The sequence below is a fragment of the Desulfovibrio cuneatus DSM 11391 genome (assembly GCF_000430005.1).
Classification (GTDB): Bacteria; Desulfobacterota; Desulfovibrionia; order Desulfovibrionales; family Desulfovibrionaceae; genus Frigididesulfovibrio; species Frigididesulfovibrio cuneatus.
On sequence record NZ_KE387018.1, the window covers coordinates 1 to 42,231 of the forward strand.

The 42,231-nt window shown below is 54.5% G+C and carries 37 protein-coding genes, 1 tRNA gene and 1 pseudogene; 24 read left to right on the forward strand and 15 right to left on the reverse strand.

The features are described 5' to 3' along the window. Positions 1 to 324 precede the first annotated feature (324 nt). The 5 genes from gltX to G497_RS0114185 form a co-directional block, all read right to left on the reverse strand. Positions 325 to 1,716, reverse strand: coding sequence for a glutamate--tRNA ligase (gene gltX / locus G497_RS0114165; RefSeq protein ID WP_034638138.1), 1,392 nt, complete (start codon positions 1,714 to 1,716; stop codon positions 325 to 327). 310 nt (positions 1,717 to 2,026) lie between these two features. Beyond that, positions 2,027 to 2,707, reverse strand: coding sequence for an amino acid ABC transporter permease (locus tag G497_RS0114170; RefSeq protein ID WP_034638141.1), 681 nt, complete (start codon positions 2,705 to 2,707; stop codon positions 2,027 to 2,029). Between the two features lie 61 nt (positions 2,708 to 2,768). Next, positions 2,769 to 3,503: an amino acid ABC transporter ATP-binding protein gene (locus tag G497_RS0114175; RefSeq protein ID WP_034638164.1), complete on the reverse strand. Its 735-nt coding sequence runs from the start codon at positions 3,501 to 3,503 to the stop codon at positions 2,769 to 2,771. An 89-nt stretch (positions 3,504 to 3,592) separates the two neighbouring features. Further along, a complete protein-coding gene (locus G497_RS0114180; protein ID WP_027188641.1) occupies positions 3,593 to 4,264 on the reverse strand; it encodes an amino acid ABC transporter permease in 672 nt (223 codons plus the stop codon). 294 nt (positions 4,265 to 4,558) lie between these two features. Continuing rightward, entirely contained in the window at positions 4,559 to 5,314 is a 756-nt protein-coding gene (locus G497_RS0114185; protein WP_439328864.1) for an ABC transporter substrate-binding protein, read from the reverse strand. A gap of 351 nt (positions 5,315 to 5,665) precedes the next feature. On the opposite strand from G497_RS0114185, the gene G497_RS0114190 reads away from it, so the two are divergent. The 18 genes and pseudogenes from G497_RS0114190 (at position 5,666) to G497_RS18450 (ending at position 25,746) form a co-directional block, all read left to right on the forward strand. Continuing rightward, a complete protein-coding gene (locus tag G497_RS0114190; protein WP_027188643.1) occupies positions 5,666 to 6,106 on the forward strand; it encodes a Fur family transcriptional regulator in 441 nt (146 codons plus the stop codon). A gap of 220 nt (positions 6,107 to 6,326) precedes the next feature. After that, positions 6,327 to 7,040 (forward strand): hypothetical protein, encoded by a 714-nt coding sequence (locus G497_RS0114195; RefSeq protein WP_027188644.1) that lies wholly within the window; start codon positions 6,327 to 6,329, stop codon positions 7,038 to 7,040. A 274-nt stretch (positions 7,041 to 7,314) separates the two neighbouring features. Next, positions 7,315 to 8,148: a type III pantothenate kinase gene (locus G497_RS18435; protein ID WP_084516333.1), complete on the forward strand. Its 834-nt coding sequence runs from the start codon at positions 7,315 to 7,317 to the stop codon at positions 8,146 to 8,148. Positions 8,149 to 8,242: 94 nt separating this feature from the next. Continuing rightward, entirely contained in the window at positions 8,243 to 9,544 is a 1,302-nt protein-coding gene (gene eno / locus G497_RS0114205; protein WP_027188645.1) for a phosphopyruvate hydratase, read from the forward strand. A 7-nt stretch (positions 9,545 to 9,551) separates the two neighbouring features. Continuing rightward, the gene (folD, locus tag G497_RS0114210) at positions 9,552 to 10,412 is read left to right on the forward strand and encodes a bifunctional methylenetetrahydrofolate dehydrogenase/methenyltetrahydrofolate cyclohydrolase FolD (protein ID WP_027188646.1); all 861 of its coding nucleotides are present in this window, start codon (positions 9,552 to 9,554) and stop codon (positions 10,410 to 10,412) included. 163 nt (positions 10,413 to 10,575) lie between these two features. Further along, positions 10,576 to 10,650, forward strand: a tRNA-Val gene (locus tag G497_RS0114215). 343 nt (positions 10,651 to 10,993) lie between these two features. Next, complete coding sequence (gene thrS / locus G497_RS0114230; RefSeq protein WP_027188647.1) at positions 10,994 to 12,928, forward strand: threonine--tRNA ligase; 1,935 nt, start codon at positions 10,994 to 10,996, stop codon at positions 12,926 to 12,928. Beyond that, positions 12,915 to 13,466 (forward strand): translation initiation factor IF-3, encoded by a 552-nt coding sequence (gene infC / locus G497_RS0114235; protein WP_027188648.1) that lies wholly within the window; start codon positions 12,915 to 12,917, stop codon positions 13,464 to 13,466. Before thrS ends, infC begins: the two co-directional genes overlap by 14 nt. Before the next feature lie 305 nt (positions 13,467 to 13,771). Beyond that, a complete protein-coding gene (gene rpmI, locus G497_RS0114245; protein ID WP_027188650.1) occupies positions 13,772 to 13,969 on the forward strand; it encodes a 50S ribosomal protein L35 in 198 nt (65 codons plus the stop codon). A 278-nt stretch (positions 13,970 to 14,247) separates the two neighbouring features. After that, positions 14,248 to 14,601, forward strand: a complete 354-nt coding sequence (gene rplT / locus G497_RS0114250; RefSeq protein ID WP_027188651.1) for a 50S ribosomal protein L20 — start codon at positions 14,248 to 14,250, stop codon at positions 14,599 to 14,601. Between the two features lie 260 nt (positions 14,602 to 14,861). Further along, positions 14,862 to 15,899 carry a phenylalanine--tRNA ligase subunit alpha gene (gene pheS / locus G497_RS0114255; RefSeq protein WP_027188652.1) on the forward strand — a complete coding sequence of 346 codons (1,038 nt, stop codon included), beginning with the start codon at positions 14,862 to 14,864 and terminating at the stop codon, positions 15,897 to 15,899. 14 nt (positions 15,900 to 15,913) lie between these two features. Next, positions 15,914 to 18,334 (forward strand): phenylalanine--tRNA ligase subunit beta, encoded by a 2,421-nt coding sequence (gene pheT, locus G497_RS0114260; protein ID WP_027188653.1) that lies wholly within the window; start codon positions 15,914 to 15,916, stop codon positions 18,332 to 18,334. 330 nt (positions 18,335 to 18,664) lie between these two features. After that, a pseudogene (locus tag G497_RS20660) lies at positions 18,665 to 18,916 on the forward strand (MerR family transcriptional regulator); the annotation flags it as partial. Between the two features lie 408 nt (positions 18,917 to 19,324). Beyond that, positions 19,325 to 20,050 (forward strand): ribulose-phosphate 3-epimerase, encoded by a 726-nt coding sequence (rpe, locus tag G497_RS18445; RefSeq protein WP_084516335.1) that lies wholly within the window; start codon positions 19,325 to 19,327, stop codon positions 20,048 to 20,050. Positions 20,051 to 20,113: 63 nt separating this feature from the next. Continuing rightward, positions 20,114 to 22,126, forward strand: a complete 2,013-nt coding sequence (tkt, locus tag G497_RS0114275; RefSeq protein WP_027188654.1) for a transketolase — start codon at positions 20,114 to 20,116, stop codon at positions 22,124 to 22,126. A gap of 87 nt (positions 22,127 to 22,213) precedes the next feature. Next, positions 22,214 to 23,650 carry a sensor histidine kinase gene (locus G497_RS0114280; protein ID WP_027188655.1) on the forward strand — a complete coding sequence of 479 codons (1,437 nt, stop codon included), beginning with the start codon at positions 22,214 to 22,216 and terminating at the stop codon, positions 23,648 to 23,650. Between the two features lie 7 nt (positions 23,651 to 23,657). After that, the gene (locus G497_RS0114285) at positions 23,658 to 25,040 is read left to right on the forward strand and encodes a sigma-54-dependent transcriptional regulator (protein ID WP_027188656.1); all 1,383 of its coding nucleotides are present in this window, start codon (positions 23,658 to 23,660) and stop codon (positions 25,038 to 25,040) included. Between the two features lie 397 nt (positions 25,041 to 25,437). Next, on the forward strand, positions 25,438 to 25,746 hold the full coding sequence (locus G497_RS18450; protein WP_051258168.1) for an amphi-Trp domain-containing protein: 309 nt from the start codon (positions 25,438 to 25,440) through the stop codon (positions 25,744 to 25,746). Positions 25,747 to 25,853: 107 nt separating this feature from the next. Here the strand turns inward: G497_RS18450 and larC are convergent, their stop codons facing one another. Together larC and larB are read right to left on the reverse strand one after the other, a co-directional pair. Continuing rightward, complete coding sequence (gene larC, locus G497_RS0114295) at positions 25,854 to 26,813, reverse strand: nickel pincer cofactor biosynthesis protein LarC (protein WP_084516336.1); 960 nt, start codon at positions 26,811 to 26,813, stop codon at positions 25,854 to 25,856. Then, positions 26,794 to 27,507, reverse strand: a complete 714-nt coding sequence (larB, locus tag G497_RS0114300) for a nickel pincer cofactor biosynthesis protein LarB (RefSeq protein WP_027188658.1) — start codon at positions 27,505 to 27,507, stop codon at positions 26,794 to 26,796. The genes larC and larB overlap by 20 nt, the downstream gene beginning before the upstream one ends. Before the next feature lie 780 nt (positions 27,508 to 28,287). Here larB and greA point away from each other — a divergent pair. The 4 genes from greA (at position 28,288) to G497_RS19420 (ending at position 32,713) form a co-directional block, all read left to right on the forward strand. Then, the gene (gene greA, locus G497_RS0114310) at positions 28,288 to 28,788 is read left to right on the forward strand and encodes a transcription elongation factor GreA (protein WP_027188660.1); all 501 of its coding nucleotides are present in this window, start codon (positions 28,288 to 28,290) and stop codon (positions 28,786 to 28,788) included. A 131-nt stretch (positions 28,789 to 28,919) separates the two neighbouring features. Then, positions 28,920 to 29,303, forward strand: coding sequence for a desulfoferrodoxin (locus G497_RS0114315; protein WP_027188661.1), 384 nt, complete (start codon positions 28,920 to 28,922; stop codon positions 29,301 to 29,303). Between the two features lie 290 nt (positions 29,304 to 29,593). After that, positions 29,594 to 29,752 (forward strand): rubredoxin, encoded by a 159-nt coding sequence (rd, locus tag G497_RS19985; RefSeq protein WP_084516337.1) that lies wholly within the window; start codon positions 29,594 to 29,596, stop codon positions 29,750 to 29,752. A 357-nt stretch (positions 29,753 to 30,109) separates the two neighbouring features. Next, positions 30,110 to 32,713 carry a calcium-binding protein gene (locus G497_RS19420; protein ID WP_051258169.1) on the forward strand — a complete coding sequence of 868 codons (2,604 nt, stop codon included), beginning with the start codon at positions 30,110 to 30,112 and terminating at the stop codon, positions 32,711 to 32,713. 155 nt (positions 32,714 to 32,868) lie between these two features. On the opposite strand, the gene G497_RS0114335 is transcribed toward G497_RS19420, so the two are convergent. The 8 genes from G497_RS0114335 to G497_RS0114370 all read right to left on the reverse strand — a co-directional run bounded on the left by G497_RS0114335 (position 32,869) and on the right by G497_RS0114370 (position 39,073). Next, a complete protein-coding gene (locus tag G497_RS0114335; protein WP_027188662.1) occupies positions 32,869 to 33,282 on the reverse strand; it encodes a DUF4079 family protein in 414 nt (137 codons plus the stop codon). A 15-nt stretch (positions 33,283 to 33,297) separates the two neighbouring features. Then, positions 33,298 to 34,167, reverse strand: coding sequence for a protoheme IX farnesyltransferase (locus G497_RS18460; RefSeq protein ID WP_051258170.1), 870 nt, complete (start codon positions 34,165 to 34,167; stop codon positions 33,298 to 33,300). 28 nt (positions 34,168 to 34,195) lie between these two features. Then, the gene (gene coxB, locus G497_RS18465) at positions 34,196 to 35,170 is read right to left on the reverse strand and encodes a cytochrome c oxidase subunit II (protein WP_051258171.1); all 975 of its coding nucleotides are present in this window, start codon (positions 35,168 to 35,170) and stop codon (positions 34,196 to 34,198) included. Between the two features lie 6 nt (positions 35,171 to 35,176). Then, positions 35,177 to 35,500, reverse strand: coding sequence for a cytochrome C oxidase subunit IV family protein (locus tag G497_RS20665; RefSeq protein ID WP_051258172.1), 324 nt, complete (start codon positions 35,498 to 35,500; stop codon positions 35,177 to 35,179). A 1-nt stretch (position 35,501) separates the two neighbouring features. Beyond that, positions 35,502 to 36,128 carry a cytochrome c oxidase subunit 3 family protein gene (locus G497_RS0114355; protein ID WP_051258173.1) on the reverse strand — a complete coding sequence of 209 codons (627 nt, stop codon included), beginning with the start codon at positions 36,126 to 36,128 and terminating at the stop codon, positions 35,502 to 35,504. Next, complete coding sequence (gene ctaD, locus G497_RS0114360) at positions 36,121 to 37,734, reverse strand: cytochrome c oxidase subunit I (protein WP_027188665.1); 1,614 nt, start codon at positions 37,732 to 37,734, stop codon at positions 36,121 to 36,123. The genes G497_RS0114355 and ctaD overlap by 8 nt, the downstream gene beginning before the upstream one ends. A gap of 80 nt (positions 37,735 to 37,814) precedes the next feature. Next, entirely contained in the window at positions 37,815 to 38,774 is a 960-nt protein-coding gene (locus G497_RS18470) for an SCO family protein (protein ID WP_245576403.1), read from the reverse strand. Continuing rightward, positions 38,774 to 39,073: a c-type cytochrome gene (locus G497_RS0114370; RefSeq protein WP_027188666.1), complete on the reverse strand. Its 300-nt coding sequence runs from the start codon at positions 39,071 to 39,073 to the stop codon at positions 38,774 to 38,776. The genes G497_RS18470 and G497_RS0114370 overlap by 1 nt, the downstream gene beginning before the upstream one ends. Positions 39,074 to 39,676: 603 nt before the next feature. Between G497_RS0114370 and G497_RS0114380 the strand changes: the two genes are divergently transcribed. Together G497_RS0114380 and G497_RS0114390 are read left to right on the forward strand one after the other, a co-directional pair. Further along, entirely contained in the window at positions 39,677 to 40,903 is a 1,227-nt protein-coding gene (locus G497_RS0114380) for an FprA family A-type flavoprotein (protein WP_027188668.1), read from the forward strand. 285 nt (positions 40,904 to 41,188) lie between these two features. Further along, entirely contained in the window at positions 41,189 to 41,665 is a 477-nt protein-coding gene (locus G497_RS0114390) for an OB-fold protein (RefSeq protein ID WP_027188670.1), read from the forward strand. Positions 41,666 to 42,231: the final 566 nt, after the last annotated feature.

The window sequence follows — 42,231 nt, forward strand, 5'->3', positions numbered from 1 at the left end:
CCCCCGACACCCCCACCCCCTTTCCTCAAAATTTTAGCGTACAATTTTGTGAAGTAAGGGAGGATGTGCTTAGCAGCGAAAAACCAATACTTCCTTGGGACCGCTGATTAAAGGCCTTTTGGAAACGCGCAGTTATTTCGTTTGGCTAGGCGCGAGCTTTTTTTGAAGCAGGAGTGACAATTCCGCAGGAAAGCGGAATTGGAAACCGCCCGAAGGGCGGGAGCCGAAGGCCGAGGCCCAGGACGGGCCAAGTCAACTCTTCTGTCCTCGACTGTTTCAAAAAAAGTGAAGTAACACCGCCAAACGGAATAAATCAGCGTTTCTCTACAAGCTGAGGGCCTTCTCCAGCCTCGCTACAGAAACCTCTTGCCCAATGGCAGCCATAGCCTCGGCAAGGTCTGGCCCGCCGCCGGAACCCAGCAGGGCCACGCGCAAGGCAGGGGCAACGGCCTTGAACTTCAGGCCATTGTCTTCCACATAGCTGTGCAGAGCGTGGTGCACGGCGTCTTTGTCGAAGCTGGCAAGCCCGGCAAAGCGTTCCTTCAGCACACGCACATGCTCCCGGCCTTCCGGGGTCAGGCTTTTGGCCACAGCAGCGGCGTCATAGGCTACTTCGGCAGCAGGCAAGAGCAGCCCTTTCATGGCTTCTGCCAGTTCCACCAGCGTACTGGTACGCGGCTGGAACAAGGGAATAACACGCAAGGCCAGGGCGTCATCGGCGCAGGGGGCTTCAATACGTTCCAGGAACGGCTTCACACGGGGCAGCAGGGCCTCGGCAGAAAGGGCGCGCAAGTGCTGGGCGTTAATCCACAGCAGCTTTTCCGGATCAAAAGCAGCTGCACTGCTGTTCAGGCTGGTGCCATCAAAAAACTGCACCAACTCTTCCATCGTGAATATTTCCTGGTCGCCATGGCTCCAGCCAAGGCGCACAAGGTAGTTTACCAAGGCTTCCGGCAGCAGGCCGTCTTCTTCGTATTCAATAACAGCCTTGGCCCCATGGCGCTTGGAAAGCTTTTGTCTGTCTGGCCCCAGAATCATGGGTACATGGGCAAACTTGGGCTGCGCAGCGTCCAGGGCTTCATACAGCAAAATCTGCTTGGGGGTGTTGTTCACGTGGTCGTCGCCGCGCATAACATGCGTCACGTTCATGGTAATGTCGTCCACCACCACTGCAAGGTTATAGGTGGGGGCACCGTCGCTACGGCGCAGCACCATGTCGTCCAGTTCCGCCACGTCAAAAGCCACATGGCCCTTGACCATATCTTCAAACACCACACGGCCCGTTGCCGGGGCTGCAAGGCGCACCACACGCCCCGGCCCGGCTCCAAGGCCCTTCTGGCGGCAGCAGCCGTCGTACCGGGGCTTGCCCCCTTCGGCACGGGCTTTTTCGCGCATGGCTTCCACCTTTTCCGGGGAACACTCACACCAGTAGGCGTTGCCAGAAGCCAGCAGCCGGTCAATGTATTCATTATACACATCAAAGCGCTTGGTCTGGTATAAAGGCTCGCCCTCGCACTCCAGCCCCAGCCAGATCATGGAAGCCAGAATGGAGTCGGTATATTCCTGGCGCGAACGCTCCAGGTCGGTGTCTTCAATACGCAGCAGAAACTTGCCGCCAAAATGGCGGGCAAATAACCAGCAAAAAGCAGCCGTGCGAGCGCCGCCAATGTGGAGATGCCCCGTAGGGCTGGGAGCAAAGCGGGTGACAACCGTCATGAGTATATCCTTCTATGAATGATTGAGTGATTTTTTTATTGGGGCGGCTCTGCCCCCCCCCCCCCCCCCCCTGCAAGGGACGTGACGCCCCTTGCAGGGGGTATGGGGGACAGCGTCCCCCAATAAGGCTCATTATGCAATGCGCTCAAGCCACACCGCCAAACGGAAAATGTCACAACCCGGCAAGCGCTGGATTTTTTCGTTTGGCAAGGCGCGATGTATTTTGGGAAGAGGCGGCTGGACTTCTTTGGTCCTGCCCCTCTTTCAAAAATGCAAGCAACGCCGCCAAATGGAAAAAGACAGCGCTTGCCTAGTGAGGGTGGCCAAAGCCAGGTATCGCCAGCTTTCGTTCCAAGCGCCGCAAAATCCAGGCTGCCAAGGTAGTGAGCACCAAGTAATACAGGCCCGCCGCCAGATAAATTTCAATGTAGCTGAAAGTTCTGGCTGCCAGTTCTTTTGCCTGCCCGGTAAGTTCAATGAACGTCAGGGTATAGGCAAGGGAAGAGTATTTTACCAGATAAATAACTTCATTACCGCACCCTGGCAGGGCAAGGCGCAGGGCTTGCGGCACAATAATGCTACGTACGGTTTGCCACTGGGTAAAGCCAAGGGCCTGGGCGGCCTTGGTTTGCCCCTGACGAATGGAAAGCAGCGCACCGCGCACATATTCTGAATGATAGGCCGCGCTACACAGAATAAACCCGGTGATAGCGGCTTGGTAGGCGCTGAAATAAATTCCCCACTTGGGCAGGGCAAAGTAGATGAAATACAGTTGCAGAAGCAGAGGCACACCACGAAACACGGCAACGTAGATGTTGGTAATGCGCTGGCACCAGGCCGGACCGTACACCCGCAGGGCCCCCACCACAATGCCCCCAAAAAAACCGAGAATGGCAGAAGGCACAACAAGCAGCACGGTCATGCCAAGGCCCTGGTTCAGGGCGGGCAGCACACGGTCCCACAGCACGCTGGGGTCTGTAAAGCCTAGCATACGTGCCCCCGGTGCAGGAAAGCAAACGCAGTGGCTTGCTCAGCCAGCTGAAAAAAGAGACCTAGCACCCGCATTCCTCCGCCAGCAATTTGCTGCAAAAATCTGCGGTGCGGGTGCCTGCCCCTGGGGCAAGCAAAGCATCCGGGCTGCCGCGCTCAATAATACGGCCCTGCTCCATAAAAATAATCTCTGTGGCCAGGGCGCGGGCAAACTCCATTTGGTGGGTGGCCATAATCATGGTCATGCCATTGCTGGCAAGTTCGCGAATAACGGCCAGCACTTCCCCCACCAGTTCCGGGTCCAGGGCGGAAGTGGGTTCGTCCAGCAAAATAACCTGGGGGTCCATGGCCAGGGCACGGGCAATGGCAACACGCTGCTTTTGCCCGCCGGAAAGTTCCGCTGGGTAGAGCCCGGCCCGGCGGGAAAGCCCCACCCGCTCCAGTTCTGCCATGGCCCGCAGGCTGGCCTCGCGCTTGGAAAAGCCGCGCACTTTGCGCAGGGCAATGGCCACGTTTTCCTGGGCTGTAAGGTGGTCAAACAGGTTAAAATCCTGAAAAATCATACCCACTTGCTGGCGCAAAGCATAAAGCGAAGGCTTGTGGTGCGGTTCCACCTTTTCACCCTTCAAAATAATATTCCCGGCATCCGGGGCAATAAGCAGGTTCACACACTGCAAAAAAGTGCTTTTTCCTGCCCCGGAAGGGCCAATAAGCACTTTCAGCTCTCCCTGGCGCACAGCAAGGGAAACGTCGTGCAAAATGGTTCTGCCCCCAATTTTCTTGGTAATATTTTCCATTTCAAGAATAACAGGGCGGGTGTCCACCGCGTCATCAGGGGAAGGGGAGCCATGGGAAGAAGCAAATTGCGTCATGAGCCTTTTCTGCCTTACATGGGGGTATAGCCCGGAATGCGTACACGCGCTTCCAGGGCCCGCAGGGCGCGCACGCCCGCAAAGGTGATAATGAAGTAAAGCCCTGCTGCGGCAAGATAAAATGCGGTATATTCCGTGGTGCTGGTGGCAATGGCCTTGGTGCGGGACATAAGTTCCATGGTGCCCAGCACGGAAACCAGGGCTGAGTCTTTCAGCAGAATGGAATATTCATTGGTCCAGCCAGGAATGGCAAGGCGCAGGGCCTGCGGCAGAATAATGGCCCCAATGGCCATGGGGGTGCTCATGCCAAGGGCATAGGCCGCACGAAGCTGGCCCTGGGCAATGGCATTAATGCTGCCCCGAAAAATTTGTGATTGATAGGCCGCGCTGGTACACCCCAGCACAATGCAGGAAGCCGCGAAGGGAGAAATATCCAACTCCAGTTGAAAGGCAAGGCCAAAGTAGAATAAAAAGAGCAGTACAAGAATGGGAACCCCGCGGAAAAACCATACATACAACCGCACAAACTGGCGCAAGGGCATGGGGCCGTACACCTGCCCAACGGCAAGGGGCACCCCCAGCACAAAACCGCCCAGCATGGCAAGCACAACCGTACCAATGGTTACAAGCGCACCCTGCCCCAAAAAAGGCAACGCGCTGATTACTGTTTCAATACTTTCCAGCATGTGGGTCCTATTAGTGTACTGTACATGGGGAGGCTCTGCCTCCCCTACCCCCTCCGCCAAGGGCATGATGCCCTTGGAACCCCCATTTGCGTCCACTTTTTCGCTTTGCGGAAAAGTGAACGCAAATGGGAATCAAGGGAACAATTCCGCAGGAAAGCGGAATTGGGAACCGCCCAAAGGGCGGGAGCCGAAGGCCGAGGCCCAGGAAGGGCCGAGTCAATCATTCCCCTTGCAGGGGGCTGGGGGACAGCGTCCCCCAATGAAAGTCAATAAAATTCATTGTACAATAGTCAACTACTCAGGAAAGTACTTGGCTTTCAGCTCGCCCCAGTAGGGGTCTTTCATGAGCAGGGCATACCCTTCATTGATTTTTGCCAGCAGTTCTTTGTCTTCTTTGCGCACGGCAACACCAAATTCGTCGGGTTCTGCAAATTCACCCACAACTTTCACAGGCTTCTTCCCTTTTTTGATAGCAACTTCTGCGGGGGCAGAATCCACGGCAGCGCCATCAATACGGCCATTCACAAGGTCGTCAATAGCCATGGGGGGGGAATCGTAAAACTTCAGGGTGTAGTTCCAGCCCAATTTTTCGATGTTCTGCTTCAGCAGTTCAGCTTCGTTGGTGCCGCTTTGCACACCAAGGGTCTTTTTGCCTTTCAGCAGGTCGTCTTTGGTCAGGTTGCTGTCTGCACGGGTAAGCAGCTGCTTGCGCACAGTCCAGTAAGGGGTGGAAAAGTTCACACGTTCTTTCCGCTCGGGGGAAATGCTCATGCCAGAGCATACCATATCTATTTTCTTGGCCTGCAGGCTGGGCACAATGCCGTCCCAATCCATAGGACAGTGTTCCACAGTAAAGCCCATTTTCTTTGCAATCCAGTTCATGGCATCCACATCAAACCCGGAAGGTTTGCCAGTTTTATCCATAAAGGCAAAAGGCGGATAGTTGGCGTCTATGCCATTCACAAGCACTTTTTTTTCTGCACCTATTGCACTACCAGAAAAGGCAAGCAGCAGCACGGCACATGCCGCCAGCAAAGTCCGAAACTTCATAGCCATCGCTCCTCGTTTCATAAACGTACATAAAAAAGAAAAGGTACCGGAACACCATGCGCCGGCCCGCCAATACACACAGCCGCAACGCATGTAACGTACGAACCATGCACTGCATTATACCGCTTCCTGTACCTGGCCCACAGGGAACACCAAGCATGGCAACACTGTTGTTGCACAAAAACAGCTAACAGCAGCAATAGCCCATCCCTCACATATGCGCTGACCTTTGGTAGGTAACAGATGCGAAGCCCGGTGGCAAGCAGCCAAAGGCTTGCAAACCTCGGAACAATCGCGCTATACTCTGGTCATAGGCCAGATCAAGTATATATTTGCACGCACGGAGCGCCCATGGCAGACCCACATCAGGTTTTTACACAATACATCGCAGAAAGTGGGCTTAAAAACACCCCGCAGCGCCACACTATTCTGGAAGTATTCCTTTCTGCTGGAAAGCATTTAAGCACGGAAGAACTGTATACAGAAGTGCGCGCCATTGAAAAAAATGTGGGGCAGGCCACGGTGTACCGCACCCTGAAACTGCTGTGCGAAGCTGGCCTTGCCAAAGAACTGCACTTTGGCGACGGCATTGCCCGCTATGAACCCAGCCTGGGCATTGCCCACCACGACCACCTTATTTGCACCGTATGCCATAAAAATATTGAATTTTTAGACAATACCATTGAGCAACTGCAAAACGAACTGGCTTCGCGCCACGGCTTTACCCTTACCTCCCACCGCCTGTATCTGTATGGGGTATGTGCAGACTGCCAGCCCAAAGGGAACCGCTGAGTCTTCTTCCCCTTCTCTGCCAGACGTTTAACGCACCCTCCTTGGCGTCCTCTTGCCTTGCCATTCATCCTCCTCCCTACCTGCCCTGCTTCTTCTGCACCCTGAATTATTCCGGCTGGCACGTTTCCTGCTAGTCCCTTACTGCACCGTCATGTTCCTGGCGGTATGTTTCAAGAAACGCTCAGTAATCAGCGTTTCCCACTGTAAGGGAGATTGCACAATGCCACATATGCCACACCCCCCACGGTTTTTGCGCTGCCGCCTGTTGCTTGGCGCTTTTTTAGCCGTGCTTTCCCTGGCCTGCCTGTGGCAGGGGGCTGCCCCGGAACCCTCTGCGGTGCAAGCTTTGGCAGGGGGCACTTTGCCCACCATGGGGGCAGAAGCTGAAGCCAAACAACGCCTGAAACCCATTGTGGACACCCTGGCCCTGAGCCTTGGGGGCATTTTGGCCAATTTGCCACAAGCCACAGGGGCAGAAGCCCTGTTTGCCGCGGCAGACACCCTTACCCTGAGCCAAAACGGCCATGAAGTGTATTACAGCATCTGGCAGGGCACCCGCCTTATCCATTCCCCCATGAACCCGGGGGAGGACAACCTGGAACTGGGGCAAAGCAAAGATACGTCTGGTATTCCCCTTATGGAAGAGCTGGCAAAAGGTGCGGAGTTTGGCATTTTCCTGCCGTTCAGCCTGCTGCCACCGGATGAAGGCGGCCCCACCCACCTAGCCTATGCCCGCACCATTCATGGTTCTGCCTGGCACCTTACAGCCTTTGTGCCCCTAGGCTTACCAAGCCTCCCCCCGGATTTTCACCATAAAATGCGGCTGGGCTTTTATTCCCTTGGCGCTTCCTTTGCCGGGCTTGCGGCCCTTGTGCTTCTCAGTTGTACGCACAACGGTTGGGCCAGCATAGGCAGGAAAAAAGCCAACGCCTGAGCGTGCGTCCAAAATTCGTCCATTCTGCCACATCGTTGCTATAAGCCTCCCCAAAGGGGCAGCGCGGCCTTTTACGCCCCGCACCTTACTTCCCCGCTTTTTCTCACACCCAAGGCGCTTTTAGCGCATGCCCCGCACTATTCTTGCCCCACGCCCGGTTTCCACTTGAATACTTTTGCGAAAGAGCCTATACTTTTTGTTGTTTTTAGCGGCAGCCTGCCTTAGAAGGTAGCCTTTTTATCCACCACATTACAGTCATTTTTTTGGCAACACCGTGTGCATACTTCTATTTGATATTGGCAACACCAACCTGAAGGTTGCCGTAAGCCGCGGCCCTGCCGCGCCAGCCACCTACGCCCTGCCCTCTTCCGATAAACAAACGGCAGACGCCATTGGCCTGTTGCTACTGGACATTCTACGCCACCAACGCTTGCAGCCTGAAGAAATTACTGCCTGTATCGGGGCTTCCGTTGTGCCGGGGCTTGCCGACCTTACGGCCCAGGCCGTGCAAAAATACCTGGGCAAGCGCATGCTGTTTGCCCCGGAACATGTGCCCATTCCGCTGGAAAATAACTATGCCCGCCCCCATGAAGTGGGGGCAGACAGGCTTGTTGGTGCTTTTGCAGCCCGCAGGCTTTACCCCCAAGCACCCTCCATTATTTGTGTAGATTTTGGCACTGCCACCACCTTTGACTGCGTTGCCGGCAACACCTACCTGGGGGGCCTTATTTGCCCCGGCGTGCTTTCTTCCATGAATGCCCTGGCCGCCAACACGGCAAAATTGCCCCGCATCAGCCTTGAGGTGGAAACCACCACCCCGGAACCGGGGCGTTCCACCGCCACCAGCCTGAACCACGGCTTTGTGTTTGGCTTTGCCGCCATGGCTGAAGGGCTGTGCGCAAAACTTTCCGCCGGGCTTCCCGGCCCAACATGCATAGTAGGAACAGGCGGCTTTTCCAGCGCTTTGACGCAGGTAACCACTTGTTTCACCTCCGTTCACCCCGACCTTTTGTTGGAAGGGCTGCGGCTTTTATACACTGAAACATACGGAAACGCACCATGCCCAGGAAATGCCGGGGAACCCAACACGGTTCACCCACACTTCTAGCACGCCCCAAGGGCCTTGCCCTACAATGCAGCATGCACAAACGCAATTTCGTACAACGCGGGGCATTCCCCGCCTTACAGACCAAGGAGACACCATGAGCAGCATCGTATCTGTTTGGGCACGAGAAATTCTGGACTCACGCGGGAACCCCACCATTGAAGTTGAGGTGGGCCTGGAATCCGGCCAAGTAGGCCGCGCCGCTGTTCCTTCCGGTGCCTCCACAGGCAGCCGTGAAGCCCTGGAACTGCGCGACGGCGACAAAACCCGCTACTCCGGCAAGGGCGTTACCCGTGCTGTAGAAAACGTGAACAGCATTATTGCCCCTGCCATTATGGGCTACAACGCCTTAAAGCAAGTGCAAATAGACCTTGCCCTTATCGACCTTGACGGCACAGACAACAAAGACCGTTTAGGGGCCAACGCCATTTTGGGTGTTTCCCTGGCAACGGCCCGCGCTGCTGCCAACTCCCTGGGCCTGCCCCTGTACCAATACATAGGCGGCGTCAACGCAAAGGTCATGCCTGTTCCCCTTATGAATATCATTAACGGCGGCGCCCACGCCCCCAACAACCTGGATATTCAGGAATTCATGGTTCTGCCTGTTGGGGCACAAAGCTTTGCCGAAGCCCTGCGCATGGGTGCGGAAACGTTCCATTCCCTGCGTTCCCTGCTGGCAGCAGACGGCCACGTCACCAGCGTAGGGGATGAAGGCGGCTTTGCCCCCAACCTGAAAAGCCACGATGAAGCCTTCCAGTATATCATGCGGGCCATTGAAGAAGCAGGCTACACCCCTGGCATCGACATGATGCTGGGCATTGACGCCGCTGCCAGCGAATTTTACCGCAACGGGCGCTATGAACTGAAGGGCGAAGGCAAAACTCTTTCCTCCTCTGAAATGGTAGACTACCTGGGCTCCTTCACCCAGCGCTACCCCCTTATTTCCATTGAAGACGGCCTGGCCGAAGGCGACTGGGACGGCTGGCGCGAACTGACGGCCACCCTTGGCAACAACGTGCAGCTTGTTGGCGACGACATTTTTGTCACCAACCCGGAAATTCTGGCCCAGGGCATTGCCGAAGAAGTGGGCAACTCCATTCTTATTAAACTGAACCAGATTGGCACCCTCAGCGAAACCCTGGACACCGTGGAAATTGCCAAGCAAAACGGCTACACCACCATTATTTCCCACCGCTCCGGGGAAACAGAAGACGCCTTTATTGCCGACCTTGCCGTGGGTACCAACGCCGGGCAAATTAAAACTGGATCCCTGTGCCGCAGCGACAGGCTGGCAAAATACAACCAGCTTCTGCGCATTGAAGAGCAGCTTGAAGAAACCGCCCTGTATTACGGCCCTGCCCTGAATGCCCATTACGGCACCATGGAAGACGAGGAGTAGTTGCCGCATGTTAATTCTTGACGGCAAAGCTGCTGCTGCCTCCCTTCGCCAGGAACTGGCGGGGGAAGTGGCAGCCCTTGAAAAGCAGTATGGCTCCCGCCCCGGCCTTGCGGTTATTCTGGTGGGGCAAGACCCTGCCTCCCAGGTGTATGTGCGCAACAAGGAACGGGCCTGCCATGAAGCGGGCATCCATTCCGAAGCCCACCGCCTGCCAGATACCACCCCGCAGGACGAACTGTTGGCGTTAATTGACTCCCTCAACGCCCGCAAGGACATTCACGGCATCTTGCTGCAGCTCCCCTTGCCAAAGCACCTGAACAGCCAGTTGTGCCTTGAACGTATTCACCCGGAAAAAGACGTGGACGGCTTCCACCCGGTGAATATGGGCAAGCTCACCCTTGGGCTGCCGGGCCTGCGTCCATGCACACCCAAAGGGGTTATGGTGCTGCTGGAGCGCTACAACCTTTCCCCCGCCGGGAAAAAGGCCGTGGTTGTCGGGCGCAGCAACATTGTGGGCAAGCCCCTGGCCCTTATGCTGGGTGCCCCCGGCCCCTTTGCCAATGCCACAGTTACTGTGTGCCATTCCGGCACCCCCAATCTGACAGAAGTATGCCGCGAGGCTGACTTCTTGTTTGTGGCCATGGGCCGCCCGCGCTGCATTACGGCTGATATGGTCAAAGCGGGCGCTGTGGTGGTGGATGTGGGCATTAACCGCACCGAAGACGGCCTTTGCGGCGACTGCGACTATTCCGGCCTTATGGAAAAAGCCGCTGCCATGACCCCGGTACCCGGCGGCATTGGCCCCATGACCATTGCCATGTTGCTGGCCAATACGGTGCAGGCCTTTCAACAGCAATGTGCCTGTTAGAGAAACGCTGAGTTATTCCGTTTGGCTATGTTACTGCACGTTTCCAAATAGTCATTTATTTGGTGGTGCCCAATCAAATTACAGTAACCCCGTGTGATAAAAAACACTTGACGCTGTCCAAAAAAGGCAGTAATTATGCTGCCTGCCTCAATTTGCGGCATGTAGGCGCGTAGCTCAGGGGTAGAGCGCTTCCTTGACATGGAAGAAGTCAGCAGTTCAAAGCTGCTCGTGCCTACCATTAAAAATACTATACAAAAGGGAGGCCCAGCCTCCCTTTTGTTGTTTTTGCGTGGCATGCGGCAAACCGCCCAACGCGCAACGCAGCTTTTTTTCGGGCGGCATGGGCACACCCGTGTTTCCATATGGAACAGAAAAAATGCCCCTGGCTCTTGACAAACGCCCTGAACAATGCACAAGTAGCCTGCGCTACCTGTTTTTTTGTGCCCTATTTGCAAAGAGCCAACACAAGACCGTTGGCCACTCAAAGCATCATATTTTCTATCGCCAAGAACACAGGCTACAGCCTGCCAAATGCGCAGCGCATATAACCGCCACACAACAAGGGAAACAAGGATACGCACGTGAACATCACCGTTGAAGGCAAACAAGTTGAAATTCCCGCAGAAGCAACCTGCGGCGATGCCCTCAAAGCCGGGCTTTCCGGCAAACGCTTCAAAGCCACTGTGGCTGCACAGGCTGGTGATGCCCTGCTTGACCTGAGTGCGGCCGTGCCTGCGGGTGCCACCGAACTCACCCCTGTTCTGCTGGAAAGCCCTGAGGGCCTGGAAATATTACGCCACAGCACCGCCCACATCATGGCTGCTGCTGTGCTGCGCCTGTTCCCCAAAACAAAAGTGACCATTGGCCCTTCCATTGCCACGGGTTTTTATTACGACTTCGACCCCGTGCGCCCCTTTACCGTGGACGACTTTGAAGCCATTGAAAAGGAAATGCGCCGCATTGTGGAAGCTGCCGAGCCCTTCACCCGCAGTGTGGAAGACAAAACAGCCAGCATTGCCCGCTTTACCGCCAAAGACGAACCTTACAAAGTGGAAATTATGGGGGACATTCAAGACCCCACCGTTTCCCTGTACACCCTTGGCGACTTTATTGACCTGTGCCGTGGCCCGCACTTGCCAAGCACCGCTTTTGCCAAGCACTTCAAGCTGCTTTCCGTAGCAGGTGCATACTGGCGCGGCAACGAGAAGAACAAAATGCTTTCCCGCATTTACGGCACCGCCTTTGCCACCGAAGCTGAACTGAAAGCCTACCTGCACCGCATTGAAGAAGCCAAACGCCGCGACCACCGCAAGCTGGGACGCGAGCTTGACCTGTTTGACTTCCATGAAGATGTGGCACCCGGCATGGTGTTCTGGCACCCAAAAGGCATGTTGGTGCGCACCATTTTAGAAGATTTTTTGCGCAAAGAGCACTTGAAGCGCGGGTATGAACTGGTGCAAGGCCCGCAACTGCTGCGCCGAGAACTGTGGGAACGCTCCGGGCACTATGCCAACTACCGTGAAAACATGTACTTTACGGAAATTGAAGGCGATGCCTACGGCGTAAAACCCATGAACTGCTTGGCCCACATGCTTATTTACGGCAGTGCCCTGCGCAGCTACCGCGAACTGCCCGTCCGCTATGCCGAACTTGGGGTGGTTCACCGCCACGAAATGAGCGGTGCCCTGCACGGGCTGCTCCGTGTACGTCAATTCACCCAGGACGATGCCCACATTATTTGTACCCCGGACCAGCTTGAAGCGGAAATTATCGGGGTTATCAGTTTTATTCGCGACCTGTTCACATTGTTTGGCTTTTCCTATAAGATTGGCGTGGCAACCCGCCCGGAAAAGTCCATTGGGACAGATGCAGACTGGGAACGCGCCACCAAGGCCCTTATCAAGGCCCTGGAAAAAATTGACATTCCCTTTGTTATCAACGAAGGGGACGGCGCATTCTACGGCCCTAAAATTGACTGCCGCGTTACAGACAGCCTGGACCGCGAATGGCAGTGTTCCACCGTGCAGTGCGACTTTACCCTGCCGGAACGCTTTGAACTTGAATACGTTGCCCAAGATGGCAGCCGCCAGCGCCCTGTAATGGTGCACCGCGCCATTCTTGGCTCGCTGGAACGTTTTATTGGCATTCTTATTGAACACTGCGCCGGGGCCTTCCCCACGTGGCTTGCCCCTGTGCAGGCACGGGTAATTACCGTTACCTCGCAGCATGATGCCTATGCGGAATCGGTGTGTGCGCGCCTGCGCCTTGCGGGCATTCGCACGGAAACCGACTTGCGCAATGAAAAACTGGGATACAAAGTGCGCGCTGCGCAAATGGACAAAATCCCCTATGTTCTTGTCATTGGTGACAAGGAGCTGGAAGACGAAGGCGTTAACGTTCGCCTGTTTGGTGGCGACTCCCTTGGCTTTAAAACCCTGGCCGAGGTGGAAGCGCTTATTCGTGAAGACAGCGAAGCACCCTTTAAACGAGGAGGTATGAACTATCGCTTCTCCTAATGTACGCCCACGCCGTAACGAACCTACGGACGCGGTTCGACGCAATGAACAGATTCGCGTTCGTGAAGTGCGCCTGATTGGCGCTGAAGGTGAACAACTTGGCGTGGTGGAACGCAATGAAGCCATGCGCCTGGCCCAGGAAGCAGGCATGGATCTTGTAGAGGTTGCTGCCACAGCAGAACCGCCAGTTTGCCGCATTATGGATTACGGCAAATTCAAGTACGAGACCCAAAAGAAAAAGCAGGAAGCCAAAAAGCGCCAGACGGTTATTGAGATCAAGGAAATCAAGCTGCGCCCCAAAACGGACGAGCACGATTACCAGACAAAGCTCAAGCACATTCGTCGCTTTATTGAAGACGGCGACCGCTGCAAGGTAACCATCTTTTTCCGTGGCAGGGAAATTGTCCACAAAGACCGTGGCCAAACCATGCTGGAACGTGTGGTTATTGATACCCAGGATATTGCCAAGGTAGACCAGGAAGCCCGCGCTGAAGGCAGAACACTGCACATGATGCTGGCACCGGTGCCTAAAAAGTAACAGCCTGGAACACGTTGGGCACAACGGGCCTGTGCCTTCCCATGCGTACGGCACACACCGTTACGGTGTTTGTACTGGTACGCTTTGGTTTGGCAAGATAGGGATTGAAGGGAAAAAGTGCAAAAATCACTTTTTCCGCTTGCATCCTGCCCTGTTTTGTCGCATTATGCCCGTTCACCGGAATGCGGGGCATGCGTGCATGCCCACATGGTTGTTGTATGGCGGCAGGGCCGCAGGCCAGCCCGGGCAACGGTGCCCGGCTACACTGCCCCCCACCGCATATTTGTTATTGTAAGGAGCAAACCATGCCGAAGATTAAAACCAAGCGCGCCGCGGCAAAACGCTTTACCACAACTGGTACTGGCAAATTCCGTCGCCGCAAGCAAAACCTGCGCCACATTCTTACCAAAAAGAATGCCAAGCGCAAAATGCGCCTCGGGCAAAGCGCCATTGTTGACAAAGCCAACGAAGGTGCCTGCCGCAGAATGATGCCTTACGCCTAAGGAAACGCTGATTTGTTCCGTTTGGCTGCGTTTCTTCACTTTTTGTGAAACAGTCGAGGACAAAAGAGTCCACTCCTGCTTCCCAAAAAGCTTGTGCCTTGCCAAACAAAAAACTGAGCGTTTCCAAAACGCCATTTAGTCAGCGAGTGCTTAGGAGAGGGTAGATTCTACCCCGTGCATTTGTGTATGTTTCCCGTCTTGGAGACGGGTGTTTATCGTAACGCTTTTCTGGCTTCCCTTCGCCTCGGAAAGCTATTAGAAGTCTCTGGAGGATTTCCATGCGTGTAAAGAGAGGGCTCACGGCGCACAGACGCCACAAAAAATACCTTGACCTTGCCAAAGGGTACCGCGGCGGCCGCAGCGTACTGTACCGCACAGCCCGTGAAGCAGTTGAAAGAGCACTTTGTTATGCCTACCGCGACCGTAAGGTCCGGAAGCGCGAATTCCGCAAACTGTGGATTCTGCGTATTAACGCCGGTGCGCGTCAGCACGGTCTTTCCTATAGCCGCTTCATGGATGGCCTGAAAAAAGGTGGCATCGCCCTTGATCGTAAAGTGCTTGCCGACCTTGCCGTTCATTGCAAGGAAGATTTTGCCATGCTGGTGGAAAAAGCAAAAGCCAGCCTGGCCTAAGCATTCATCTTCTGCATATATGACGCATTCAAGTGTATCATACAGCAGAAACGTTTAAACACGAAAAGGGCTGGTTGCAGCCCTTTTCGTGTTTAAAGCCTCTGGCACCATCAATATTAAGAAAGCGCTCAGTTTTTCGTTTGACAAGGCACGAGCTTTTTTTGCGGCGGGTGCTGGACTCTTTGGTCCTGCCCCGCCGCAAAAAAAGTGAGTAACGCAGTAAAACGGAAAAATCAGCGCTTTCTCAAAGAGGTCACCGCATGAACCTGATTGATCAATTAAATGCGCTCGTTCCTGCCTTTGAGGAAAGCCTGGCCAAGGCACACACCCTGCCACAGGTGGAAGAGCTGCAAACAGCCTACCTTGGGCGCAAAGGGCAGCTTGCCGGGCTTATGAGCCGCCTGCCGGAACTGACCCCGCAGGAGCGCCCCCTGTTTGGCAAATCAGCCAACGCCGTAAAAGAACGGTTGCAAGCCAGCATGAACGCACGCCTTGCCACGCTGAATGCCGCCCAGGAAGAAGCCGAACTGGCCCGCTTTGACGCCACCCTGCCCGGCCGGGCCCCCTGGCAAGGCACCCTGCACCCCACCACCCTGGTAATGGAGGAAATTTGCAGCGTGCTCACAGGCCTTGGCTTTGACGTTATTTCCGGCCCGGAAGTGGAAACAGACTTCCACTGCTTTGAGGCCCTGAACCTGCCCAAAGACCACCCGGCCAGAGACATGCAAGACACCTTGTATGTCACAGACAGCATTGTCATGCGCACCCACACTTCCCCCATGCAGGTACGCGCCATGCTGGAACGCAAAAAACCGCCCCTTGCGGTTATTGCCCCTGGCAAGGTGTACCGGCGCGACTCCGACATTACCCACACCCCCATGTTCCACCAAATTGAGGGACTGCTGGTTGATAAGAACGTGTCCCTTACCCACCTGCGCGGCATTCTTACGGCCTTTGTGCGCCAGTTGTTTGGTAAAGACATGCAGGTGCGCTTTCGCCCCAGCTTCTTCCCCTTCACCGAGCCCAGCATTGAAGTGGACATTTCCTGCATTCTGTGCGGCGGTAAGGGCCATGTGGGCAGCACCCCGTGCCGGGTATGCAAAACTACTGGCTGGCTGGAAGTGCTTGGCTGCGGCATGGTAGACCCTGCCGTGTTCCGGGCTGTGGGCTTTGATGAGGAGTGCACAGGCTTTGCCTTTGGCCTTGGTGTGGAGCGTATTACCATGCTCAAATACGGTATTACCGATTTGCGCATCTTTTTTGAAAATGACCTGCGTTTCCTTTCGCAGTTTGCCTGATCTGGAGCGTTCCCATGCTGGTACCTCTTTCGTGGCTTCGTGAATTTGTCCCTTACCAAGGCACCGCCCAGGAACTGGGCGACCGCCTCACCATGCTTGGCCTTGAGCTTGAAGGCATAACCAACCCCTTTGCCGGGCTTGAACCCATTGTGGTGGGCCATGTGCAACAATGCGGCAAGCACCCGGAAGCAGACAAGCTTTCCGTATGCCGGGTGGACGTGGGCAACGAAGTGCTGGACATTGTGTGCGGCGCGCCCAACGTGCGCCAGGGCCTGAAGGTTGCCGTGGTTAAGGTGGGCACTACCCTGCCAAACGGCCTGACCATAAAAAAAGCCACGCTGCGCGGGGCCCCTTCCTGCGGCATGATCTGTTCTGAGGACGAACTCGGCCTTTCAGACGAGCATGACGGCATTATGGAACTGCCCCAGCACCTTACCCCTGGCCAGCCCCTTCTTGAAGCCCTGGGCCTGGACACCGAAGTGCTGGACATTTCCATTACCCCCAACCGGGGCGACTGCCTTTCCATTCTCGGCATTGCGCGGGAAACGGCCCTGGCCTTTTCCCTGCCCCTGACCCTGCCGGAAGCCAAACTGGTGGAAACCGACCAGCCCGCAGCCGATGCCGTGAGCATTCACATTGAAGCGCCAGAGCTGTGCCCCATGTACGCCGCCCGTGTGCTGGAAAATGCCCCGTCTGCCAAAAGCCCGGACTGGCTGCGCTACCGCCTGCATGCTGCTGGTGTGCGTGCCATTTCCAACCATGTGGACGTGACCAACTACATTATGCTGGAACTGGGCCAGCCACTGCACGCTTTTGACCTGGAAACCGTGCGCGGGGCAGCCATTCATGTGCGCGGGGCAGACCAGGACGAAAAATTCACCACCCTGGACAACAAAACCCACACCTTGAACCCGGCAGACATCACCATTCGCGATGCGGAACGCATTGTGGCCCTTGGCGGGGTTATGGGCGGGTTGAACTCGGAAATTACGGACAAAAGCAGCCGCGTTCTGCTGGAATGCGCCCGCTTCAACCCCTCCAACATTCGCCGCACAGCCCGCCGCCTGGCCCAGCACAGCGAAGCTTCCTACCGCTTTGAACGCGGGGTTGACCAGCTTAATGCCGACTACGTGCTGAACCGCGCTGCCAGCCTTATGGCAGAACTTTCCGGCGGCACCGTGCGCAAAGGCATTGTCAAGGCAGAACCCAAGCCATGGCAGGCCCCTGCCATTACCCTGCGCCGCCAGCGCGCTGTGGATTTGCTGGGGGTAGACATGCCTACAGCCTTTTGTGAAAGTACCCTCACCACCCTTGGGTGCCGCCTGCAAGCAGGCCCAGCGGCCCAAACTGCAAATGTCGCTTGCCCGGAAATCTGGCAGGTTACCCCCCCCAGCTACCGCCATGATTTGGCCTGCGAAGCTGACCTGATTGAAGAACTGGTGCGCGTGTACGGGGTGGACAACATTCCCCCAGTGCTGCCCGGCATTATCAAGCCACTGGAAGACACAGGCAAGCCAGAACCTGCCCACGCCTTCCGCACCCGCATAAAGCACTGGGCCTGCGGCCTTGGCCTCAATGAAGCGGTAAACTACAGCTTTGTCAGCCACAAGGAACTGGACTTTCTGGGCCAGCCAGCCGAGGGGCGCATAAGCATTATGAACCCGCTGAGTGACGAGCAGAACGTGCTGCGCACCCACCTTGCAGCGGGCCTTTTGCAAAACCTGCGCACCAACATTGCCCAAGGCGCCAATGGCGTGCGCCTGTTTGAGGTGGCCACCTCCTTTGTGGCGGCCCCGCAAACGGAAACCACGGCCCAGGAATCTACCCGCCTTGCGGTGCTGCTGTATGGCAACCGCTTTGACGGCGCGTGGCCCCAAACCCAGGCAGAGCATGATTACCAGGACATTAAAGGCATTGTGGAACACCTGGCCCGCCACCTGCACCTGCCCGCCCTTAGCTGGAAGCAGGAAACCGTGGCCCCCTGGCTGGCCCCCGGCGTGGGGATTTATGCCGGGGAAACGTGCATTGGCTATGCAGGGCGCGTAAAGCCTGCCCTTGCCGACGCCTTCCACGCCAAAAAACCTGTGTGGCTGGCAGAACTGTTCCTGGACGTGCTGTACACAATGCACCTCACCCAGCGCATCCGGTTCGCCCCCATGCCTACGTTCCCGGCTGTGCGCCGCGACATCACCTTCATGTGCCCCCACGGCCTGGAAGTGGGCGCTGTGCTGGCCTGCATCCAAAGCCAAAAACTGCCCCTGCTGGCAGACGTCAAACTCATTGACCTGTTTGAACCCAAAGGCGGGGAAGAGAGGAACCTGACGTTCCGCCTGACATTCCGCCATTCGGAAAAGACCTTGCAGGACGCCGAAGTGGATAAAATGCGGGATATGGCGGTGAGTCGGGTGTGTAAAGAGTTGGGTGTGAGGGTTTAGCTTAGTAGAAGAGGAAAGAATTAGATAAAGACCAACACCCCCTTGTGCCAGGCAGGCATAAGGGGGTGTCTTTTTTTATGGGCTGAGAAAGGCGCAGGTTATTGCGGCACAAGCGCCACACCATTCCTCTTTTCTCTTTATTCATCCGCTCCGCTTGGGTTAGGGAGCCCTTGTGCGGCTCCCTAACAACCCTACACACACGGGGTTGCACCCCGTGCCCCCGCTAAGCCTGGCCCCTTCCGCCTCCCCATACCCGCCCTACTCGCCCCTTCACATTGGTGCTTTTGTTCCGCCATGGAATGTGCTAGGCTCACCGTACTTTAGTACACCATGCAGCACACAAACTTTTTTGGGGACAGGCGAGTAATGCAACAGACGTACAAAATTGGGGAAGCAGCCACCCTGCTCAACCTGAAAACGTATGTACTCCGCTTCTGGGAAACAGAATTCCCCCAGATTGCGCCCCTGCGTACAGACAAAGGCCAGCGCCTGTACACCCAGGAGCACATTGCCCTGCTGGCCTACATCCGCTACCTGCTGCATGAAAAAGGACTGACCATTGAAGGTGCCCGCAAAGAGCTATTGCGTGGCCTGCCAGACCCGCTACCCTTTCCCCTGCTCCCCCCCCGCCAGCCCTCCTTGCTGGACGAATCCCCTGAAGCCTATGGCACCCCGGGCATTGCCCCCAGCACCATACAACAGCAAGAAGTAAGCGCCCTGCTGCCCCCGGCAACCGGCGCATACCCCGGCGTCCAGCCAGCCATGCAGCCCGGCCTTCAGCCAAGTACGCCGCCCGTGCACCCCGGCACGTTCCCCGTCACCCAGCCAGCCATGCAGCCAGTGCCCTTGCACCACACCCACACCGCACATACTCCTATGCACCAGCCTGATGCGCTGAATAGTGACGCCCTGCTCCACCTGCTTGATGAGCTGGAGGCCGTGGCAGACCTGCTGCGCTCCTAACCTTTACCCCACCCAAAATACATACCCATGATTCTTTCACCCTCCCTGCTTTCTGCCGACTTTGGCAACCTTCGTCAGGAACTGGACCAGCTTGAAGCGGCGGGCCTTTCCTGGGTTCACTGGGACGTAATGGACGGCATGTTCGTGCCCAACATTACCTTTGGTGCCCCTGTTATTCAGCGCCTGCGCCAAACCAGCACCCTGTTTTTTGATGTTCACCTTATGGTGCAGGCCCCGGAACGCTACCTGGAAGATTTTGCCAAGGCCGGGGCCGACCTTTTGGTGGTGCATGCGGAAGCCACAACCCACCTGCACCGCACCCTGGCGGAAATTCGCCGCCTGGGCATGCGGGCTGGCGTGGCCCTGAACCCGGCAACGCCACTGTGCATTCTTGAAGAGGTAGTGGAACTGCTTGACCTGGTGCTGGTTATGAGCGTAAACCCCGGCTTTGGCGGGCAGAAATTTATTGCACGCACCCTTACCAAGGTGGAACTGCTGGCAGGTATTTTGGAAGCACACGGCAGCCGTGCCATTATCCAAGTGGATGGCGGGGTTGACCCTGGCAATATTGCCGCCCTGTATACCGCCGGGGCAGATGCCTTTGTTTCCGGCTCCGCCTTTTTTGCCTTTGCGCCCTATGCCGAGCGGCTGCACACCTTCCAGCAGGCCGTGTTGCAGGCCCCCCGCACCCCATGGCGGGAGCAAGCCCTGCAACAGGCGCTTGGCTGGGGCCGCGCCCAAGGCGCACAATAACTGCATACGACTTCACAGTTTCAAAACATTCCCGGTGCACCACAGCACCCATAGGAGTTTTTAATGCCAAAGCCCAAGGAACTTGCCAACGCCATTCGCTTTATTGCCATGGACGCTGTAGAGCGGGCCAATTCCGGCCACCCAGGCGCACCGCTTGGCATGGCTGATATGGCGGAAGTGTTATGGAACGATTTTATGAAGCACAACCCCGCCAACCCCGAATGGTGGAACCGCGACAGGTTTGTACTTTCCAACGGGCACGCTTCCATGCTGCTGTATGCCACGCTCCACCTTACGGGCTATGCCCTGAGCATGGATGACATTAAAAAATTCCGCCAGCTTGGTTCCAAAACCCCAGGGCACCCGGAATACGGCGTTACCCCAGGGGTGGAGCTGACCACAGGCCCCCTTGGGCAGGGCATTGCCACAGCCGTGGGCATGGCCCTGGCTGAACAAACCCTGGCTGCGGAATTTAACCGCGAAGGGCATGAAGTTATCGACCACTTCACGTATGTGTTCCTGGGGGATGGCTGCCTGATGGAAGGCATTTCCCATGAAACCTGCTCCCTTGCGGGCACCCTGGGCCTTGGCAAACTTATTGCCCTGTGGGACGACAACGGCATTTCCATTGACGGCCCCGTAAAGGGCTGGTTCACCGACGACACCCCCGCCCGCTTCAAGGCGTATGGCTGGCATGTGATTGCCGGGGTAGACGGGCACGACGCCGCTGCCCTGAAAAAAGCCATAGCCAAAGCCCGAAAAGTTACCGATAAGCCTAGCCTTATCTGCTGCAAAACCACTATTGCCAAAGGCGCACAGGGCAAGGAAGGGTCTGCTGCCAGCCACGGTTCCCCCCTTGGGGCAGCAGAAATTGCCGCAGCCCGGAAAAACCTGAACTGGTCATACGAGCCCTTTGTTATTCCCCAAGATATCAAGGCCGCCTTTGATGCCCGCAAGAAAGGGGCCGCTGCGGAAAAAAAATGGCAGAAAATGTACGATGCCTATGCCGCCGCCTACCCCAAGGAAGCGGCTGAACTTACCCGGCGTATGAAGGGTGAACTGCCAGCAGACATTGACCTTGTGTTCACCGAGCAGCTTACCGCCTTGCAGAAAAAAGCAGAAAGCAAGGCCAGCCGTGTTAGCTCCAAAGAAATGCTGGACGTCATTGCCCCGCAAATGCCGGAACTGCTGGGTGGCTCTGCCGACCTTTCCGGTTCAGTAGGCACGGCCTGGAAAGGCCACACCACCCTTTCCCCTGCCAACAAGGCTGGCCGCTACATTGAGTACGGTGTGCGCGAATTTGGCATGGGCGCCATTATGAACGGTCTGGCCCTGCACGGCGGCTACATTCCTTATGCAGGCACGTTCCTGGTGTTTGCCGATTATGCCAAAAATGCCATGCGCCTTTCGGCCCTTATGCAAAAGCGCGTGGTGTGGGTGCTTACCCACGACTCCATTATGATGGGGGAAGACGGCCCCACCCACCAGCCCATTGAACAGCTTGGCATGCTGCGCCTTACACCCAATACAGACGTGTGGCGCCCTTGCGACGGTGTAGAAACCGCCGCTGCCTGGCAGGCCGCAGTACAACGTGAAGAAGGCCCCACCTGCCTGTGCCTTTCCCGCCAGAACCTGCCCACCCAGCCGCGTGAGGGCAAAACCCTGCAAAACGTCCGTCGTGGTGCCTATATTCTGAAAGAAAGCAAAGGCACGCCCGACGTTATTTTACTGGCCACAGGTTCAGAAGTGGCCCTGGCCATGGCAGCAGCAGATGCCCTGGAAAAGAAAGGCACCAAAGCCCGTGTGGTTTCCATGCCCTGCGCAGAACTGTTTGACAGGCAAGACTGCACCTACCGTGAACAGGTGCTGCCCCATGCCGTGCGCCAGCGTGTTGCCATTGAAGCTTCCGCCTGCGACTGGTGGGGCAAATATGTTGGCCTGGACGGCGCAGTGGTGGGCATGCATGGCTTTGGCGATTCTGCCCCCGGCAACGTATTGTACCAGCATTTTGGCTTTACCGTGGAAGCTGTGGTGAAAGCTGTGAAGGACGTTACCGCCCAAAGCGGTAAGGAGTAAGCCCTGCACGAGCCCCTGCCCCCCTCTTCCGGCCCTGCCGCCCCTTCCCGCCCCCTGAGAAATCCAGGGGGCGCGGGCAAACAGGTTGTGCGCCACCTTGGGTTTGCCCGGCAACTGGCCTGGGTGGCTCTTGCCGCTGTGGTTATTTTTTCGGCGGTACTTTCCACTTACATTGGCAACCACGCCCGCGATATTCTTATTGCCAAGCAACGCAACTTTGCCGCCCTGCTGGCGGAAAACCTCAACGCCCAAATTTACCGCCGCTATACCCTGCCTACCCTTATCGGGTTTGGGGAAATCAACCCCAAACACCCTGCCCAGTACCAGCAATTGGACCAGGTGGTGCAATCCACCACCCATGGCCTGAACGTGAGCGAACTGCGCATTTTCAACCATGATGGCACTGTTAGCTACAGTATGAACAAGGAAGACCTGGAAAAGGCAAAGCCTGCGGAAGACTATATTAACGAAGCAGGCCAGGGGCAGGATATTGTTTTTAACATAGATTCCGCCCTGCCTTACTGGAAGGCATTTTTCCACTTTCCCCTGCCTCCCCATTCCTTTGTACTGCACACAGCCTACCCCCTGCGCATTGAAAACAGGCTCAGCTCTTCCGACGCCACAGGCCCTGCCATTTGGGTGCTGGAATTCAGCCAGGATATTACAGCGGACATGGAACGCGCCCTGCGCTTCCAGCAGCTTATTATTATTCTCACTGTGGTTTCTGCCAGCGTGCTGTTTGGCATGCTGCTGCTGTTCATTCGCCGGGCAGAAAACGCCATGGCAGTGCGCATGCAGGAAGAACAACGCCTGCTGCTGGAACTGCACCAAAATGAAAAACTGGCAGGCATGGGCCGGGTTATTGCCAGCATTGCCCATGAAATTCGCAACCCCCTGGGCATTATCCGCTCCAGTGCGGAACTGCTGCTGAAACGCAATGCCGGGGGCGACGGCAGCACAAGCCGTATTCTGCAAGCCATTTATGATGAAGCCCGCCGCCTTTCCCAAACGGTGAGCGACTTTTTGGACTATGCCCGCCCCCAGCGCCCCAAAAGCTCTTTGGTGGACGTAAGCAGTGTTATTTCCAAAGCCCTGGTTTTTTTAGAGCCAGACCTGCAAACACGTGAAATTCTGGTATGCCATAACAGCCCGCCGGAACACCCGTTATTTGTTATGGGGGACAGCGATTTGCTGTACCGGGCATTTTACAATATCATGAGCAATGCTGTGCAGGCCATGCAGCACACAGGTACCCTGACCATAGGTCTGCACGAAGAAATGGACGACACCCACCCCATGGTGGCTATCACATTTACCGATTCCGGCCCCGGCTTCCCGGAAGAACACCTGGAACGGCTGCTGGACCCGTTTTTTACCACCAAAGACGACGGAACAGGCCTTGGCCTGCCCATTGTCAATAACATCATTGTAAGCCATGATGGCTTTATGACCCTTACCAACGCGCCGGAAGGCGGCGCACGGGTGACCATTCTACTGCCAAGCCACCCTGCACCAACTGCGTGAGACCATTATGAATACTGAACAAGGCCATATTCTTATTATTGATGACGAAAAAAACTACCTGCTGGTGCTGGAAGCATTGCTTGCCGACCAGGGGTATGCGGTAACGGCCCTCAACGACCCGGAAACAGCTCTGGCTTTTCTGGACGAGTCGGAAGTGGATGTTATCGTTACGGACATGAAAATGCCCAAGCTATCGGGCAAAGAAGTGGTTACCCACGTAAAGCGTGACTACCCCCATATTCCCGTGCTGGTCATGACAGCTTTTGGCTCCATTGAAAGCGCAGTGGACATTATGAAGCTTGGGGCCTTTGACTATATTACCAAGCCCTTTTCCAACGACGAACTGCTGCTCTCCATTCACAACGCCGTGGAAATGGCCCGTGTGCACCGCCGCTACCGCCTGCTGCATGAAAACCTGGAAGAACGCTACGGCCTGCACCAGATTATCGGAAAAAGCAAAGGCATTCGCAACGTGCTCAGCCTGGTGGACAAAGCCGCACCCACCAAAAGCAACGTGCTTATTACCGGGGAATCGGGCACAGGAAAAGAACTGGTGGCCCGGGCCATCCACTTTGCTTCCCTGCGTAAAAACGGCCCCTTTATTTCTGTAAACTGCATGGCTTTGAACCCTGGCGTGCTGGAAAGCGAACTGTTCGGCCATGAAAAAGGCTCATTCACCGGGGCAGTGGCCCTGCGCCGGGGCCGGTTTGAACTGGCCAGCGGCGGCACCCTGTTTTTAGACGAAATTGGCGAACTTTCCCACGACATGCAGGTAAAACTGCTGCGCGTGCTGCAGGAACGCCGCTTCGAACGGGTGGGCGGCAGCGAAGAAATTGACGCTGACATACGCATTGTCACCGCCACCAACAAAGATCTTTTGGCTGAAGTGGAAAAGGGCAACTTTCGGGAAGACTTATATTACCGCCTCAACGTGGTGCACATTATGCTGCCCCCCCTGCGGGAACGCCGGGAAGATATTCCCATGCTCATTTCGCACTTTATTGATAAAATTGCCGCTGAAAATGGCATTTCCAAAAAGCACGTGGCCCCGGAAGCTCTGGATTATTTTTCCGGCTACGAATGGCCCGGCAACATCCGTCAGTTGGAAAACGTGGTGGAACGCTGCATGGTTATGGTTACAGGCGACACCGTTACCGTGGCAGACCTGCCGCCAGAGGTAAAGGACGAAGAATCACAACTGAAAAACGCCATTGACCTGCTGCCCCCGGAACTGAACCTGGCGGAAACACTGGATACTTTGGAAGCGGCCATTATTCGCCGCGCCCTGGTACGTTCCGACTTTGTACAGGTTAAGGCTGCGGAACAATTGGCGATTTCTAAGAGCTTGTTGCAATATAAATTGCGTAAGTATGGTATTACAGGGCACTAATTATTGCTCGGGCTCGTGAAGCGTTTTGCGGATTGCGCCGCAACGGCTTGTTGTTTTTAGAGCGGAGTTGCCTAGCTCTGTGCGGCGTGCCGCCGCGTCCGTTTATTTTTCTTCTTTAGCTTCCCGCTCCGCTAGGGCAGGAGGGGCCCTTGTGCGGCCCCCTAACCCTAGCGGAGCGGCAAACAAAAAAAGAAAAGAGGTAGTATGCGGTGGCACGCCGCACAATCCTCCATGCCTCCCCAACCAAACACCCTCACTCTTTTTCTTTTTGCCTCCCCCGTTGCCCTTAGGCAGAAAAACGGGTATACTGCACTCTAACCAGCATACCCTTCCCAGGCGGCTTTTTTGGCCTGCATGTGGGTTTCGGTGCAGCATCTCCAACCCAAGAGGAGTTCGTATGTCCGAGCATAAAGAAACTGACCAGAAAAAGTCCGGCAGTGAAGAAAAAAAGCTTGAATTCACCACCCGCCTCACCAGGGAAGATGCCGCAGGCATTATCGAAGCCCTGGTGGAAGGTTTGAAAGAGGGCTTGCTCACTGTGCATAAAAGCGGCGACACTGTGACAATGGACGTGCCGCGCGTTATCGATATGGAAATTGAAGCCACGTACAAACCGCATAAGGCCAAGTTTGAACTGGAACTTTCCTGGCGGCCCAACCGGGAAGAAAACCCAGATACCGTGGAAGCGGAAGAAGAAAAGAAATAACAACCGCTCAACGCATGCTGGCAAACACCAGCAGTTCAATAGAGTAATCCAGCAAAAAGGCAGAGTGCTTGCACCCTGCCTTTTTGCTGGTATCATTACCGAAAACTCTACAACAATTTGCCCACAGCCCACACCGCTCCGTTAGGGGCATTTTCAAACACGCGGCTGCCATACACCAGGGCGGTGCGTTCCACGCGCATGGCGGGCCAGCCGCCAAATTCAGCCCCAAGGGCCTTGAGCAAGGCAATGGCGGTGGGGGTGACTGTTTCTCCTTTTCCGGCAAAGGCACACACAGGCACCCCTTCCAGCAGGCGCAGCACAGCCGGGGCAGGCACAGGCAGGCACCCGTGGGCGCATCTCACCTGGCCATCTGCCAAGGGCAAGGGGCTGCACACAAAGCGCGGTTCCCCCAGCTTATGGAACAGCAGGCACACAAGGCAAATATCCAAAATACTGTCCAGCGCGCCCACTTCATGAAAGGTTACTTCCTGTGCAGGCTTGCCGTGCACTGCCCCTTCAGCTTCTGCCAGCAAAGCAAACGCCCCCAGGGCCAGCTCTTTTGCCCGTGCAGGCATACTGCTGGTGCCAATAATAGCTTCTATGTCCTGCATGGTGCGGTGGGCATGCTCGTGGGGCAAATCAACCCGGCACCCCCATCCCGCCACATGGTTTACCACACGTGGTTCCACCGCCACGCAGCCATGCAGCGGCGTGCATCCCACAAGGGCCACCAGCGCCTCCAAATCAGCCCCGGTACACCCCGCCATCATGGCAAGACCTGCCAGCATCATGTCGCCTGAAAGACCGGAAGTGGCCCGCACTGTCAGCGCAGGGCTGCCTGCGGCCCCGCCTTTGCTGTGGGCCATGCCCCCTTTCCCATGAAGGTACACAGGCTCATGCCCGTACAAAGCCCCCTGCATGACCCCATGGCTATGGCTTGCGGAAAGCCATTGGGCCTGCGGGGCATGCTCATGGTTGTGGTCATGGTTGTCGTCATGATTATGGCTGTGCTCATGCTCATGGACATGATCATGGTCGTGGCTATCCTTATACTTTGGGGGCGTCATATTGGGCTCTCTTTGCGCTGCAATAGGATTCTAGCAGGTGAATGATACGGGCAGCAGCGCAAGCGGCACCGTACCCATTGTCAATATTCATCACGGTAACCCCGGGGGCACAGCTTACCAGCATACTGGCAAGGGCGCTTTCCCCCTGCCGGGCCATGCCATAACCTACTGAAGTGGGCACCGCCACCACAGGGCGCGGGGTTAAGCCCCCCATTACCGAAGCAAGGGCAGCGTCCAGCCCTGCCACCACCACCACCACATCAAAGGCGTTCACGGCTTCCAGGTTGGCAGTAAGCCGCCACAGCCCTGCCACCCCGTTATCTTCAAACACCTTATGGGAAATACCCAGGTATTCAAGTGTTTTAGCGGCCTCCCACGTGGTGCGTCCGTCTGCGGTGCCAGCGGAAACCACCGCCACCTGGCCGCACGGCTTCATGGGCAGGCACGCCCCAAAGGCCACCTGTGAAAGTTCATGGTAGTCAACCTGGGCCTGCACGGCAGCGGGCAGTTGCTGGAATACCTGAGGAGCAAGACGGGTAAACAGGGCAGGGCAAGAGCTTTTCCTACCATGCTCGCTAACAAGGGCAATGAGTGAATCCAGACTTTTCCCTTCACAAAACACAGCTTCGGGCATGCCAATGCGGGCTTTGCGGCCAAAGTCAAACAAAACACCCTGGTTCTTTCGCTCTGCCATACTCTCTTATTCCTTTGCGCACCCTAGTTTACTAAATGATTTCGTAAGGAAGCACCCATTACTTCTTTGATTTCCATGCAGCCAACCTGCTGGGCCAGTGCCCCACGCCACACATGCTGTATTGTGCCTTACGTTGCTACAGGACTGTCTGCACTTTCCCGGCAAACCTACCAACAAACCCATGTGTTATATACGCTACTCTGGCTTGGGGGGCAATCCTGGTGGGTACAAAATTAACACGCGGCTATAGCGTATCCTGGCAATAACATTGAAACACAAGCGGTTTATCCAAAGGGTACTGCAGGCGTTTGCAGGCTGCCATACTGCAAGAAACGCCATGCAACCAGCGGCCCCCAAACCCTGGCATGGGGAACAAAACATGAAGAAACCACCACCGCCTTGACCTTGCCCCATTCATGGCCTATTATAGCCTTTAACAAACCCAAGGCTTCTGTTGTGCGGCTTCTCAAAGCCGCCTTCTGTATTTAAGGCCATTACAAAACTGCGTTTTGCGTGCTTTTTGGAGTATCTTCCCTATGGAAAGTCGCTCCAAGACTATTTTGTAATAGTCTCATTAAAACGACGGCAAATAATACTTGCCGGGTTATTCGGCCCTTTTGGATGTTTCTGATTGAAAAATCAGTTCAATATTCAAAGAATTGTTTTGTCTTCGCGAGTATAATTGCTTTATACGGGCCGACTATTTATACGCCTGCAAAGGCAGTTTTTTTACCACCTGGCGGTTCTGCCACAATCAAGTTTTTTTCAAGGAAAAGCATCATGGAAAGTATTCCTATTTCCGTAGAGGGATTCGCCCACGTTAAAGCCGAACTGGAACGACTGAAGGCAGAGCGCCCCGCTATTATTCAAGCTATCAAGGAAGCCCGCGAAGAAGGCGACCTGAGCGAAAATGCTGGCTACGATGCCGCCCGTGAACGCCAGGGCATGCTGGAAGCCAAAATCAATTTTATTGAATCGCGCATGCCTCGCTTTAACGTGGTAGACCTGCACAAGGTTGGCGGTGACAAAATTATTTTTGGTGCCACGGTAAAACTGCTGGACCTGGAAACAGAGGAAGAGCGCGAATTCATTCTGCTTGGCCCGGATGAAACGGAATATTCACCCGACAAGCGCTGCATTTCCGTATTTTCCCCTGTAGGGCGTGCCCTGCTTGGCAAAGAAGAAGGCGAAGAAGTCACCGTGAACGCCCCCCGCGGCAGAATTAACTATGAAATTCTGGCTGTTGCCTTCCATGGCCCGGTTATTCCCCCCAAAGAATAACCAAAAAATAGCAGGGAATTGTGGAATTGGCCTTGCCATGCGCCTTGTTAGGAGTTATTTCTATTACACAATAAAGGCACTGATGCCCTTACCGTTTCTAAAACCCTGTTATAAAAGCTTAGGAGGATACAATGACAAAACAACTCCAGGTTTATAAGTGCAATGGTTGCGGCCAAATCGTGCAAGTGCTTCATGCTGCTGAAGGCGATCTGGCCTGTTGCGGCACCCCCATGGTTCTGATGACAGAAGGCACAACCGATGCTGCAAAAGAAAAACACGTGCCGGTTATTACCAAAACCGCCACTGGCTATAAAGTAACTGTTGGTTCCGTTGCCCACCCCATGGAAGAAAAACACTGGATTGAGTGGATTGAATTGGTAGCCGACGGTGTTTCCTACATGCGCTTCCTGAAACCTGGCGATGCCCCTGAAGCAGAATTCTGCATTGCTGGTGCCAAGAATGTGTATGCCCGTGAATTGTGCAACCTGCACGGGCACTGGCGCGCAGACGCATAACACTTAGGAAACGCTGATTTATTCCTTTTGGCAGCGTTGTGACCTTTTTCCGCTTTGGCTTCGTAAATATGTGCGGGATGGCAAAGCCACCTCGCACACTCAGCCCTCACTCCACGGCTCGCAATGCTCGCGACTGCCGTCGGCTTTAGGGGTACAGTCGAGGACGAAAGAGTCCACTCCTGCTTCAAATAAAGCTTGCGCCTTGCCAAAAGAAATAACTACACGTTTCCAAAATGCCATTGAATCAGTGTTTCCTTGTTCTTAAAAACAATACGAAGGAGAATACCCCTATGAAAAACTATGTATGCGAACTTTGTGGCTATGTGTATGAGCCAGCCAATGGCGACCCTGACAACGGCGTTGCCCCAGGCACTTCTTTCGACGACGTTCCTGCTGATTGGGTATGCCCCGTATGCGGCGCGGGCAAGTCTGAGTTCGTACCAGAATAAGCTGCTGCCTTGTAGCGTGCCTTTTTTACAAGAGACATAGCTGTTGCATATACATAAAAAAGCCCCTCGTTCACTGAGGGGCTTTTTTATGCCTGTTGTACGCGCCAGCAAAGCGAAAATGGCTATTGAGTTACGTTTGGATCACAGTTCCTGTAAAACATCCGTTTACCCCTCTCTTGCAATTGCATACCCCCATACAGCCCCACCCAGTACACACATATGCACTTCTATTTTACTTCATTAACCAGAATAAAATTGACATTCCACAGGAACTATGGTGTATGATCATACAAAAGCAGGCCCAAGGCTATTGGTTCATATTGACCTGCTTTGTATCCATTCCCAGGAGGTTCCATTATGAAAACTGTTAACGCTACCCCCCAGAGCAAGCCAGCCCTTGTTATTCCTCAGGCACAAGCCAATGAACACATTACCCTTACTGCCGGTGCCGATTCGGCTGTTACCCTTGCATTTGACCCCCACACCACCGCTGTGGAGCGTACAGAAAACAGCCTCGTATTTACCTTTGAAAACGGTGGCAGCGTAGTTGTTACAGATTTTTTTGTGACCGATGGGGAACCCCTTCCCGCGTTCACCCTGCCCTCCGGTGAAGTGGTTACCAGCGCAGACGTTCTCTCCGGCTTGAATGAGGCCATTGACCTTTCCACCGCGGCCGATAAAGCAGCCCCCCCCAGCAGCGGGCTGGATGAATATGCTGACGGCACAGGCAACCTTTTGGGCGGCGTTGACAGACTTGGCTCCCTGATGGGAACAGATGCCTTTTCCAATGGCACCCCTTCTGCTGCCGATGCACAACAGCTTCTAACACCCGCAACACTCGTAGCGACAGGCCCCAATGTTTCCCCTGGCCCTGTGCCCCCAGGCCCTGTGCCCCCAGGCCCTGTGCCCCCGCCTCCGCCTCCACCTCCACCTCCACCTCCGCCTCCGCCTCCGCCACCCCCTGGCCACGAGGTTATGGCTGGCCTTGTGCGGGGAGACCAGGATTTTAGCGGTGGCGGCATCATCATCACCATGTTTTCTGCCATTGCCCCGGCATTTTACAACCCCAGCGACATTCCTGTTATCAACACCACTCACCATGTGCTTATTTACGATGAAAAGGGCGTCCTTGTTCCTTTAAGTGAACGCACTGAAGACGTGACGGTGACCCTGCGCCTTGAATTTTCGCTGGATCAGCCAAACCAGCTGGATGAAGGGACGACAGACAACGACTATGCCTCATTGGATGCACTCATAGCCATGTATCCTGACATAGCCATAAACCCTAACGGCGATGGCTCATACGAACTGACGCTCACCGTACCTGCTGGCAGCCAGGGCATTGAATTCACCCTGCCTGTGCATAAAGGGGACGCCTACACCCTGGAATTAGTCACGATCAACGAGAAACCCATAGAAGAGTTGCCCACAGACAAATTGCCGGAAGAAGCCTCTGTACGGGACGGCATTTATGGTAATGCTGAAGTAGATAAATACAACTGCATTATAGGCGGCGCAACCCCCATAAAAGTGAAGCCGGGCTGGTTGTGGGATAGCGACAAGAACATGGACTACCAGGAAGACGCAGACGGAAATAAATATTATATAGATTATTCAACCAATCCCATAAGCTACGTAGACGAACAGGGGAATATGGTTGGGCTTGAGTTGACAAGCAAGTACTATAAGATTGTTGGCCCGGCAGGCGAAATTTTGGTTGGTGGCGACGCTTATTATGATGACGTAAATGGGCAATACCGCCTTGGCCTTGATGGTAAAAAGTACTACTTTACACATGATGAAGCCAACAAAGAAACGTACACCGACGAAGCGGGCAACCCTGTGGGCACAGGAAGCGAAACTGATTACAACTTTGGGGACTACAAAGATTCTACCCCCCAAGGAAACGCTGGTGCCAACGACCTGACTACCCCCAACACAGACCAGCACGGAACTTACGGCTATTCTGGAGATGATACCATTACTGGTGCCGCTGCCGGGAAGAACTTCCTTTTTGGCGGTGCAGGGGAAGACCTTCTTATTGGCGGCGAAGGCGCCTATAACCACCTGCACGGCGGTACGGGCGATGACAGCATTACCGGTGGTAACAATGCCTCTGGAGGCACTGGCGTCAACAACCTGTATGGTGGCGACGGCAACGACACCATTACCGGGGGAATAAACAGCGATAACAATCTGTATGGCGGTTCTGGCAATGACGCCATTACTGGCGGATTGGACAGCGCGAACACCCTTTATGGCGGAGCCGGAAACGATACATTGACTGGCGGCGACAACGGCAACAATACCGTGCATGGCGATGCGGGCAATGACATTATTTTGGGAGGCTCCGGGAGTAGCACATATAACTACCTGCATGCCGATGACGGGAACGACAAGATTACCGGCGGCAATGATGCCGACTACAACTACCTTGATGGTGGAACTGGCAACGACACCCTCATAGGTGGCAACAACAGCGCCAATACACTGGATGGTGGTGCAGACAACGACCACCTTACAGGAGGAATGAACAGCTACAACGTACTCAATGGTGATGCAGGCAACGATGTGCTCATTGCAGGCGGCGGTACCAGCACCAACATCTTGAATGGCGGCGAAGGCCACGACATTCTGTTTGCTTCTGCCACAGACACAGTTGATGGCGGCAGCGGCAACGACATTATGATAGGCGATTTTGAATTTGCCGATGTGCTGAGCAAGGTAGGCCAGGGTATTCAAGGTATTGAAGTCTTCCTGAAAGGCGCAAATGTGCTGGACTTTGCCAACCATGATGCCCTTGAAGATTTGGGGGTACTGCTTGGTGAAGGCGGCGTGCAGGTAGATACCAGCAAGTGGACTCAGACCACTTCTGAAGACCCCACACACTACACCCAGTTTACCAATGATGACGGGTTACAACTGCTGGTGCTGAACACACAGCTACAGACCCTAGCGTAACATAACTTCTCACCAAGAGCACACAAAAACGCCGCTCCTTATAGGGGCGGCGCTTTTCTTTGTACATGTACTGCCCTGTAAGAAACGCTCAGTTTTTCGTTTGGCAAGGCATAAGTTTTTTGGGAAGCGAGCGGAAAAAAGAAAAATCAGCGTTTCTATGGCAAAAATGAATACCCCGTCCATACCTGCACCAGGGCCGCCAGCACCAGCAGGGCATTGACTACCCCATGCACAATGGGCAGCACCGTGCGGCGCTTTTTCACTTTGTCCAGTACATGCCCGGTGCCATAGCCTACCAGGGCAAGCACCAGAAAAGCATAACCAATGGTGGCGTGGGCATCCGTCACCCCAAAGCCGCCCCATTCAAGGCGCACAACAGCCACCCCGACCAGGCCCCCTACCAGCCACAGGGCAATGGCCCAGCGCCCAAGGCGCACGTGCTTCTTCCAGGGAAAGGCCACGGTGCAGCCCACGTGGCTGCACCGTGGCCGCTGCCAGCCAAAATACAGCGCATATAGCCCCAAAAGTGTTGCTACCACCTGAAAAACAGGATGAATCCAGTAAACCACAAGGCCTCCTTAAGCTTATAAGGCAAACAGACGGTCAGCCACCAAAATACCCATTGCCACCAGCATACCGCCGTCAGTCACCCATAACAACTTGCGGGCAAAATTTTTCGCGTAAAAGAACAGGCTGCCACCCACAAACATGGCAATGCCCATAAAAGCCAGGCCAACCCTGGCGGAAATACTGTGAATAAAAGGGAACACTGGCAGCAGCAGCATGGCGGCGGCGTACGCATGAAACCACACCCGCAAAAGCCGGGTGTAGCGCACTTCACTGAACTGTACCGCGGGCACGGGCAACCCCGCCGCAGCATAAGCCGGGGCGTCGTGCTGCACACGCAGCCAGAAATGCGGCACCTGCCACAAAACGTACACGCCATACAGCAGGAACAGTTCCGGGGCCAGCACATGGCCCCCGGCGCACACCCAGCCCACCACCGGGGGCAACGCCCCCACAAGCGCCCCCACAAGCAGGGCAAAGGCGCTGCGGCGCTTCAAGGGGGTATACACCCCATTATACACCAGCACGATAACGCCCCCTGCCAGCAAAGGCACTATGCCCCCTGCCGCAAACAAGCACACAAACGCCAAAAGCACACACAAAAGCCCCGCCCCCAAGGCACGGGCCACGCCAAGGCGGCCTGCGGGCAAGGGGCGGTTTTTAGTGCGGGGCAACAAGGCGTCCAGGTCTATTTCCTGTACCTGATTCCAGGCAGAACACCCCCAGGAAAGCAGAATGGTACCTGCCAGGGCCTGGACCATGGCAACACTTGGGGCAGGTTCCACCAGCAAATAGCCAAAGGCAGTGGCTGCCGCCACCATAAGGGACACTTTGGCCCGTACCAGTTGGGCATAATCACGCCCGAGGTTGCTCAAAGAATGGTGCATAACAAAACGTTCCATAGATGCAGACAAATTACTTCATTGTTGCGTTGCCAGCATCATGCCCACCGTGGCCAGCCGCACCATGCGCATCATGCCCGGCATTGCCTGCGTTGCCCAAACTTTGAATGAACGCCACAATGCTGTCCATTTGTTCCGGCGTAAAATCGGTATACGGGGCCATAATGTCGTCATAGCCATCCACCAATTGTGCCCCAGGCTTGATAATGGCTTCACGCACATAGGCAGCGTCCACCATAATTTCGCTCTTTTTGCCATTGCTCACAACCGTGCGCTTGCTGCCCCAAAGGGCCATAAAGCTGGGGCCAACGCCTGCGGTGCCGTCCAATGAGTGGCAACTGATGCACCCCTGGGCTTCCAGCAATTGCTGGGCACCTGCGCCTGTTTCCCCCTGAGCCAGCCAGGCATCATACTCTTCACGGGTAACCGCCCGAATGGTGGAAACCATGGTGGCGTGATTGGTGCCACAGTATTCCGCGCAAAAAATGTCATATTCTCCCGTGCGTTGTGCCTTGAACCAGGCATACGTTTCCATGCCGGGCACAGTATCCATTTTTATGCGAAAGGCCGGGGCAAAAAAGCTGTGAATAACGTCTTTGGTGGTCATGCGCAATTTTACCGGTTCATTCACGGGCACAACAAGCACATTGCTATGCTTATTGTTGGGGTAGGTAAACATCCACGACCACATGCGGGCGGTCACCTGCACTTCCATGGCATTCTCTGGCACAGTGCGTAGCGCCCGAAAGCCAACCCAGCCATAATAGAACAGGCCCATAACCAAAATGGAGGGCACCAGTGTCCACAACACTTCTGCCTTGATGTTGCCCCGAATGTCCGCAGCTTTTGGGTTGCGGGTGTAATGGTAGCGCCAAATAAACCAAAGCGTGCACAGGGTAAGGAACAGCAACACGAAAAAAGAAAAGCCAAACAACAGATAAAACGCAAAATCTACCTGTTGCACCGGGGAAAGTGAGTCACGGTACATAGAGCATCACCTGTAGGCTACATCGAAAAAAGTGAAGCCAATGGCTATGGCCAGAATAACAAAAGCGGTAAACACCATGAGGTTAATTGTGCGCGAGGCATACCCAAGGTGCATGAAATAATACAGCACCAGCCCTGCCTTTATGGTAGCCACAGAAAGGGCCACCACCACGTGCAAATAACCGAGGTCTGCATAGGCCACTGCCACAGTCATGGCCGTAAGCATCATAAGCGCGACCCACACCGCAAAATTGATGGGGTACGAAACTACATGCTGTTCGTTCCCCTTTTTTGCCCCTGCCGGGCCATGTGCGGCAACTTGTTTGTTCACATCACACCACCAGGTAAAAAAGCGGAAAAAGATAAATCCACACCAGGTCCACAATGTGCCAGTACAGGCCCACATTTTCCAGGGCCACGGGCTTTGCCGCGGTTATCTGGCCTGTGCCCATGCGCCACCACACCCAGGTAAGCAGGCTTGCACCAATAATTACGTGCAGGCCGTGCAGCCCGGTCATCATGTAATACAAGTTAAAGAACAGCATTTCCCCCTTGGGAAGGAGCAAAAACTCCGGCCCGTTGGGGTAAATGCCGTGCTCTATTTTGGCAGTCCATTCAACGTATTTGATTACCAAAAACACAAGGGCTGCCAACACTGTGCCCAGCAATAAATACCGGGCAAGGGCTACCTTGCCCTTTTGCAAGGCGCTTACCGCGAGAACCACAAAAAGGCTGCTGGTAATAAGCACCACCGTGTTTACCGTTCCCATAACGCGGCTTAACACCTTGCCACCATTGTGGAATGCTTCCGGGTCGCGGCTAAAATACACAGCATACAGCAAAAACAAACCGCCAAACAGAAGCACTTCCGTAAACAGGAACAACCACATGCCAATGCGGTCGCCCTCAATATCGGGAACCGGGGCAGGGTGCGCTGGGTGTAAGTTGGTATCAGGCATCTGGAGTAATCCCTTCATAGTCATAGGGGCCATGCGTTACCACTGGTTCCGTCACAAAGTTGTGGTGCGGCGGCGGGGAAGCTATGCTCCATTCCAACGTGGCAGAACCCCAGGGGTTATTGCCAATGGGCTTGCCTTTTTTGGCACCGCGCCACAAGTTCCAGGCCATAAGAATAATGGCAGAAGCCAAAACCCATGAGCCCACAGTGGAAAGCATTTGCATTCCTTCATACTTGGGCAGGTAGGTGTGGTAGCGCCGGGGCATGCCCTGAAGGCCAACAATAAACATGGGGAAATACAGCACGTTAAAGCCAATGAAGGCAAACAGGCAGGCCACGTTGGCCCAGTGCTTATTGTACATGCGGCCATACACCTTGGGCAGCCAGAAGTGCAGGGCAGAAAAAAAGGCAAAGCCCAGACCGCCAAAAATAACATAGTGGAAGTGAGCCACCACAAAATAGGTGTCGTGCACGTGCACGTCTGTTCCGGCAGAACCAAGCACCAGTCCGGTTAACCCGCCAATGGAAAACAGGAACAAAAAAGCCAACGCATACCAAAACGGCGGTTCCAGGTGAATGGAACCTTTGTACAAGGTTGCCACCCAGTTGAACACCTTGATGGCGGAAGGAATGGCCACCACAAAGGTAAGGAAAGAGAATACCAGCACGGCGGTGTCGCTCATACCGCTCACAAACATGTGGTGTGCCCATACCAGGGAACCGGCAAAAGCAATGGCAAGGCTGGAAAAAGCAATCATTTTGTACCCAAAAATGGCTTTTCGGGAAAACACGGGCAGCACTTCGGAAATAACGCCCATGGCTGGCAGAATCATCACATACACTGCCGGGTGCGAATAAATCCAAAACAGGTGCTGGAACAAAATGGGGTCGCCCCCACGGGAAGGGTCAAACAGGCCCACCCCCAGCACACGTTCCGCCATAATAAGCAGCAAGGTAATGGCCAGCACCGGGGTGGCCAGTACCTGAATCCACCCGGTGGCATACAGCGACCAACAAAACAGGGGCAGGCGTGTCCAGGTCATGCCTGGTGCCCGCATACGGTGCAGGGTGACAATAAAATTCAGCCCGGTAAGAATAGAGGAAAAGCCCAGAATAAATACGGCAAATACCGCAAGGGTCACGTTGGTGGTGGTAATTTCACTAAAGGGCACATAAAATGTCCAGCCAGTATCTGGCGGGCCGTTGCCTGTGAAAATGGCTATAACGGCCAGCAGGGCACCTGTCATGTACAGCCACCAGGAAAAGTTGTTCAACCGGGGAAAGGCCACATCTTCCGCCCCAATTTGAATGGGCAGGAACAGGTTGCCAAAGGTGGCGGGAATGCTGGGAATAACCACCAGAAAAATCATAACAACCCCATGCAGCGTGAACAGCGCATTGTAGGTGTCTGCGCTCATCATGCGTGTGTTGGGGGTAAGCAGTTCCAGGCGAATGAGCAGGCCAAGGGTAAGCCCCACGGCAAACATGGCTAGAATGGCATAAAAATACAGCATGCCAATGCGCTTATGGTCGGTGGAAAATATCCATGAGCCAATTCCCCCACGGGTTCCTGGCATGGGTTCAAGAAAACTTGTGCTTGTAGCCATATCATCCTCTGGAACATGTTAACTTTGAAAAGCCAAAAGGGCTCGGTAAACTCATGCGCAACCCGGAACAACACCAACGTTCAGGGCCGCTTTTTTCGTTTGTTGCCTTTCACCAGCACAAACAAAAATACGCCTGCGCCGAACAGAATAACCACCCCGGCAAGGCGCATAAAGTCAAACACAAAGCGCTTGCTGGCAGCATCGTAAGTAAAGCAGTAGGCCAGCACGCGCTTAAGCGACAAGCTCACCTTGCCTTGTGCCGCTTCGTTAAGGGACATGGTAATGTCAAAGGGCATGAAGCTTTGCCCGTATAAATAGCGGCTTATTTTACCCCCAGGAGCTACTGCCAGCAACATGGTGGGGTGTATGAAGTCTTTGCCCATGCGCTTGTACCGAAAGCCAAAAGACCCCATAAGCTGCGCAACAGATTCCTTGCTGCCGCTTAAAAACACCCATCCTTCCGGGGGGTAGGCAAAGTCCATGGCAGCCATCATGTTATTCTTGCGCTGCATGGCCAGTTCCGGGGTGTCGTGTTCGTCAAAGCTTACGGCAATAACCCGATACTCTTTACCTGGCACCAGGGCCACACCGGGCAGGATGCGGGCCAGGGAACTGAGCAATAAGTGGCAGGTGCCGGGGCAGGAATAATACACCGGGACAAGAATTACCGGAACGTCCATGAGGCTGCCAATAGCTACTTCGCGGCCTGTTTCATCGCGAAACATAATGCCTTGCGGAATGATAGCACCGGGCTTTTCATCCACCCGCGCAAACTGTGCCTTTTCTTCCTGGCTCAGTTCTTCTAGCTGTTCCCGCTTATGGGCAACAGCTTCCTGCCCCCCCGGTATGGCCAGGTGGGGGTTCTTCTGCTGTTCAGGCGTAAGCGGTGGCACCTGGTTGGCCAGGGTGCCTTCATGCATTTCATGCTGGGCTGCGGGGGCTTCTGGCTGGGCCGCAAGCGTTGCCACACTGCCCAGGCCAAACCAGCCCACCGCAAGCACTGCCAGGGCGGCAAGGAACCTCTTTTCTGTAACGCGCATTACAAGTTCCCTATATAATCAGCCAGGCTTTGCCTCTCTTCAGGTGAAAGCGCCTTGAGCTTGCCAATCATTACTTCTTTTCGCTCGCCGCCATAGCTGCCATCAAGAAACCCCTTCATTTTACCAAGCACCTGGGCAGAACTTTGGCCCTTAAGTACATGAGGCGGTTTCGTGCCATCAGCCCCGTGGCAACCAACACAGCGAAGGAACAAGGCCGCGCCATCTGCCGAATGGCCCCCAGTGGGCGTACCTGCTATCCAGAACAAACTGAGCATGAGTATAATAAGAGTGCGCTGCATACCGTTCTCCCTCTTCACACGTTTGAAGCGTGGATTTATATTGTTTTTAATAATAATAAGTGCTATTAGCACTTTGGAAAAGCGATTGAGTAGCAGCCTCAAAATTTTTCAAGAAAATTATGCAAAAAATAGTGGCAGTTGCAAGAATAAGCCTCGATTTATGCACATAAATTTGGTGTATTGCTGCATACAAGCCTATAAAGACAAACTTGGCTAAACGCAGAGGAAAGCACGCAATATGTGCCGGAAAATCAGAGAGGTTGCGTGTAGCAAAACACCAACGCACATAGGTGGGGGATTTTGGGCGTGTCCTCTTGAAAAAACGAGCAACACATACCCAAGGAGAAAATTCTTCGAATTTCTAAATTATTCATAGAAGTTAGCCGCAATAAAGTCAATGCCAAAGGCACTTTTGCCAACGGTGTTGCGTTTGGCTTCGCACTGATGAGTTCCCAAAACTTGCCCTTGCAGAACAGAAAGAGTATAGTCTTTTCCACCCCAGAGGCAGCCACTGTTTGAAATAAGCTGCCAAGGCATGGGCAAAAGGGGAAAAGTTGGGCAGTATACCCCCAATAAACACGCATCTAACGATCAGAGGATATTATGCAACCATTAGAAATTAAAAAAGATATTTACTGGGTTGGCGCTGTTGATTTTGGCAGCATGGACTTTCACGGCTATTCCCTTTCACCCAAGGGTTCTACATACAACTCTTACCTGGTGAAAGACGAAAAAATTGTGCTGTTTGACACGGTAAAGCACGACTTTCTCAGCACCATGCTCGCCCGTTTGTCGCTTGTAACAAACCCGGAAAGTATTGACTATTTTGTCATTAACCACGTGGAACTTGACCATTCTGGCTGCCTGCCCCAACTGGTTAAAATGTGCAAGCCTGAAAAGATTTTCTGTTCCCCCATGGGCCTTAAAGCCATGCAAGCCCACTTCGACACCACAGGCTGGCCCATTGAAGTGAAAAAAACAGGCGACACCCTGTGCATTGGCAAGCGTACCATCCACTTTTTGGAAACCCGTATGCTGCACTGGCCAGACAGCATGTTCTCTTACATTGACACAGACAAGCTGCTTATAAGCAACGACGCCTTTGGGCAAAACATTGCCAGCACTGTCCGTTATTCCGATGAAGTAGACCCGGCAATGCTTGAATTTGCCATGCGCGAATATTACCACAACATTGTTCTGCCCTACTCCCAGCAAGTGCTTAAGGTGCTTGACCACGTTACCGCGCTGAAGCTGGAAATTGACATGATTGCCCCGGACCACGGCCTTATTTTCCGTACCAAAGAGCAAGTAAACATGGTGCTGGAAACTTACCGCAAGTATGCCCTGCAACAAACACAAAACAAGGCCCTGATTGTGTTTGACACCATGTGGCACAGCACTGAAAAAATGGCCTATGCCCTTTCAGAAGGGCTGCGCCTGGCAGGTGTGGAAAGCCATATTATGGACCTGAAACAGCACCACCACAGCACAGTAATGACAGAGCTTTCCCGGTGCGGCCTGGTTATTGTTGGTTCCCCCACCCACAACAACGGCATTATGCCCAACGTGGCCCGCATGCTTACCTACATGAAAGGCCTGCGCCCCCAAAACCGCCTGGGAGCGGCCTTTGGCTCTTACGGCTGGTCAGGTGAAAGTGTGAACGTTATTCACGAGCGCCTTTCCCAAATGGGCATGGAAATGCCCCTGCCTGCACTGAAAACACAATACGTGCCCAAGGAAGCATTCCTGAAGCAGTGCGAGGAAGCAGGCAAGACCCTTGGGGAAGCGTTGCAGGTTAAGGTTGCGGCAGAAGCAAAGCGACTCGGCTAAAGAAACGCTTTTTGGAACGTCTTCCCTGCGGGAAGTCGCTTTAAGACTATTATGCAATAGCCTTCTTTCAGGCAAAAACCGGGTGCATGGTACAATGCACCCGGTTTTTTGTGGTTATGGCTCTTTAGCCCTGCCCCACCACCAATGTATGTACCCCGCCGCAGGAGCAGCAGGAAGTGGCAAATCAGAAAACTGAACGTTTCCTTGACACCAGGTAACCAGCCAAGTACGGTGCCGTGGCTGCCGTGCACCATGCCGGGCAAAGCTTACCTCAGGAGTCTCTTCATGAATAAATTACTTGGTGTTCTCTGTTTCTTTTTTCTCCTTGCGGGCTGCACGCCGCGTTCAACCCAGTTTACCCCCCAGCAGCAAGACAAAGTGAACAACTTGCAAAAAACAAGTGTGGCCCAAATTGCTGAAGAATACCGGGCAAACAACGCACGATCCAATAAAGAATACACAGGCAAATGGATGAAACTGGATGTTTACGTTGTGGGCGTGAATGCCTTTTCACGCAGCCCAGACTTTTCCCGTGGCGGGCGCAAAACAGGCAAGCAGGAATACTTTATTCACATGGCGGACGTTCCTGCCAACTATAACGATGACATGACCTGCCGCTTTGACAGCGACCAGGAACAAGCCGTTATGAGCCTGAACAAAGGCCAACGCATAACAGTGCTTGGCCGTATGAAAGAAGCGGACTTCGGCACCCTGGACCTGACCCTTGAACAGTGCAAGGTGCTCCAAACCCTGAGCCAGTAAATGCTGCCATTGCAGCGCTGAGCCTTGCTGCACTTGAAGTATGGAAAGCCCCTGCCAGATATGTTCTGGCAGGGGCTTTTTTGCAATCGCTATGACGTACCCTGCCCCACACGCACAAAAAAAAGGACTCCGTATTGCTACGGAATCCTTAAATTTTCTGGTGGAGCTGGAGGGAATTGAACCCACGACCTCTTGAATGCCATTCAGGAGGCAAACAGGAGATGATGCGGCCATTTGTTCATGCACATGCCCACAAAAAGCCTTGAGGCACAACACTTTTACGCATAACCCACAACAAAATCCGGGCGCGTTTCCATCGGTATTGCACTTTCGTACATGGCGTGCATGCAGTACATGATTTCAATAGGTTACGAAGGGTGATTTTTCTTTTGGGTCATATTTGGGTCATGGGAGCAGGGAAAATATAATACAGCCCGTTGTGTAGGCCTTGCCACAACAGCTATAGTTGCCTGTCCAAATCAATCCTGCTAGAGTGATTCAGCCAGACAAGTACGAACCGCAGCAGCTATAGTTGCCTGTCCAAATCAATCCTGCTAGAGTCGCAC

Coding starts and splice junctions, on each gene's coding strand:
- gltX (WP_034638138.1), bottom strand. CDS start 1,716: ATGACGGTTGTCACCCGCTTTGCTCCCAGCCCTACGGGGCATCTCCAC.
- G497_RS0114170 (WP_034638141.1), bottom strand. CDS start 2,707: ATGCTAGGCTTTACAGACCCCAGCGTGCTGTGGGACCGTGTGCTGCCC.
- G497_RS0114175 (WP_034638164.1), bottom strand. CDS start 3,503: ATGGAAAATATTACCAAGAAAATTGGGGGCAGAACCATTTTGCACGAC.
- G497_RS0114180 (WP_027188641.1), bottom strand. CDS start 4,264: ATGCTGGAAAGTATTGAAACAGTAATCAGCGCGTTGCCTTTTTTGGGG.
- G497_RS0114185 (WP_439328864.1), bottom strand. CDS start 5,314: ATGAAGTTTCGGACTTTGCTGGCGGCATGTGCCGTGCTGCTGCTTGCC.
- G497_RS0114190 (WP_027188643.1), top strand. CDS start 5,666: ATGGCAGACCCACATCAGGTTTTTACACAATACATCGCAGAAAGTGGG.
- G497_RS0114195 (WP_027188644.1), top strand. CDS start 6,327: ATGCCACATATGCCACACCCCCCACGGTTTTTGCGCTGCCGCCTGTTG.
- eno (WP_027188645.1), top strand. CDS start 8,243: ATGAGCAGCATCGTATCTGTTTGGGCACGAGAAATTCTGGACTCACGC.
- folD (WP_027188646.1), top strand. CDS start 9,552: ATGTTAATTCTTGACGGCAAAGCTGCTGCTGCCTCCCTTCGCCAGGAA.
- rpmI (WP_027188650.1), top strand. CDS start 13,772: ATGCCGAAGATTAAAACCAAGCGCGCCGCGGCAAAACGCTTTACCACA.
- rplT (WP_027188651.1), top strand. CDS start 14,248: ATGCGTGTAAAGAGAGGGCTCACGGCGCACAGACGCCACAAAAAATAC.
- pheS (WP_027188652.1), top strand. CDS start 14,862: ATGAACCTGATTGATCAATTAAATGCGCTCGTTCCTGCCTTTGAGGAA.
- pheT (WP_027188653.1), top strand. CDS start 15,914: ATGCTGGTACCTCTTTCGTGGCTTCGTGAATTTGTCCCTTACCAAGGC.
- rpe (WP_084516335.1), top strand. CDS start 19,325: ATGATTCTTTCACCCTCCCTGCTTTCTGCCGACTTTGGCAACCTTCGT.
- tkt (WP_027188654.1), top strand. CDS start 20,114: ATGCCAAAGCCCAAGGAACTTGCCAACGCCATTCGCTTTATTGCCATG.
- G497_RS0114285 (WP_027188656.1), top strand. CDS start 23,658: ATGAATACTGAACAAGGCCATATTCTTATTATTGATGACGAAAAAAAC.
- G497_RS18450 (WP_051258168.1), top strand. CDS start 25,438: ATGTCCGAGCATAAAGAAACTGACCAGAAAAAGTCCGGCAGTGAAGAA.
- larC (WP_084516336.1), bottom strand. CDS start 26,813: ATGACGCCCCCAAAGTATAAGGATAGCCACGACCATGATCATGTCCAT.
- larB (WP_027188658.1), bottom strand. CDS start 27,507: ATGGCAGAGCGAAAGAACCAGGGTGTTTTGTTTGACTTTGGCCGCAAA.
- greA (WP_027188660.1), top strand. CDS start 28,288: ATGGAAAGTATTCCTATTTCCGTAGAGGGATTCGCCCACGTTAAAGCC.
- G497_RS0114315 (WP_027188661.1), top strand. CDS start 28,920: ATGACAAAACAACTCCAGGTTTATAAGTGCAATGGTTGCGGCCAAATC.
- rd (WP_084516337.1), top strand. CDS start 29,594: ATGAAAAACTATGTATGCGAACTTTGTGGCTATGTGTATGAGCCAGCC.
- G497_RS19420 (WP_051258169.1), top strand. CDS start 30,110: ATGAAAACTGTTAACGCTACCCCCCAGAGCAAGCCAGCCCTTGTTATT.
- G497_RS18460 (WP_051258170.1), bottom strand. CDS start 34,167: ATGCACCATTCTTTGAGCAACCTCGGGCGTGATTATGCCCAACTGGTA.
- coxB (WP_051258171.1), bottom strand. CDS start 35,170: ATGTACCGTGACTCACTTTCCCCGGTGCAACAGGTAGATTTTGCGTTT.
- G497_RS0114355 (WP_051258173.1), bottom strand. CDS start 36,128: ATGCCTGATACCAACTTACACCCAGCGCACCCTGCCCCGGTTCCCGAT.
- ctaD (WP_027188665.1), bottom strand. CDS start 37,734: ATGGCTACAAGCACAAGTTTTCTTGAACCCATGCCAGGAACCCGTGGG.
- G497_RS18470 (WP_245576403.1), bottom strand. CDS start 38,774: ATGCGCGTTACAGAAAAGAGGTTCCTTGCCGCCCTGGCAGTGCTTGCG.
- G497_RS0114370 (WP_027188666.1), bottom strand. CDS start 39,073: ATGCAGCGCACTCTTATTATACTCATGCTCAGTTTGTTCTGGATAGCA.
- G497_RS0114380 (WP_027188668.1), top strand. CDS start 39,677: ATGCAACCATTAGAAATTAAAAAAGATATTTACTGGGTTGGCGCTGTT.
- G497_RS0114390 (WP_027188670.1), top strand. CDS start 41,189: ATGAATAAATTACTTGGTGTTCTCTGTTTCTTTTTTCTCCTTGCGGGC.